57 protein-coding genes (2 of these 57 cut by a window edge) are annotated in these 57671 nt (G+C 39.0%); all 57 read right to left on the bottom strand.

The genetic code is table 11. The annotated features are described in order from the left end of the window. Window positions 1-1232: the 5' portion of a sugar ABC transporter permease gene (locus tag BM102_RS07740; protein ID WP_330388600.1), read on the bottom strand. It extends 28 nt beyond the left edge of the window; 1232 of the gene's 1260 nt are visible here — the first part of the coding sequence; it begins with the start codon at window positions 1230-1232; its stop codon lies beyond the left edge, outside the window. Further along, window positions 1229-2554 (bottom strand): carbohydrate ABC transporter permease, encoded by a 1326-nt coding sequence (locus BM102_RS07735; protein ID WP_090480615.1) that lies wholly within the window; start codon window positions 2552-2554, stop codon window positions 1229-1231. Before BM102_RS07735 ends, BM102_RS07740 begins: the two co-directional genes overlap by 4 nt. A 13-nt stretch (window positions 2555-2567) precedes the next feature. Next, a complete protein-coding gene (locus tag BM102_RS07730) occupies window positions 2568-3827 on the bottom strand; it encodes an extracellular solute-binding protein (RefSeq protein ID WP_090480612.1) in 1260 nt (419 codons plus the stop codon). Window positions 3828-4070: 243 nt separating this feature from the next. Continuing rightward, window positions 4071-4427, bottom strand: a complete 357-nt coding sequence (rplT, locus tag BM102_RS07725) for a 50S ribosomal protein L20 (RefSeq protein WP_033154018.1) — start codon at window positions 4425-4427, stop codon at window positions 4071-4073. Window positions 4428-4471: 44 nt separating this feature from the next. After that, complete coding sequence (gene rpmI / locus BM102_RS07720; RefSeq protein WP_028236330.1) at window positions 4472-4669, bottom strand: 50S ribosomal protein L35; 198 nt, start codon at window positions 4667-4669, stop codon at window positions 4472-4474. A gap of 18 nt (window positions 4670-4687) precedes the next feature. Then, a complete protein-coding gene (gene infC, locus BM102_RS07715; RefSeq protein WP_033154017.1) occupies window positions 4688-5185 on the bottom strand; it encodes a translation initiation factor IF-3 in 498 nt (165 codons plus the stop codon). A gap of 203 nt (window positions 5186-5388) precedes the next feature. Beyond that, window positions 5389-6210 carry a Cof-type HAD-IIB family hydrolase gene (locus tag BM102_RS07710; RefSeq protein ID WP_177194933.1) on the bottom strand — a complete coding sequence of 274 codons (822 nt, stop codon included), beginning with the start codon at window positions 6208-6210 and terminating at the stop codon, window positions 5389-5391. A 1-nt stretch (window position 6211) separates the two neighbouring features. Beyond that, complete coding sequence (locus BM102_RS07705; protein WP_090480606.1) at window positions 6212-8368, bottom strand: RNA degradosome polyphosphate kinase; 2157 nt, start codon at window positions 8366-8368, stop codon at window positions 6212-6214. Between the two features lie 16 nt (window positions 8369-8384). Continuing rightward, the gene (locus tag BM102_RS07700) at window positions 8385-9899 is read right to left on the bottom strand and encodes a Ppx/GppA phosphatase family protein (protein ID WP_090480603.1); all 1515 of its coding nucleotides are present in this window, start codon (window positions 9897-9899) and stop codon (window positions 8385-8387) included. Window positions 9900-9917: 18 nt separating this feature from the next. Continuing rightward, the gene (gene pheA / locus BM102_RS07695) at window positions 9918-11054 is read right to left on the bottom strand and encodes a prephenate dehydratase (RefSeq protein ID WP_090480600.1); all 1137 of its coding nucleotides are present in this window, start codon (window positions 11052-11054) and stop codon (window positions 9918-9920) included. A gap of 15 nt (window positions 11055-11069) precedes the next feature. Next, window positions 11070-12083, bottom strand: coding sequence for a DUF5050 domain-containing protein (locus BM102_RS07690; protein ID WP_090394017.1), 1014 nt, complete (start codon window positions 12081-12083; stop codon window positions 11070-11072). A 19-nt stretch (window positions 12084-12102) separates the two neighbouring features. Beyond that, entirely contained in the window at window positions 12103-16548 is a 4446-nt protein-coding gene (locus tag BM102_RS07685) for a PolC-type DNA polymerase III (protein WP_090480597.1), read from the bottom strand. 4 nt (window positions 16549-16552) lie between these two features. Further along, complete coding sequence (ispG, locus tag BM102_RS07680) at window positions 16553-17605, bottom strand: flavodoxin-dependent (E)-4-hydroxy-3-methylbut-2-enyl-diphosphate synthase (protein WP_044934210.1); 1053 nt, start codon at window positions 17603-17605, stop codon at window positions 16553-16555. A 10-nt stretch (window positions 17606-17615) separates the two neighbouring features. Beyond that, on the bottom strand, window positions 17616-18650 hold the full coding sequence (gene rseP / locus BM102_RS07675; RefSeq protein WP_090480594.1) for an RIP metalloprotease RseP: 1035 nt from the start codon (window positions 18648-18650) through the stop codon (window positions 17616-17618). 3 nt (window positions 18651-18653) lie between these two features. After that, window positions 18654-19802 (bottom strand): 1-deoxy-D-xylulose-5-phosphate reductoisomerase, encoded by a 1149-nt coding sequence (locus BM102_RS07670; protein WP_044934206.1) that lies wholly within the window; start codon window positions 19800-19802, stop codon window positions 18654-18656. 12 nt (window positions 19803-19814) lie between these two features. Next, on the bottom strand, window positions 19815-20618 hold the full coding sequence (locus BM102_RS07665; RefSeq protein WP_044934204.1) for a phosphatidate cytidylyltransferase: 804 nt from the start codon (window positions 20616-20618) through the stop codon (window positions 19815-19817). A 12-nt stretch (window positions 20619-20630) separates the two neighbouring features. Beyond that, entirely contained in the window at window positions 20631-21329 is a 699-nt protein-coding gene (locus BM102_RS07660) for an isoprenyl transferase (RefSeq protein ID WP_090394020.1), read from the bottom strand. A gap of 64 nt (window positions 21330-21393) precedes the next feature. After that, the gene (gene frr, locus BM102_RS07655; RefSeq protein WP_044934197.1) at window positions 21394-21948 is read right to left on the bottom strand and encodes a ribosome recycling factor; all 555 of its coding nucleotides are present in this window, start codon (window positions 21946-21948) and stop codon (window positions 21394-21396) included. Beyond that, window positions 21948-22652 carry a UMP kinase gene (gene pyrH / locus BM102_RS07650; RefSeq protein ID WP_090394021.1) on the bottom strand — a complete coding sequence of 235 codons (705 nt, stop codon included), beginning with the start codon at window positions 22650-22652 and terminating at the stop codon, window positions 21948-21950. The genes frr and pyrH overlap by 1 nt, the downstream gene beginning before the upstream one ends. Window positions 22653-22672: 20 nt before the next feature. Then, window positions 22673-23449, bottom strand: a complete 777-nt coding sequence (locus BM102_RS07645) for a polymer-forming cytoskeletal protein (protein ID WP_044934191.1) — start codon at window positions 23447-23449, stop codon at window positions 22673-22675. Window positions 23450-23469: 20 nt separating this feature from the next. Further along, window positions 23470-24384, bottom strand: a complete 915-nt coding sequence (locus BM102_RS07640; protein ID WP_242942914.1) for a polysaccharide deacetylase family protein — start codon at window positions 24382-24384, stop codon at window positions 23470-23472. A 120-nt stretch (window positions 24385-24504) separates the two neighbouring features. Continuing rightward, complete coding sequence (tsf, locus tag BM102_RS07635) at window positions 24505-25428, bottom strand: translation elongation factor Ts (protein ID WP_090480591.1); 924 nt, start codon at window positions 25426-25428, stop codon at window positions 24505-24507. 2 nt (window positions 25429-25430) lie between these two features. Beyond that, a complete protein-coding gene (rpsB, locus tag BM102_RS07630) occupies window positions 25431-26162 on the bottom strand; it encodes a 30S ribosomal protein S2 (RefSeq protein WP_033154000.1) in 732 nt (243 codons plus the stop codon). 158 nt (window positions 26163-26320) lie between these two features. Continuing rightward, a complete protein-coding gene (locus tag BM102_RS07625) occupies window positions 26321-26875 on the bottom strand; it encodes an endolytic transglycosylase MltG (protein ID WP_090480588.1) in 555 nt (184 codons plus the stop codon). Continuing rightward, on the bottom strand, window positions 26875-27537 hold the full coding sequence (locus tag BM102_RS07620; protein WP_143064493.1) for a DUF6115 domain-containing protein: 663 nt from the start codon (window positions 27535-27537) through the stop codon (window positions 26875-26877). The genes BM102_RS07625 and BM102_RS07620 overlap by 1 nt, the downstream gene beginning before the upstream one ends. 76 nt (window positions 27538-27613) lie before the next feature. Further along, window positions 27614-27940: a hypothetical protein gene (locus BM102_RS07615; protein ID WP_044934180.1), complete on the bottom strand. Its 327-nt coding sequence runs from the start codon at window positions 27938-27940 to the stop codon at window positions 27614-27616. Between the two features lie 44 nt (window positions 27941-27984). Then, window positions 27985-28749: a FliA/WhiG family RNA polymerase sigma factor gene (locus BM102_RS07610; protein WP_033153997.1), complete on the bottom strand. Its 765-nt coding sequence runs from the start codon at window positions 28747-28749 to the stop codon at window positions 27985-27987. A gap of 35 nt (window positions 28750-28784) precedes the next feature. Then, window positions 28785-29087 carry a hypothetical protein gene (locus BM102_RS07605; protein WP_090480585.1) on the bottom strand — a complete coding sequence of 101 codons (303 nt, stop codon included), beginning with the start codon at window positions 29085-29087 and terminating at the stop codon, window positions 28785-28787. Between the two features lie 28 nt (window positions 29088-29115). Beyond that, window positions 29116-29604: a chemotaxis protein CheD gene (locus BM102_RS07600; RefSeq protein WP_074790400.1), complete on the bottom strand. Its 489-nt coding sequence runs from the start codon at window positions 29602-29604 to the stop codon at window positions 29116-29118. Window positions 29605-29617: 13 nt separating this feature from the next. Then, a complete protein-coding gene (locus tag BM102_RS07595) occupies window positions 29618-30232 on the bottom strand; it encodes a chemotaxis protein CheC (protein WP_044934169.1) in 615 nt (204 codons plus the stop codon). A 12-nt stretch (window positions 30233-30244) separates the two neighbouring features. Beyond that, window positions 30245-30712 (bottom strand): chemotaxis protein CheW, encoded by a 468-nt coding sequence (locus tag BM102_RS07590; protein WP_044934166.1) that lies wholly within the window; start codon window positions 30710-30712, stop codon window positions 30245-30247. A gap of 14 nt (window positions 30713-30726) precedes the next feature. Beyond that, the gene (locus tag BM102_RS07585; RefSeq protein WP_090394025.1) at window positions 30727-32826 is read right to left on the bottom strand and encodes a chemotaxis protein CheA; all 2100 of its coding nucleotides are present in this window, start codon (window positions 32824-32826) and stop codon (window positions 30727-30729) included. 1 nt (window position 32827) lies between these two features. Beyond that, on the bottom strand, window positions 32828-34036 hold the full coding sequence (cheB, locus tag BM102_RS07580; protein WP_090480582.1) for a chemotaxis-specific protein-glutamate methyltransferase CheB: 1209 nt from the start codon (window positions 34034-34036) through the stop codon (window positions 32828-32830). Between the two features lie 3 nt (window positions 34037-34039). Beyond that, window positions 34040-34783, bottom strand: coding sequence for a flagellar brake protein (locus BM102_RS07575; RefSeq protein ID WP_044934157.1), 744 nt, complete (start codon window positions 34781-34783; stop codon window positions 34040-34042). Between the two features lie 3 nt (window positions 34784-34786). After that, on the bottom strand, window positions 34787-37051 hold the full coding sequence (gene flhF / locus BM102_RS14515) for a flagellar biosynthesis protein FlhF (protein ID WP_242942913.1): 2265 nt from the start codon (window positions 37049-37051) through the stop codon (window positions 34787-34789). 5 nt (window positions 37052-37056) lie between these two features. Further along, a complete protein-coding gene (gene flhA / locus BM102_RS07560; protein ID WP_044934148.1) occupies window positions 37057-39108 on the bottom strand; it encodes a flagellar biosynthesis protein FlhA in 2052 nt (683 codons plus the stop codon). Window positions 39109-39136: 28 nt separating this feature from the next. Beyond that, window positions 39137-40270, bottom strand: coding sequence for a flagellar biosynthesis protein FlhB (gene flhB / locus BM102_RS07555; RefSeq protein ID WP_090480580.1), 1134 nt, complete (start codon window positions 40268-40270; stop codon window positions 39137-39139). Continuing rightward, on the bottom strand, window positions 40270-41049 hold the full coding sequence (locus BM102_RS07550) for a flagellar biosynthetic protein FliR (RefSeq protein WP_044934144.1): 780 nt from the start codon (window positions 41047-41049) through the stop codon (window positions 40270-40272). The genes flhB and BM102_RS07550 overlap by 1 nt, the downstream gene beginning before the upstream one ends. Window positions 41050-41053: 4 nt before the next feature. Beyond that, entirely contained in the window at window positions 41054-41323 is a 270-nt protein-coding gene (fliQ, locus tag BM102_RS07545) for a flagellar biosynthesis protein FliQ (protein WP_044934142.1), read from the bottom strand. A gap of 23 nt (window positions 41324-41346) precedes the next feature. Continuing rightward, entirely contained in the window at window positions 41347-42201 is an 855-nt protein-coding gene (gene fliP, locus BM102_RS07540) for a flagellar type III secretion system pore protein FliP (protein ID WP_044934139.1), read from the bottom strand. Window positions 42202-42219: 18 nt separating this feature from the next. Next, the gene (locus BM102_RS07535) at window positions 42220-42546 is read right to left on the bottom strand and encodes a flagellar biosynthetic protein FliO (protein WP_177175702.1); all 327 of its coding nucleotides are present in this window, start codon (window positions 42544-42546) and stop codon (window positions 42220-42222) included. A 41-nt stretch (window positions 42547-42587) separates the two neighbouring features. Beyond that, window positions 42588-42950 (bottom strand): response regulator, encoded by a 363-nt coding sequence (locus BM102_RS07530; protein ID WP_044934133.1) that lies wholly within the window; start codon window positions 42948-42950, stop codon window positions 42588-42590. A 22-nt stretch (window positions 42951-42972) separates the two neighbouring features. Continuing rightward, entirely contained in the window at window positions 42973-44130 is a 1158-nt protein-coding gene (fliY, locus tag BM102_RS07525) for a flagellar motor switch phosphatase FliY (protein WP_090480577.1), read from the bottom strand. Between the two features lies 1 nt (window position 44131). Then, a complete protein-coding gene (fliM, locus tag BM102_RS07520; RefSeq protein ID WP_033153980.1) occupies window positions 44132-45112 on the bottom strand; it encodes a flagellar motor switch protein FliM in 981 nt (326 codons plus the stop codon). Between the two features lie 42 nt (window positions 45113-45154). After that, entirely contained in the window at window positions 45155-45667 is a 513-nt protein-coding gene (locus tag BM102_RS07515) for an SPFH domain-containing protein (RefSeq protein WP_044934128.1), read from the bottom strand. A gap of 11 nt (window positions 45668-45678) precedes the next feature. Further along, the gene (locus tag BM102_RS07510) at window positions 45679-46581 is read right to left on the bottom strand and encodes an OmpA/MotB family protein (RefSeq protein WP_044934126.1); all 903 of its coding nucleotides are present in this window, start codon (window positions 46579-46581) and stop codon (window positions 45679-45681) included. Beyond that, a complete protein-coding gene (locus tag BM102_RS07505; RefSeq protein WP_442960134.1) occupies window positions 46581-47387 on the bottom strand; it encodes a motility protein A in 807 nt (268 codons plus the stop codon). The genes BM102_RS07510 and BM102_RS07505 overlap by 1 nt, the downstream gene beginning before the upstream one ends. A gap of 235 nt (window positions 47388-47622) precedes the next feature. Continuing rightward, window positions 47623-49260 carry a flagellar hook protein FlgE gene (locus BM102_RS07500; protein WP_090480575.1) on the bottom strand — a complete coding sequence of 546 codons (1638 nt, stop codon included), beginning with the start codon at window positions 49258-49260 and terminating at the stop codon, window positions 47623-47625. 89 nt (window positions 49261-49349) lie between these two features. Then, on the bottom strand, window positions 49350-49751 hold the full coding sequence (locus BM102_RS07495) for a TIGR02530 family flagellar biosynthesis protein (protein WP_044934120.1): 402 nt from the start codon (window positions 49749-49751) through the stop codon (window positions 49350-49352). A 14-nt stretch (window positions 49752-49765) separates the two neighbouring features. After that, entirely contained in the window at window positions 49766-50479 is a 714-nt protein-coding gene (locus BM102_RS07490; protein ID WP_090394032.1) for a flagellar hook assembly protein FlgD, read from the bottom strand. Window positions 50480-50495: 16 nt separating this feature from the next. Continuing rightward, on the bottom strand, window positions 50496-51941 hold the full coding sequence (locus BM102_RS07485; RefSeq protein ID WP_090480572.1) for a flagellar hook-length control protein FliK: 1446 nt from the start codon (window positions 51939-51941) through the stop codon (window positions 50496-50498). A 48-nt stretch (window positions 51942-51989) separates the two neighbouring features. Further along, complete coding sequence (locus tag BM102_RS07480) at window positions 51990-52850, bottom strand: MotE family protein (protein ID WP_044934118.1); 861 nt, start codon at window positions 52848-52850, stop codon at window positions 51990-51992. A 3-nt stretch (window positions 52851-52853) separates the two neighbouring features. Continuing rightward, window positions 52854-53309: a flagellar export protein FliJ gene (fliJ, locus tag BM102_RS07475; protein WP_044934116.1), complete on the bottom strand. Its 456-nt coding sequence runs from the start codon at window positions 53307-53309 to the stop codon at window positions 52854-52856. Between the two features lie 13 nt (window positions 53310-53322). Further along, complete coding sequence (fliI, locus tag BM102_RS07470) at window positions 53323-54633, bottom strand: flagellar protein export ATPase FliI (RefSeq protein ID WP_305809632.1); 1311 nt, start codon at window positions 54631-54633, stop codon at window positions 53323-53325. Window positions 54634-54643: 10 nt separating this feature from the next. Then, complete coding sequence (locus tag BM102_RS07465; protein WP_090480569.1) at window positions 54644-55531, bottom strand: FliH/SctL family protein; 888 nt, start codon at window positions 55529-55531, stop codon at window positions 54644-54646. Further along, complete coding sequence (fliG, locus tag BM102_RS07460; RefSeq protein ID WP_033153970.1) at window positions 55524-56531, bottom strand: flagellar motor switch protein FliG; 1008 nt, start codon at window positions 56529-56531, stop codon at window positions 55524-55526. Before fliG ends, BM102_RS07465 begins: the two co-directional genes overlap by 8 nt. 3 nt (window positions 56532-56534) lie before the next feature. Then, window positions 56535-57671 carry the 3' portion of a flagellar M-ring protein FliF C-terminal domain-containing protein gene (locus BM102_RS07455; RefSeq protein WP_090480566.1) on the bottom strand. Its footprint extends 474 nt past the window's final position, so only the last 1137 of its 1611 coding nucleotides appear in the window; its start codon lies beyond the right edge, outside the window; it ends in the stop codon at window positions 56535-56537.

The raw sequence follows: 57671 nt of genomic DNA, 5'->3' as shown, positions 1-57671 counted from the left end.
TCAACATAATATTTTTGTAAGCTAATAAATAACGCTGCAATAGGAATAGATATTAAAACAGCGCCCGCAGCAAACTGTTTAAAGTATTTATCAATATTGTCCTGTGTAAGCATTCCATATAAGCCCATAGCGATTGTGTACTTATCTGACTTATCACCTAAGATTACACTTGCAAAGATATAATCTGCCCATGGTGCTGTAAAAGATGTCAGTATCGTGTAAATAATGATTGGCTTTGAAATCGGAATTGTTATCTTCGTAAACACAGTCCATTTTGATGCGCCATCAAGATATGCCGCCTCATCAAGTGCGCGAGGAATAGTATCGAAAAAGCCCTTAGCAACATAATATGTCAGCGCAGCACTTGCAGAATAAACTATTACAAGAGCCAGCAATGATTGAGCTATGCCGATTCCCTTTAAAATGTAATAAACAGCAATCATAGACATAAATGCAGGAAACATTCCAAGCACCAACAAAAGGTTCATAATCAGTTTTCTTCCCTTAAATCTGATTCTAGATATCGTATATGCGGTAGCTAGAACTATCAGTGTGCTAATAACACATGAGAAAACTGAAACAATAAATGTATTCAAGAACCATCTACCATAATGGAACTTACTAGATGAAGACAATAATTGCTTGTAATTATCCAAGCTAAATTCCTTTGGTATTAAATAATTTACATAAAAGTTTCCCTCGCCTCTGAGAGAATTCATTACGATATAGAATATAGGAAACAGCCAAACCACTGACATAACAACTAGTACAATATAGCCAGGATCAATCTTTGCTGATTTCATAGAATAAATCAGTCCCAAAAGAATCAATATCAATGCGAACCAATATCCTATATTAAAGTTTCTTATCAAAAAACTATCGTAATTATAATTGGCAGATAATAAGCTTCTCATACCAAACATTTCTTGTATCAGAAAAAGAATTGTAGCCGTATCAAATCCAATAAGCCCGTATGCAGTCCCTCTCATGGGATGCGCCATCAAAACAATGGCCATTCCCATGGAAAGAACCAGGAGTATAATTGGGGCTAGTCCCCTGAAGAAAGAAGAAGTATCTATACCATTCGAAACAATATATGAAATGAATCCAAATCCATTCATATTGCTATCTTCTATTTTTATCCAAGGACAAATAACACATAGCGCAGCCAATATATTTATAAATCCAGCTATTTTTACGTATCTTCTATTTAAACCATTAACATTAATCATAACTGCAATCCCTCCTCGTTTTTAAATGCATTTGAACGAGTATAAACAAATATCGAAGTTGACGCTGATATTATAAATATCACAATACCAATAGCCGCTGCGTAGTTGTAATCCATACTGTCCTTTGTTAGCTTGTAAAGCCAGGTTACAAGCAAATCCGTTTTTCCTGCTCCCTTGAAATATTCCAAAGTAAGTGGTCCACCCTGGGTAAGGAAATAAATCGGATTAAAGTTATTTACATTTGAAATAAAGTTTGAAATCAAATATGGAGTTGTTATAAACCACATATATGGGAATGTTATCTTTGTAAACATTTTAAATGGGCTTGCACCATCAATCCTGGCACTCTCATATAAATCAGCAGGAATGTTGGTCAAAATACCAGTTGCAATAAGCATGGTATATGGAATACCAACCCACATATTAGCTACAATAACAGTTACTCTAGCCCAGGTTGCATCTGTCAAGAATGGCAACGGACTTGTGATAAATCCCATATTAATCAGTTGAGTATTTATAACTCCATTTTTATTAAGCATTGTCCTCACTACTAGAAGACTTACGAATGAAGGAATGGCAATTGTTAATACAAATATTGTTCGCCAAACCTTTTTAAATTTAATCCCCTTTTTGTTAATTAAAATTGCGAGGAAAATTCCTCCAAAATAATTTGTAAATGTAGCGAAAATTGCCCAAATTAATGTCCAGCCAAGAATTGGCCAGAAAGTTTGGGAAAGCTTTTCAGTGGAACCAAGAAGTGTTTTAAAGTTATCCAAGCCTACCCAATCAAACAAATTTCCTGGTGGTTGATGATTTACATCATAATTCGTAAATGCCATAAGAATCATGTATACCAATGGCATTACTGTAAAAATAAGTAATCCCAAAAGTGGAATAAATAAAAGTAACTTGTGTACGTCTCTATCAAAAAGTGCTTTTATCTCATCTTTAAAGGACTCCACTTTTTTGCCTAAGTTATATCTTTCAACCGCATCTTTTCCAGATTTAACTGACAACCACCAGGCAATAATAAATAAGGCAATTACAAAAAGAGTTATAACTCCTCCCAGTAATAGCAGCATGGAATTATCACCATCAACACGGTCATATATTCCCGTCTCTTCATTGAACACCATTCCTTGCTGATTAGTGCCAAGTGTAATTAATCCGATTATCGAATCCACACCTTTGAATATCACAAACAATATAAATGCAATCTCAGATGCTAAGAACAATAATCCTTTTGTAATTTGTCCAGCTTGTATATTCCATAATCCCATGCATATGTAGCCAATAGGATTCCTTCGTAACTCTTTTTTCATTGCCTTCACCTTCTTATTCTGATAGCTTTGATGTCAATCCTTCTACCATTGCATCTAAGCTTTCCTGTAGATTAGCTTTTGTAACATCGCCGTTAACAACGCCCATACCAAATGCTGCTACTGGATCCCAGTACTGAGCAATTTGAGATGTTGTAGGCTGTGGAGTTGAATAATTTCCAGTCATATCAATCAATGCATATGCAGCAACATTGGCCTGAACTTCAGCATTTGACAAAAGTGCTGTAGCTGTTGGAGTCATATTGATTTTCTGGAAACGAGCAAGCTGACATTCCTCTCCGCCAAGCCATTCAGCGAGCTCCTGAGCTGCCTTTGGATACTGAGTAGATGATTTAACACCGTATGCTTTAAAGTCTGCGAAGTTGCTTAATTGGCAATCCTTACCATCGATATTGATTGTAGGTAAAACTGTTGCACCTAAATCATCGCCAAGAGCTTCTTTTAAATCATCAGAAATCCAAGTGCCTGAACACATAGTACCAAGCTCTCCATCTTTAAACATAGCAGTTGCAACATCATCAATATTCTCAACATACTTGTCATTATTAACTAAATCGATAAGATACTCACCAACAGCATAGCCCTTCTCATCATTCCATGAACAATCAGTAGGATCTGTTCCATCCTCACCATATAATGTTCCTCCGTTTGCATAGAAGAATGACTCAATGTACCAACTGTCATTTATAGAGCAAGAGAAGTTCTTTACTCCTTCTCCCAAGTCCTTAGCCATCATTGTTTCCAATGATTTAACCTCGTCCTCTGTGTACATGCTCTTGTTGTAATACATAAAGAATGCATTTGGAGTCTGAGGAATGCCGTATAGAATTCCATCGGCTGAACATGATGCAATAGCATTTTCGCCATAAGCTGACTTAACCTGATCCTCGTTTACTGTGATTGGATAAATAAGTCCTGCTTCAATCATTTCTGGAACACCACCAGTTGGATAGACAAACACATCTGCCGCAACCTCTGGATCATTCTTTAACTGAGTAATGGAATCAGCATTCTCTACCGCTTCATAAGTAAATTCGATATCATACTCAGCATGATTCTCATCAAACTCTTCACAGAATCCTTTTGTTAATTCCATCTCAGTTTCTGGAACCCAAACCTTAAGTTGAATAGATTCTGTTCCATCTGCACTTGCCGCTGCCTCAGAGCCGCTATCAGCCTGTCCGCAACCCATCATTAAACTCATAATCATTGTTCCCCCAAGAACAGAGCTTAACATTAATTTTTTCAGTCTCATAAAAATCCTCCTTTAATTTAGTTTAGCGCTTAACCTTGATGAAATATTAGTTTTAATAAAACAGAAAGTCAATACAATTTATTGATATTTTGGCTTTTTATTAGATATGCACATCATACTAGATTAAATTTTGTTAAAATTTATTTTGCAAAATATTTTCACTTTCAGTTTAACGATAAACTAAGGTAAACAAAAAAGGAGTAAATCATCTCTGATTTACTCCTTTAATCGTTTGTTTTGAAATTAAGCTACCTTAGACTTTGCAACTTCAACAAGCTTAGCAAAACCTTCTGCATCGTTAACAGCGAGCTCAGCGAGCATCTTTCTGTTCATCTCAACACCAGCGAGCTTAAGACCGTACATGAACTTAGAATATGAAAGTCCATTGATACGTGCAGCAGCGTTGATACGAGCGATCCAAAGCTGTCTGAACTGTCTCTTCTTCTGCTTTCTACCAGCGTATGATGATGTAAGGGCACGCATAACTGACTGCTTTGCAACACGATACTGCTTGCTTCTAGCGCCTCTGTAACCCTTTGCTAACTTTAATGTTCTATTATGTCTTTTCTTAGCGTTTAATCCGCCTTTAACTCTTGCCATTTTAAATTCCTCCTAACCAAATAAATAACATTTCCAAATCTATTTTAGAGATATGGAAGTACTTTCTTCATGTTCTTTACGTTTGTTGAATCAACGATTGCTGACTGACGAAGATTTCTCTTTCTCTTTGTAGTCTTCTTGGTTAAGATATGGCTCTTGTATGCCTTGTTTCTCTTAAGCTTTCCTGTTCCTGTTACCTTAAAGCGCTTTGCAGCTGCTCTTCTTGTCTTCATCTTTGGCATGATAAATTTCCTCCTGTATTACGATTTCTTTTCTGTAAGCACCAGGCTCATACTACGACCCTCAATCTTTGGTGCCTTTTCCACTACTGCAACATCAGCAAGTGCCTCAGCAAAATCATCAAGAATATGCTTTGATGACTGCATGTGAGCCATTTCACGGCCACGGAAACGAAGTGTTACCTTAACCTTATCGCCCTTTGAAATGAACTTCTTAGCTGCATTTACCTTTGTGTTCATATCATTAGCATCAATGTTTGGAGACATACGAATCTCTTTTACCTCAACAACATGCTGCTTTTTCTTAGCTTCCTTTTCACGGCGTGCCTGCTCATAACGGTATTTACCGTAATCAACAATCTTGCACACTGGTGGATTAGCTTTTGGTGAAATCTTTACAAGATCTAATCCTTCATCATCGGCAAGCTTCTGTGCCTCTCGTGCTGACATAATGCCAAGCTGTTCCCCATCAGAGCCAATTACACGAACTTCTTTGTCGCGAATCTGCTCATTAATCATTAATTCGCTAATGGTACTACCTCCAAATAATAAAAAAAATAGTGGATACAGAATATCCACCATAAATCATCACAAACAAGGTTTGTGTGAAATATAAGACCCAAGTCACTGTAAATATACGTGCTAAGGTGAGAGTGGATACTCTACTTTGTTTTCACAACACGAATAATATATCACGTAAACCCCGCAGAGTCAACAATTTTCTACGAATTAAGAATAAATTTGTTGATTGCCTCTGCTACTGCTCCGTTATTATTATCTAAAACTGTAATATAGTCTGCAACTGCCTTAAGCTCATCTCTGGCATTTGCCACAGCAACTCCTACACCGGCAGCCTGAACCATACTGATATCGTTTCTTTCATCGCCACATGCTACTGTATCTTGCATATCTATATCAAGAATAGATGCAAGCTCTGCAAGCCCGGCACCTTTGCTAGAATCCCTTCCAACATACTCAAGGAAAGCAACATTTGAAAACATGCTGACAAATGAATCTTCCATTTCAGCCTTATGAGCTTCCTCAAACTGGAACAGCTTTTCATGGTCTTCGAAATTAACTACCATCATCTTTGTAAGATTATGGTCCCTGAGATCCTCAGGTGATTCAATTACAGTAATTGGCTCCTTTGAAATCTCGGAATATCTGTCTGTATCTTCGTTTAACGAAAAAGAATAAATCTGACCAAATTCAAAAATAATGGTGGTTAACCCGGCATTTTTTGAATAGGTCATAAGCTTTATTGCTGCTTCATTATCAAGGAAATGTCCAAATAATACTTCATCATCGGTGGCTCTAGTGCCAACGGTTCCCTGGTAACCTAAAAGATAAACATTTTCTCTATCAAAAACTTCAAATCGCTTTAAAAGCTTTTTCATGACGTGTGTGGGACGGCCTGTATCTACAGCAAGCACATGCCCTGCATCAAGCATTGCATTTAAAGCATCAAGATTGGCCTTACAGATGTCCTTATTGTCATCGAAAGTTGTGTCGTCCAAATCAACTGCAAGTATTTTTCTGTTCATTTTAAACCTCATTGCCAAAGATAGGCGTAAAGGTACGCTTTTTGAAATAATCAATCTCTGGCTCGTTATTTTTCTTTGCCTCTCGACAGAAAGTGTCCTGTGCACCCACAGGCTTCTTGCCGCGAACAGGCTTTATTCTAACATAGTTTCCATCCTCTGTCATCTCATAAGCCTTTAGGGTATCTCCCAGCTGAACATCCAAAATATGCTTAACTTTATCCTTTAAAATAACATCCTCAACAGGGAAAATGATTTCAACACGTCTATCCAAATTACGAGGCATCCAGTCCGCTGAACCCATGTATATATCTTCTAGTCCATTGTTGTAGAAGTAGAAAATACGTGCATGCTCAAGGTATGTGCCAACTATTGATGACACATGAATATTCTCGCTTACGCCTGGAATACCAGTTCTAAGGCAACATATTCCTCGAACAATAAGATTTATCTTAACGCCGGCATTGCTTGCCTCGTAAAGCTTTTCGATTATTTCTTTGTCACAAAGGGAGTTCATCTTAGCAATAATGCGAGCTTCCTTTCCCTCTTTGGCATGACGAATCTCTCTATTAATCAAAGTGACGAAGGTGTCCCTTAGCCAAAGTGGGGCTACAACAAGCTTATTCCAGCTTGCTGGCTCTGAGTATCCGGAAAGCATATTAAATACAGCGGTAGCATCTTCGCCATATTTTTCATTACAGGTAAACATACCACAATCGGTGTATAGCTTAGCTGTAGAGTCATTGTAATTGCCGGTACCGAGATGAACATAGCGGCGAATACCATCATCTTCTCTTCTAACAACAAGAGCAATCTTGCAGTGAGTCTTTAATCCTACTAAACCATAAATTACATGACATCCAGCTTTCTCAAGCTTCTTTGCCCAGATGATATTATTCTCCTCGTCAAAACGAGCCTTTAATTCAACAAGTACTGTAACCTGCTTACCATTCTCCGCAGCATGGGCCAGGCTTGCTATGATAGGTGAATTACCGCTGACTCTGTATAAAGTCTGCTTGATGGCAAGCACCTGTGGATCAAAGGCTGCCTGTGCAATAAAATCAACAACAGGATCAAAGCTTTCATATGGATGATGGAGGAAAATATCTCCCTTTTTAATTTCATCAAACAGCTTTTCACCTGGCTTAAGGCGTGGATTGTTCTGAGGTTTAAAGCTTGGAGCTCTAAGCTCGCCATGGCCTTCAATTCCATAAAGCTTCATAAGATAGGTTAAATCAATAGGTCCCTTGATTTTATAAATATCTATCTCATTTACACCTAAATTTTTCTTTAAAATTGATAGGAGCTTTTTGTTAATTGTAGATTCCACCTCTAGACGAATTACTTCGCCCCACTGTCGTGATTTAATCTGTTTTTCGATTTCTAAAAGCAAATCTTCTGCGCCCTCTTCATCAATTGAAAAATCGGCATTTCTCATAATTCGATATGGAGAGGCTGCAACCACATTGTAGTTTAAGAAGAGCTTATCCATGTTGCGCTCGATAATCTGCTCCAAAAGAATAAAGCAATCGTGATGTTTTTCGTCTGATGGAAGGGATACAAATCGAGGTAAAACTGATGGAACCTGAACAGTTGCAAACTCAACATCATCACTGTCGTTGCCTGCTACTGTAGACCCCTTTTTCTTTTCAATCAACGCTGCAATATTTAGAGATTTGTTTCTTATAAGTGGAAATGGTCTTGATGCATCAAAGGCCATTGGAGTAAGAACAGGATAAACCTGGCTCATGAAAAATGAATCCACGAATTTCAACTGTTCTTCATTTAAATCCTCGTATTTATCGTATAGGATGATTCCGTTTTCCTTTAATGCCGGGTTGAGATGCTTACCCCATATGTTGTACTGAAGCTCTACCAGCTCTCTTGTCTTTTCGTTGATTGCAATGAGCTGCTCTGTAGGTGTCATCCCAGCAATGTCAGGCTTTGTATAGCCTGCATGCTCCATGTCTTTAAGAGAAGCTACACGAACCATAAAGAATTCATCCAAATTGGACGAAGTTATACTTACGAATTTAATGCGCTCCAAAATAGGAAGCTCTTTAACCATAGCTTCATTCAATACTCTTAGCTCGAACTTTAACCAGCTAAGTTCTCTATTGTCATAGTATTTTGCATCTGAAATATTGATTTTGCTTCCCATAACGCCTCCTAAAAATCTAGTTTTCTCTAAGAACTGGTTTTATAGAAAAGATTTCCTCGAAATAATCTGCATTCTTTTTGAATAATCCCTTTTCAAGGGCAAGTGAGCTGTTAGCCTCTATAGAAATAACAAGCTCTCTATCTTTTACTCTCATTGAAACATTTTTAATCTTCTGCTTATGCGATCTATCAAGAGCATTGGCAACCTTTAAAATTGCAAGCAACTTCAGGATAGTTACATACTCTTCCTGGGTAAACTTGTCCGAAAGGTTCTCATATGGTTCAACAGGCTTTCTGTTAAACTCAACAGTAGTAGCAATTATCTCCCTTTCCTTGTGACTAAGTCCTAGGATTTCAGAAGACATAATAATGGTATATGAACAGCTTGATGCTTCTGATAGAGAAATATACTTTCCACAGTCATGAAGAATAGCTATACATTGCATAAGAACTCTCTGTCTTTTGCCTAGCCCGTGATATTTTTTCATAGCATCAAATATTTCACTGGAAAGCTTGAACAAAGCCTTTAAATGTGGCTGATAGCTGTCATATCGTTTGGCAATAGCCCAAGCTGCTGAAATAATATCGTTATCAAAATCGTGGGATGATGTAAGCCATTTTTTAGAATAGCTATGATTATAAGCAACACCTTCACTTACAGACACTCCCGGTGCATACACAATTTCAGGAGTAAGTGTTTCAGCCAAAACTTTATAAAGCATTACCATTGGTTCGATAAGATTTTCATTATCAAGATAAACATCATACTTAAGTTCGAATGCTTTAATATAGTTTTTATTAATCTTGTTTAAGAATTCAAGGTAGTCCTTTGTTTTAATCTGTTTTGAGGAAAAATTGGATATTCTCTCAGCAATGGTACTAACCTGCACCCCTAAAAGAATCATGTACTTTGGAACCATGTCTCTCAAGAACATAGTCTTGAAAACTTCCAATTCCTTGTACATCATCTCGTAGGTTTGCTCAAAAGAATTGTTTGATATAGTACCTAGTTTCCTAAGATTCTCACTTATGGAAACTGTACCCATTGATAAATGTTGAGTTGTAACGATTTTTCCCTTTGAGAAAAGTGTGATTTGAAGTGAGACTCCTCCCACATCAACAAGAACAGCTGATTCATTAATGAGCTCTTCGAAGCCTTCTGTGGATGCAACTGCTTCGTATCCTAAGAATCGCTGCTCAGAATTTGAAAGAACATTTACCGTAAATCCGGTATGCATTTTTATTTGCTCAAGAAAGATGATAGCATTTTCAGCCTGTCTAATATTAGGACCTGCCACTACAGAAAAGCTGTCCACTTTGTAGCCTTCCATAGTGCGACGCATATCATTTAAAACATGACAAAGCTTGTCCGTAGTCTGAGGTAAGATACGGCCATGCTCAAGCACATCTCTGATAATATCAGAAGGGATTTTAAGAGTGTCCACAGTCTTAATCCCCTTCTGCTTACTAACTTCAAAAACTTTCATTGTAGTCTCATAAGAGCCAATGTAAATGCTTGCAAATAATTTCATGTTCCCCCCAATACGAAATTAATAGTTTCCTAAAACTCTAATGCTTACGCATTCCTCTTTTAGACCAGTAAGTGCATTTCTAACTGCCTCATCGTTAAGATTGCCATCAATATCAATAAAGAATCTGTACTGCCAATTAACACCTTTAATTGGTCTAGATTCGATTCGGTTCATATTGATACCATTGAAAATGAGGTTTGAAAGAATCCTGTAAAGACTTCCTGGTTCGTGAGAAATCTCTAAGCAAAGACTAATTTTATCTGCAGATTTTTTATATTTTTTATCCTTTGAAACAATGATGAAACGTGTCTCATTATTTTTATCATCCTGAATAGATTCTTCTAGAATATCAAGATTATATAATACTGCATTATATTTGCTACCAATAGCAGCCTGAGTCTTGTCTCCATCATCCTGGATTTTTTGGGCACTCATAGCCGTATTGCGTAGGTTTTTAACATCCCAATCAATGTGATATTTACGAATGTAGTTTTCACACTGGGCTATCGCCTTAGGATGAGAATAAACTGTTTTAATATCATTTATTTTGGCACCTTTTACACCAAGCAAAGCATGATCAACCTTTAGAATCTGCTCGCCAATAATGGCAACATTGTATTCAGAAAGTAAATCAAAGTTCTCCTCAATAGAACCAGCCAGACTGTTTTCTATTGGAAGAACAGCATAGTCAGCCTTGCCTGTGCTGATTGCCTCCATGGCATCACGCCATAAATCAACATGAAAGCTGTCTTTCATTTCGTCGTCAAAAAACGCCAGCATTGCCAGCTGGGAATAAGCCCCTTGAACTCCCTGAAAGCAAACGATTGCATCAGAAAAATCGAATTCATCTACCTGAGTAAAGCCTGTGTCAAAAGATACTCCTCGCTCTTGCAAAATAGCAAATTGCTTTTTGCGGCTGATGGACATTATCTGTGTGTATAGCTCTTTGACAGCCTGCTCGCTAAAATCATCATCAACATAGGATGAAAGCTTTTCAAGTTTTGCATCCTCACGCTCTTTGTCGTAAACCTTTTTACCTGTAGCAATTTTGTACTCAGCTACCTGGCAGGCAAGCTCCATTCTCTTGTTGAAAAGATTGAGAATCTCCTTGTCTACCTGATCGATTTCTACCCTGATGTCTCCTAAGTCTCTCATGTTACTCCTATTCTGTTACTTGTCTAATGCTAAAATTGGTGGATTGAATAGCCCAACTTCTGTGCTACCATTTGCCACATGGAACGTTGTACCTGAATAGTAATCAGCAAAATATACATATTTGCTAGTTACATTGATGTTGTTAAATTCACCTTCAGCAAGAAGAACCTCGGCACCTGTAGTCAAATCCACTCTGTACATACCATCAGGATTACCCTTGATGGATTGATAGTACAGGTAATTGCCAGAGATATTGTATCCTGATGTACCGTAGGTGGTTATACCTGTTTTGTTGTCGCCAGAAAGAGTACTTCTGAAAACTCGATTGTTTTCATCCAAATTCATGTAGTACAAAGTGTTACCATCGATGATTGGAAGCCACAAATTCTCTGATGAAACATAGGTAGAATCCTTTGTATCAAGATTCATACTATGGAGATTGTGATCACGCTCCACACCTGAATAGTAAAGCTTTTCGCCTACCATGCATCGTGGATCAATTGGAGCTTTTGAAAGCTGGACTCTTTCTTCACCGTCGATACCAACCATATAAAGAGATGTGGCATCTTCGGAATCATAGTGAAAATATACAACTCTATTTCCAGCGAGAGCAGCCGCATTACAGTTTGCCTGATCAAGTATAATGACCTTTTTATTCTTCTTTGTCATTCTACACAAGCTTTCTGTGTTTACATCAAGCACGAAATCTGCATTATCGTTGTGATTACGACTGTAATAAAGGTAATGTGAATCGGCATTAATAAAATAAACGCTATCAGTTGCGACAATTTCTATATCAGATTCATCTGGATTCATTTTATAAATTCTGCCCTTATCATTTGGATTAGAAAAATAAACTACTCCATCTGATTCACAGAACAATCCATTTCCGTATAGATTGCCAATAGTGTTTCCATTTGTGCCTGGTTCATTATAATAGGTCACAGTATTTATGTACTTATAAAAACCAAGACCAGCCACAATACCAATAGCAACAACTATTGCTATGATTCTTTTTAATACCTTCATTCAACTGCCCTCCCCAAAATTAAAAATTAAAAAAGTCTGATAGTGAAAGCTGATTTGATTTTGGAAGATCTTTTACGATTCCAAGCTCAACCATTTTATCAAGAATAGTCTGTGATACCTTTCCTCTATCGCGAATCTCGTCTTGTGATAAGAACTTTCCTTGGCTGGCAGCAATCTGTAACTGCTCAGCAGCCTTATCACCCATTCCGGAAATAACATTGAATGGTGGAAGAAGCTTCCCATCTACTATTTTAAAGTATCTTGAGTCAGATTGGTATAGGTCCATAGGTAAAAATTCAAATCCACGGGCATACATCTCCTGACACAATCTAAGTGCAATCAAAATATCCTTATCGGTAGCTGATAAATCTGGCTGAGATTTGTAGTACTTAATCTCCTGCTCACATCTAGCCTTACCCTGACAACACTTTTCATAATCAAAACCACCGGCTCTGATTGAGAAGAATGCTGCATAGTATGCTAAAGGATAATTTATTTTACAGTAAGCAACACGCCAAGCCATCATAACGTATGCGGCAGCATGGGCTTTAGGGAACATGTATTTAATTTTTTCGCATGAGCCGATGTACCAATCTGGAACACCATGCTCTTGCATATGCTGTTTGTATGTAGGCCACTCATCGCATTTACCTTTAGCGACAATACCCTTACGAACTCGCTCCATGATGGTAAATGATTCAGCAGGGTCAAGGCCCATATGAATCAGATAAACCATGATATCATCACGAGTACAAATAGCCTCAGTGATAGTGGCAACACCATTTAAGATAAGGTCCTGGGCATTTCCCAGCCATACGTCAGTACCATGGGCTAGTCCGGCGATTCGAACTAAGTCAGTGAAGTATTGAGGCTTTGCCTCAACAAGCATCTGCATAGCGAAATCAGTACCGAACTCCGGAATTCCAAGAGTTCCAAGTGGTGTTCCCATAATGTCATCTGGTGTAATGCCAAGAGCCTTAGTGCTTTGGAACAAAGACATAACATCCTTGTCATCAAGAGGAATCTTTGTGGCATCAATTCCTGTCAAATCCTCCAGTCGCTTGATCATGGTAGGATCCAAATGTCCTAAGATATCAAGCTTCAGCAGGTTGGCATCGATTTTATGGTAATCAAAGTGTGTTGTAACGATATCCGTATCTTTATTAGCTGGATGCTGAACTGGTGTGAAGGAATAAATATCCTCACCATTAGGAAGAACTACTACACCACCTGGATGCTGGCCTGTAGTAGACTTAACGCCTTCAACACCCTTTGCAATACGCTCGTTTTCAGCACGTCGCTTTCTAATATCTCGCTTATCAAAGTACTTAAGAACATAACCTACGGCGTTTTTATCAGCAAGTGTAGACACAGTTCCAGCTTTGAATGTCTGTCCGTCACCGAAAATAACTTCAGTGTATTTGTGGGCCTTTGACTGATATTCGTTGGAGAAGTTAAGATCGATATCAGGCTCCTTATCTCCCTTGAATCCAAGGAAGGTTTCGAATGGGATATCAAATCCATCCTTTGCTAAAGGCTTGCCGCAGTTCGGACAAATCTTGTCCGGCATATCGACACCTGAAAGTCCTTTGTCGATTGTTTCCTTTACTTCTGGACCGTCAAAATCTACATAGAAGCATTCTGGACATCTATAGTGTGGAGGAAGTGGATTAACCTCTGTAATACCAGCCATTGTTGCTGCAAAGGATGAACCTACGGAACCACGGGAACCTACCAGATATCCATCCTCGTTCGACTTCCATACCAGTTTCTGAGCGATAATGTACATAACGGAGTATCCATTACCGATGATAGAGTTAAGCTCTCGTTCAAGTCTGGCTGATACTATTTCAGGAAGCACTGGTCCATACACCTCATGTGCTCTTGTTTCGCAAATACGACGTAAATCTTCCTCTGAATGCTCGATTACAGGTGGACATTTATCAGGACGAACCGGGTGAATACGCTCCACCATATCAGCAATCATATTAGTGTTTTCTACAACTACTTCATGCGCCTTAGCCAATCCCAGGTAAGCAAATTCCTCTAGCATCTCATCTGTAGTATGAAGATATAGAGGTGCCTGCTGGTCCGCATCATCAAAGCCCTTGTTGGCCATAATGATACGACGATATACTTCGTCCTCAGGATCAAGGAAATGCACATCGCAGGTAGCAACAACAGGCTTTTTAAGCTCGTCTCCTAATGCAACAATCTGCTTATTAATCTCCTGCAAATCCTTTACAGAATTGATGTTTTCGTATTTACGTTTATCAGAACGAATCATGAATTCGTTGTTGCCAACAGGCTGAATCTCAAGATAATCATAGAAATTAGCAATACGCATAATCTCCGATTCATCTCTACCATCTACAATGGCATCGTATAATTCACCAGCCTCGCAGGCAGAACCAATAATCAGTCCCTCTCTGCACTCCATCAGCAAGCTCTTTGGAACTCTAGGATATCTGCTGAAGTAATAAAGGTGTGATTCTGAAACCAATCTATAAAGATTAATACGACCTAAATCGTTCTTTGCAAGAACAATACAGTGATTTGCACGCATTTTCTTTATCTGCTCTGGGCCTGGTTTACTATGGTCATTAAGCTCTGATAAAGTGAAAATCTTTTCATTTTCAAGTTTTACAATGAACTTTTCAAATACCTTTGCTGTAGCCTCTGCGTCATCAACCGCTCTATGATGATGCTCGTTTACAATATTTTCTGCCTTACATACAGCATCAAGGTTGAACCTAGCCATATTTGGATGTAAGTATCTTGCAACCTCAACTGTATCTACGTGGGTGTAGTCGTATTCAAGGCCAAGCTGCTTACAGTTGTATCTAATGAAGCTTGTATCAAAGCCAGCATTGTGTGCAACTAAAACAGAACCTTTACAGAACTCCATAAACTTTGGAAGGATTACATCGATTGTAGGGGCATCCTCTACCATTTCGTCCTTAATCGAAGTGAGCTCTGTTATGTTGAATGGGATTGGCACCTGTGGGTTTACGAACTCAGAAAATCTATCAACAATTTCTCCATTTACAAACTTAACAGCACCAATTTCAATTATCTTGCATGTCTTAGGATTGAAACCTGTAGTCTCAATATCAAAAACGACAAACTCATCTCGTAAAGTCTGGCCCTTATCGTTGGTAACAATAAGCTTTGTATCATCTACAAGATAAATTTCGCATCCGTAGATAACCTTGAAATCTCCAAGGCCCTTCATATGATCCGCATCACAGAATGCCTGCACAACACCATGGTCTGTAATAGCAAGTGCCTTGTGTCCCCACTCCTTTGCCCTACTGATAATTGTGGTGATTTCGGATACACCATCGAAATCCGACATCTTTGTATGGCAGTGGAGCTCAACACGCTTATCTACTGCAGTATCCTGTCTAGTAACCCTGAAGTCACGAATTCTGTTGATAGAATTAATACGACCGACAGTAAGCTCCTTTGAATAAATATCTTCATCAAGCTTACCTGCTATCTTATAGAACTCTCCAACTTTAAGTGCTTTTTCAAGCTCACGTCCCTGATCTGCATCACTGAAGAAAAGCTTGATTGAGATAGAGTCGGTAAAGTCGGTCATAGCACCAGTTCCAAAATATCCACCCTTCTTTGTCTCTCTAAACTCAAGAGCTGTAAGCTGTCCACGGATAATGATTGGTCCAAGGAGCTCTCCGTTAATGTCCTCCATTGGAGTAGCATTATCGAAGATTTCATTGCCGTAAATACAATCAGGATCGTCAGACTTTGTAAGTGGCTTGATAACCTTCGTCTCAGCTTCCTGTGGCTTCTTATTATCTGCATCCTTTTTCTTATCGGAATTATCAGAACCAGAATTATCGTCGTCAGATGACTCATGACTAACGCTTTGCGCATTTATTGCAGCAATTTTGTTTTCGATTTCGAGAATTGCGTTCTCAAGATACTTGCTTTTAACAGGCTCTTTATAATCGAAATCAATAACAATATTCTGATGACATCTGCGACAAAGAATGGAATGAAGAATATCAAACAGCTCATGCTCTTTCTCGCGGGCAATTATCGTATCTTCGATAGTTACTTTAAGATGGCCATCTTCAGTAAAGTCTAAATCTGCTTTTTTATATATGTTAAAAAGAAGAGCACTTCTATCCTCTAGCTCCTCTAAAATACTATCATTATATGAATTTAAAAGATTTTCAGGTGTGTACTGACTTGATAAATCGAATTCTTCAAGGATTCGAATTGTAACACCATTATTAGGGAAGAATTGTTTTTTAATAGATTTTTCCAAATGCCAGATACGGCGCTTAGGAATAAGGGTATTGAAAGTAACGTATATACGAATATCATCCTTCGAACGACCGGTACTTACCTTAGTGACAGTGGCGTCACTAAGGGCTGTATCCAAATCATTCCCCGCTTCCATATTAGGGAAAACTTCATAAAAACTCATTTGATCCATATCATTATCTCCGTGGCCAGTTTGTAAGCTCCTCACGTAATGCATTTAGAAGCTCACTCTCAGGCATCTTGCGAACGACTTCGCCATGCTTTATAAGAAGGCCTTCTCCAATGCCTCCAGCAACACCTAAATCAGCTTCCTTAGCCTCTCCTGGTCCATTAACTACGCAGCCCATAACAGCTACTTTTATATCTAAATCTGAGAACTCTTCAACAAGATTCTCTACTTTATTTGCAAGTCCAATTAAATCTATCTGTGTACGTCCACATGTTGGGCATGATACAACTTCGATTCCGCCCTTTCTAAGACCAAGTGTACGAAGAATAAGCTTTGCTGTCTTAATTTCTTCGATAGGGTCACCTGTAAGTGAAACACGGATAGTATCGCCAATTCCCTGTGAAAGAATCATTGATAAGCCACATGCACTCTTGATATTTCCGGCTTTAATTGTGCCTGCTTCTGTAATACCAACATGAAGTGGATGTGTTGTCTTGTCTGCAATTAGCTCGTGAGCCTTAACACACATCATAACATCAGATGATTTGATACTGATTACAAGATTGTCATATCCAAGGCGCTCGATAATAGCCACCTTATCAAGGGCTGATTCTACAAGGCCTTCAGCTGTAACTCCGCCATATTTTTCAACAAGATTCTTTTCGAGAGAACCTGAATTAACGCCAACTCGAATAGGAATATTCTTTGCCTTTGCTGCATCAACAACAGCCTTAATACGATCTTCGCTTCCAATATTTCCAGGATTAATACGAATCTTGTCAGCTCCATTTTCAATTGCAGCTATAGCAAGTCTGTAATCAAAGTGAATGTCTGCAACAAGAGGGATGTGAATCTGCTCTTTGATTTTGCCAAGAGCCTTTGCCGCTTCCATGTCAGGTACAGCGCAACGAATAATATCACAGCCAGCCTTTTCGAGCTGAAGAATCTGTGCAACTGTTGCCTCTACATCCTGTGTTTTTGTGTTTGTCATAGACTGGATAAGAATTGGATTTCCTCCACCTATAACTCTATTTCCAATTTTAACTTCAGTAGTCTTCATAATATTACCTCTACATAAGCTTAAGAATATCGTTGTACATAACAACAACCATTAAAACCATTAACAATGCAAATCCCACCAGATTGATACCGTTTTCAATCTCTGGCTTCATCTTCTTGCCTCTAATTCCTTCGATAATAAACAAAAGAATTCTTCCCCCATCAAGGGCTGGGAATGGCAATAAGTTCATAACGCCAAGGTTGGCAGTAAGAAGTATTGCGATTGATAATAGATTGATAAATACGTAAAACAAGCCACTGCTTATCGATTGATCATAAACATCAGAAATGGTAGTAACAACTCCTACAGGACCTGATACTTCATTTACAGAAATCTGACCTGTAAATAACATCTTTAAGCTAGATAATGTAACGTAAATCTGATATTTGATTTCGTAAGCTGCATATTTCAAAACACCAATTGGTGATACCTTTTTGTATTCCGCGTTCTTGATAATGCCAATCATTTTTCTGCCGGTTTCTTCAGAGTATGTTGGCACTAATTCAGTCTCATGCTTTTCACCATCACGTGAATAAACAATGTCATAGCTTTCTGCGTTTGGATGTAAGAATGTGTAGATGCTAATTTCATTGTAAAAATGAACATTATATCCATTAATACTAATGATTGTATCTCCAGCCTCCATACCTGCTTCCTCAGCTGCATAGCCTTCCATAACATCAGATATGGTAGCGTCATTTACACCTAAAGCTGCTATGTAAACAACAGAAAGTATATAAGCCAAAATAAAGTTAAATAAAGGACCAGCGAAAACGATTTGGAATCTCTCCCATAGGGATTTTTTATTAAATGCTCTATCACTATCGCTTTCTTCATCCTCTCCTTCCATAACGCAAGAACCACCGAATGGAAGAAGCTTTAAACAATATTTTGTTTCGCCTTTTCCCCAAGAAATCAGAGTTGGGCCAAGACCCAAAGTAAATTCATTAACCTTAACCCCGCACTTCTTTGCAAAAAGAAAATGTCCTAGCTCATGAAAAATAATAATGAAACTAAAAATTAGTATAGCTAGAATAATCTTCATTTTTTACCACCTGCTCTCAATGAAATCGTAAGTCATCTTTTCAGTTTCAAGAACCTGTTCGATTGTAGGATTCTCAATGAAATCTACATTAATCATTGCTTCTGATACGATTTCTGGTATCTCCAAAAACTTGATTTTATTATTTAAAAACTTTGCAACTGCTCTTTCATTGGCAGCATTGAAGACAGTAGGAACATTTCCACCTGCATCCATTGCATCATAAGCCAAAGAAAGGCCATAGAAAGTTTCCATATCCGGCTTTTCAAATGTAAGTGAACCTACTTTGAATAAATCTAAAGGCTCTGCGTAAAGAGTCTTACGGTTTGGATAAAATAGAGCATAAAGGATTGGCAATCTCATATCTGGTGTGCCCATCTGGCCAATTACCGCTCCATCCATAAATTCAACAGCAGAATGAAGCACGCTCTGTGGATGCACCACAACCTCAACCTGGCTAAGATTTACATCGAATAGCCACTTAGCTTCCATAACTTCCAAACCTTTGTTGATCATTGTAGCAGAATCGATAGTGATTTTTGCGCCCATAGACCAGTTTGGATGCTTCAATGCATCTTCTACTCTAACATTCTCTAACTGTTCAAGAGTCTTTCCCCTGAAAGGACCGCCAGATGCAGTAAGAAGAATCTTTGAAATTTTATTGTGTCTTTCTCCATTTAATGATTGGAAAATAGCACTGTGTTCGCTATCAACCGGGAGAATAGAAACACCCTTTTCCTTTGCAAGAGGCATAATGATATGACCTGCAGTAACAAGTGTCTCTTTGTTTGCTAAAGCAATTGTCTTTTTGGCATTGATAGCTGCAATAGTAGGCTGAACTCCAATCATTCCAACTACGGCAGTAACTACAGTGTCAGCCTCTTCACAAGTGGCAACAGCAATAAGTCCTTCCATTCCAAAATGAATATCTATATCCATATCAGAAAGTCTTGTCTTTAAATCCTTTGCAAGCTCCTCTGTTCCCACAGAAACAAGTGTAGGATGATACTTTCTGATTTGCTTTTCAAACAAATCTAGATTCTTTCCGCAGGACATTGCAACTACCTGCAAATCCTCTGGATTTTGTGAAACTATGTCCAATGTCTGGGTTCCAATAGAACCAGTTGAACCAAGTAAAGCTAACTTCTGTGACATTTTACTACCTCTTTATACGTAAAAATAATAAGCTAAGAAGAAAATAATAGGTGCTGTGATAATTACGCTATCAAATCTATCAAGCACTCCACCATGTCCTGGAATCAATTTTCCATAATCTTTTATTTCGAAATTGCGCTTAATGGCTGATGCAGCTAAATCACCTACCATGGAAATTAAAGCGCCAACTCCTGAAATAATTACAAGTGGAAGGATTGCAAAGTCATCCATCTTGAATACTGCTGAAATAACGTAGCAGTAAATCGCTGTAAATAACATTGCACCAACTACTCCACCAACTGCTCCTTCGATAGATTTCTTAGGAGAAAGAATTGGAGACATTTTGTGCTTTCCAAACAATACGCCTACACAGTATGCAGATGTATCGCATCCCCAAGAACAAAGGAAAATAAGCCATACAATAAACTGGCCATTTGTAAGCATTCGTGTCTGGTAGAGGAATGAAAGCATCACTCCTACGTAGAATAAGCCAAAGAATGCTGCCATAATCTGATGACTATGGAACTTTGGATAGCTAAACACGAATACAGCTAAAAGCAGAATCAAAAATGCAAGGACAATTACCATAACATCCTGGCAAAATTGAAATCTTAAATCTAAATAATATGTAATACAAGCGAGATACCCTAGTATTCCAGGTAGACTCTTTTCAACTTTAAAGATTCTGTATAGCTCAAACATACCGATGAGAGACAAAACTAGCATTACTGCTAAAAGAACATCTCCACCTGTGCAAATAAATAAAAGTGCAAGAGCTACAAGAATAATTCCACTAATTAATCTAGTAATAAACATATATAATCCTTCCTATATACCACCGAATCTACGGTTTCTCTTATCATATTCCTCTACTGCCTTTTTAAGCTCCTCTGGTGTGAACTCTGGCCATGGAACAGGTGTAAAGTAGAACTCGGAATATGCTAATTGCCATAATAGATAGTTTGAAAGACGCTGCTCGCCAGATGTTCTAATCATAAAATCTGGATCAGGGATATCCTTAGTGTCTAAGTAGCTTGAAAAAACATCCTCTGTAATATCTTCTGAATTGATATTGCCAGCTTTAACATCCTCAGCAACCTTTCGAATTGCTCTAGTCATTTCGTCTCTACTACCATAATTTATAGCAATAGTAAGTGTAAGACCTGTAAACTGTGATGAATACTCTGTAAGCTCAGCAATAGCTGCTCTAAGTTTGTCATCCAGCTTTGTCAAATCACCAATAAATCTAACCCGTAAGTTATCCTTTTTGGCGGTCTTCATACAAGTCTTTATATATTCCCCTAAAAGCTTCATAAGAGCTTTAACTTCATCGTCAGGTCTAGACCAGTTTTCAGTAGAAAAAGCGTACATAGTAACGTATTTTACTCCTAAATCATGTGCCGCTCTACAAATGGTTTCGACATTTTTTGCCCCTACAGTGTGTCCGTATGTACGAGGCATTCCTTTTGATTTGGCCCATCTGCCATTTCCATCTAGTATTATAGCTATATGCTCTGGTACGTTCATAGCACCTCCAAAATAAAATATAATGAAAAAGGGCACAATAACTGTGCCCCATAAATAGACTAGTTTAAACTGTCATAATCTCTTTTGTCTTAGCCTCAACAGCTTTATCTACCTCAGCGATGAACTTATCAGTCATCTTTTGGCACTTATCCTCAAGGTCCTTTATCTCATCCTCAGAAACGCCTTCATCCTTTGAATGCTTCTTTAACTGATCGATAGCATCTCTACGGATGTTACGAATAGCAACCTTTGCATCTTCGCCATGCTTTTTAACATCTTTGGCAATTTCCTTACGACGCTCTTCTGTAAGCTCTGGGAAAACCAAACGAATAAGCTTACCATCGTTTGTAGGATTGATACCAATATCAGACATATTAATTGCCTTTTCAATCTCCTTTACCAATGATGGCTCCCAAGGCTGAATCTGAATAAGTCTTGGCTCAGGAACAGAGATATTAGCAACCTGCTGAAGTGGAGTTGGTGCTCCATAATAATCAACAGTAATCTTGTCAAGAATATGTGGATTAGCTCTACCTGCTCGAATAGTAGTAAACTCGCTTTCGAGATTGTTGTAGCTCTTTGTCATTTTCTCCTCGTAAGTTGAAAGTATATTATCCATTAATCCTCCTTAACACACACTACTGTGCCATTAAATTTGCCTGAAATTGCTTTTACTATAGAATCCTCTTCATTAAGAGAGAATACATACATTGGCATCTGCTGCTCCATTGCGATAACAGAAGCAGTCATATCAACAACCTGAAGCTTTTTATCGATAACTTCCTGGATGCTAACCTTATCATAACGCTTTGCATCAGGATTCTTAGCTGGGTCACTGTCATATACACCATCAATTGACTTAGCAAGAAGAATAACATCTGCTTCGATTTCTACTGCACGAAGTACTGTAGCTGTATCTGTTGAAAAATATGGATGACCTGTACCACCTGCAAAGAATACAACCATTCCTCTTTCGAAATATTTGTTTGCTCTATCCTTAGAATAAAGCTTTGAGCAATTGCCACACTCAAAAGGTGTAAGTACTGCTGTACGCATGCCTGCTGCTCTGAAGATTTCAGATACATAGATACAGTTCATAACTGTAGCAAGCATTCCAATCTGGTCTGCCTTTGTACGATCAATATTCTCTGATGAACGGCCTCTCCAGAAATTGCCGCCGCCGATAACGACACCAACCTGAACACCATCATCTACAAGCTTCTTAACCTGCTTTGCTACCATCATACATGTAGCTTCGTCAAATCCAAACCCCTTATCACCTGAAAGTGCTTCTCCACTAAGCTTAAGTAATACTCTCTTCATTTGTAATAATCCTTTATCTATTAGATTGCGAATACGCTGTTTACATCAACATCTGAGTAGCTCTGTGAGCAGAAGCCTTCGATAACAGCACCATTGTTAATCTGTACTGAACGAGACTTAATGTTACCCATAACAACAGCTGATGTATCAACAACTACTGGACCATTAACATCGATATCACCCTTTACAGCACCTGCGATAACTGCTGATGTAGCTGTAATGTTACCGATGATAACTGAACCAACGCCAACCTTTGCTGTACCTGTTGTAACTACTTCGCCTTCGATCTTTGCAGCGTCAGCGAAGAACTCTGAAGATGATGAGTTACCATTAACCTTACCTGTAACAACAAGCTTGCCATTACATGCAACATCTCCTACAATTTCTCCCTGTACTTCGATAGAACCGATTGATTCTACATTACCTGTAACCTTCATTCCTGCTGTAATAACTGCATTCTCATCTGCAACTGCTCTGTTAGTATCAGCAGCATTTCCCATAACATCCATTGTTCTTGGTGCCTCCATCTTAGTTTCTTTCTTTGTCTCTGAGAAGAAAGACTTTTTCTCCTCTACTGGCTCTGTAGTAACAGGAGCCTCTGCCTGCTTTTCAGCTGGTGTTTCAACCTTTTTAGTGACCTGCTCTAAAAGACCATCAAGCTTGTTAAGCTCAGACTCAACGTCAATATCGCCATCTAAGGTATTAACCATAACTTCTTCTGTAGATGTCTCTTCTGCGCCAGCCATTTCGTCTAAAGCGTCATTAAAATCCTCTTTGAAATCCTTAAAAAAGCCCATTACAATTCCTCCATAACATTTTATTGTACAACGTTTACGTGCTGTATAACGGTTGTTTCATCTGTGATTGGTAAAATCATGGCCCCCTGCTCTTGTAAAGATTCAATCAATCCAGGTAAAGCCTCAACTGTCGCATTTTTATTTGAAGCGTCATGCAACAATACTACAGACGTTTTGTATTTTACCACATCCTTCATTACATTATCAATAAGCTGTTCTGTTGTAAACGCAGAAGATGTAGCATCTCCCGAAGCAACATTCCAATCGTAGTATACAGCGCCCTGATAATTTAAATAATTAATGAATGTAGACATGCTTGTAGTGCTGACCTTATTACTACTTCCTCCTGGGAAACGATAATATTTAGTGTCAACACCAGTAGTTTCTAATATTAAATTATGAATTTTGTTATAATCTTGTGCAAAAGCATCCTCAGACGCATATATCTCGCCAAAATTATGGCTATATGAGTGCATACCAATAGTATGACCTTCGTCCACGATGCGCTTGTATTGTTCACCGTAAAGCTCTAAATCCTTGCCACAAACAAAGAATGTAGCCTTTACATTATAATCGTCTAAAATATCTAATATTTCATCTGTGTTGCTGCTAGGGCCATCATCGAATGTCAAATATACCATAGGTATATCACCCTCTTCAGCAATATTATCAACGTTATCGACTTGGTAGACATCATCCAATATACTGTCATCCACCATTTCGCTTTCATTCTCTACATCAGTAGTAACATAAACCTGCTTAGCAAGGCTATCCAACTGCCTCTGTAAAGAGAAAACCTCAAACAAAAGGAAGCTCATTACAGAAATTGTAAGTAGCATAAAAACTAAAACAGTAGTGACAATAAATTTTTTCATTCTGGCAACGCGTCTGCGCTTTGCCCTTTGTCTCTCAAGCCCCTCAAATGAACTCTCCAAAACAAAATCCTCCCCATAAAAATTTCTCTTTTATTTTATCACAACGATTTCTCAATATAAAGGGGGTAAAAAATAAAGAGCCCACTAAATGTGGACTCTTCAAAGAAAACAAATTTGAAATTAAAGCTGAGCTGCAACCTCTGCTGCGAAATCCTCAACCTTCTTCTCAAGACCTTCGCCTGTCTCAAAACGAACGAATTTCTTGATGCTGAGCTCAGAACCTGTCTCCTTAGAAACCTGCTCTAAGTACTTAGCAACTGTCTGCTTTCCATCCTCTGCCTTAACATAAACCTGATCAAGTAAGCAGATTTCCTTAAGCTCCTTAGATACACGACCTTCGATCATGCCATTGATAACCTTCTCAGGCTTCTGTGACTCCTTAGGATCGTTCATGATCTGAGCAAGAAGGATTTCCTTCTCGTGAGCAATGTAATCAGCTGATACTTCATCACGGCTAACATACTTAGGATTAAGAGCTGCAATCTGCATAGCAAGATTTGTAGCTGCTTCCTTAGCTGCATCACTCTCAGCGCCAGCCATATCAACGATAACGCCGATACGTCCACCACCGTGTGTGTAAGAAACAACGAATCCGTCAGATACTACCTTCTCGAAACGACGAAGTGAAAGCTTCTCGCCGATTGTAGCTACCATCTCAACGTGTACGTCGTTAACTGTCTTTGATGAATCCTCTGCCCATGGCTGAGCAAGTAACTCATCGATTGTAGTAACATCAGACTTAAGGATCTGGTTTGCAACCTTCTCAACATATGTCTGGAACTTCTCGTTCTTAGCAACGAAATCTGTCTCTGAGTTAACCTCAAGAACAACAGCTGTATTGCCTTCAACTACAACTTTGCAAATACCCTCTGCAGCGATACGAGATGCTTTCTTTTCAGCCTTTGCAGCACCATTCTTACGAAGGAGCTCGAAAGCTGCATCCATATCACCATCACACTCAGTGAGTGCTTTCTTACAATCCATCATACCTGCGCCAGACTGCTCGCGAAGGTCTTTTACCATTGCTGCTGTAATAGCTGCCATAATTATGCCTCCTCTTCTGCTTCTGCTGACTCCTCAGCAACCTCATTCATTTCACCCTGCTTTGCTTCGATAACAGCATCTGCCATCTTAGCAACGATAAGCTTAACTGCACGGATAGCATCATCGTTACCTGGGATAACGTAATCAAGCTCATCTGGATCACAGTTAGTATCACAAACACCTACAAGTGGAATACCAAGTGCGTGTGCTTCCTGGATACAAATGTGCTCCTTCTTAGGATCAATAACAAAAATAGCATCTGGAATACGGTTCATTTCCTTGATACCGCCGAGAACCTTTGTAAGCTTCTCCTGCTCCTTCTTGAGCTGAGTAACTTCCTTCTTTGGAAGAAGGTCAAATGTTCCGTCTGCTTCCATCTTCTCGATTTCCTTAAGACGAGCGATTCTTGTCTGAACTGTCTTAAAGTTTGTAAGCATACCACCGAGCCATCTCTCGTTTACATAGAACATACCGCAACGCTCTGCCTCTGTAGCGATAGCATCCTGAGCCTGCTTCTTTGTACCTACGAAAAGGATTGTACCACCCTGCTGTGCGATGTCGAAGATAACATCGTAAGCATCGTCTACCATACCTACAGACTTCTGAAGGTCGATAATGTGGATACCATTACGCTCTGTGTAGATGTATGGAGCCATCTTAGGGTTCCATCTACGTGTCTGATGTCCGAAGTGAACACCTGCCTCGAGTAACTGCTTCATTGAAATAACACTCATTTTAATACCTCCTGGTTTGTTTCTTCCGCATAATTCCTCCTGACAACCACCCCGCCTACTGTAGGTTGGGAACCAATGTCAGTCCTTATGCGTGTATTTTCAACAGCTCTAAAAGTTTACCATAAAAAAACCCACCATGCAACACCTATTATTAGGTGTTACTCAGTGGGTGGTGTTGTTGTTCTATGATCTTTGTTAACAAGTAAAACTATAATATCATCGTATGTACTATCAGCTCTTACATAGAATGTGCCGGACTGAATTCTGTTATCAACCCCTAGCGTATTCATGTAGTCGTTGAATTCCGATGCAGAATCAACTAAACCTGCCTTATAAAGATTAGCTGCAACTGTATCTGATGACTCTCCGCTGTTTACTGTAAACGGAATGTATTTAACTGTAGACTCAGAGCTTTCTACAACAGGTTCATTTTCAGCATCAGTCTCTTCTGTCTCTTCAGGCGCTGCTTCTTCTGTTGGTTGTTCCTCAGAAGCGGCTGCATCGTCTTCAGATGTTTCATCCTGAGTTTCCTCTTCAGATGCCTCGTCTTCCGGCATAACCATTCCAAGCTCTGTTGCTTTTTCAATTATTTCTTCATCAGTCATTTCCTTTGAAGAAAAATCAGTTCTACCGAAATAAAAACTAATGGAAAGCACAAGTGTTGCAAAAATGACACCTATGCCTATACCTCTCATGTAATATTTTAGTCTCATTATTTGCCCTCCTGATATAATCCGAGAACAAATTTAACTTCGCCTAAACCTCTACCTAGCTTCTTAGCTATCTCAACTTCGCTAAGACCTTCGTCATGAAGAGTCAAAATTTCAAGATTGTCATTTTGTTTTGGACGAACTGTTTCATCTGCAAATTTTTCAGCCAAAGCCTCAGTAAATGATACTGGCTCAGCTGCCTTGCTTTCAGTAGATTGAGCCTCAAATTCGATTTTGGCCTGCTCTAGCTTTTGCTTTTCTTCGGATATTTCGATTTCTCTATCGCGAAGTAAATCAAGCTTCTTAGCAATAGATGAATCCAAAGCAACAAGTGTATCTTCTAAATCTGAAAGCTTTTTAGTCATATCAACTGTATCCTGCTGCTTTTCATTAAGCATTGAATACATGAATGTAACTTCTTTATGGGACTTGTCAACAGATTCCAAAACTGTATCTGAATACTGAGAGATTTGCATAATCTTCTCGTTTGTTTCTTTATCTGTTTTTCGATCCATTTCTTCAATGGCCTCATCAATTGTAGCAGAAAGCTTATCTTCCATTTCTACCTTTGCATCAGCCATTTTGTCTTTTATAATTTCTTCTATTTGCTCTTTTGTAAGCTTTTGAAGATTTTCTTTGTCTTTGCTTGATAACTTTTCAGACACAAAAAAACTCCCAATACAAAAGGCTAAGCCTATGATTAGGAGTGTAATTTCAAGAACGGTCATTTCAGTCCCCCTGTTAAACTCTCATATCAAATGAAGGTGTAGGCTTCTCAGATACCTTTCCATCACCTTCTAGCTTTTCTTCTTGTTTAATCTTAGAGGGTTTACGTTTTTTATTTCCTTCATAACCTTTGCCATTGCCTTCACGGTCATATTTGTCTTCTGTACGCTTTGCGTTGTAAAGATCATTGACCTGTTTGGCTTGCTGCTCCTGCTTCTTTTCGACGGTCTGCGTCAAAACTTCCTGCTGAAGCATTGGCTTTTGATCCTCAGTAGCCTTTGTATGGCTAATCTCGTTGGTGTTTTGGATCATTCCGTTAAAATTAATAGGACTAATTGACATAACATTCCCTCCCTATGGAATACCACACAATTAAACTGCCAACACTATTTTATTAGTATCCCCATGTATTCTCCAAGTGATCCTCTCATCTTTTGAAGGGCCTTGGTATGGAGTTGTGATACTCTTGATTCTGAAACCTCAAGAGCTGCACTTATTTCTTTTAAAGTCATATCTTCGTAGTAATACAAAAGAATGACTTGTTTTTCTTTTTCTGTAAGTTTATCTAATGCCTCTTGTAACTTTTGTGTAAGCTCCTGCTTAGAAATGTTGTCTTCTGGCTGAATGAAATGAGAATTGTGTTCCGCTTCCATAACTGGTTCATTTCCAGCTTCAACAAATTCATTCAATGAAACAACATTAGTAACATTAAGCTGTGATTGCCATTTCAAAAATTCATCAGAAGATATATTTAATTCTGCTGCGACTTCCTCGTCCGAAGCACTGTGTCCAGTGCGAGCTTCAATTGTCTTGATTGCATCATCAATCATACGCTGACGCTGTCTGATTGTACGTGGAATCCAATCCATTTTACGAATCTGATCTAAAATGGATCCTCTGATACGAAGACTTGCATATGTTTCGAATTTAACATCCTTTGCCAAGTCAAACTTATCAATCGCATCAATGAGGCCAAAGATACCATAGCTGCATAAATCCTCGTATTCAACGGTGTTACCCAAGTACATACAAAGACGTCCTGCAACAATTTTAACAAGCGATGCATATTCAAGTATTAACTGCTCTCTAAGCTCTGGGGATGGGCTAACCTTATATTTGTCCCAAAGCTTTTCCTTGTCAGCTGCCTTCATTTATGCCCCCTTTAGTAACGTTTAATCAGAAATGTTTAGCCTTCCTCTGATTCTAACGAGTTGTCCTCTGTGGTGTCGATTTCTTCTGTTTGCTCAATATCCCCTGCATCTGGAACTACATCATCCAATTGATCATCAATGGATACTGGTGGTTCTAATGTGCGAAAGGAATAATCAAGCACCATTTTAATGATAGTTCCCATTACTAAAAAAACGGCAACTACAATAACTAAACGGCTAAGAAAAACTGAAAAGCCCGCCCTTTGTACAATTGAAACAACACAAGATATAAGCGCTGCTGCTAGCGTAATTATTATAGGAATAGGCTTAGTATTCATTTGTTCCTCCAACCACTTATTATATATTTTAAATAATCTTAAGCTCTTTGCCAACTGCTTTTATATAGTACTCTCCAGTTTCGCTATAAATCTCAACTGTACGACCATAATTCAAGCCACAGTCTTCTGCAACAAGCCTAACTCCAAGCTCCTTTAGCTTCGCTTTTGAAGCCTCTGCATTTCTCTCCCCGACATTAATGCCAGCAGCGGACGCGCCAGGCATTTCAAACATCTTAGCGCCCCCTGCTATTTTTGCTACTAGCTTCATTTTGTTTGCCCCAGCTTTAAGCATATCATCATAAAGCTTCTGTATGCCTGTATCTGCAAACTTCGCAATATTTGAATTATTGCGAATAGCTGTGCTATCAGGCAACATTATATGTGCCAAGCCAGTAATCTTTGTAGATGGATCATATAATGCAATTCCAATACACGAACCGAGACCAATAGTAGTCAGCGCATCCGGAGCTTTACATATTTTTAGATCGGCCATGCCGACTTTAATCATCTGCCCCATACTCTCACTCTCCTTAGATTGGTACACCAAGTGCCGTTAATATTTTCGCATAAGAATCTTCTTCTGGCATCAAAATAAAATGCCCCTTGATTCCCAAATCATCAGAGAATTCTGTATTGATCATCAGTGCATTATCTCCGAATATACCGAATTGTACTGCAGGCACAGAAAGAATAGCTGCTGCCATATCTACTGCTACAAAAGGTACTGAAGGAACTATTGTAAGATTTGTAAGTCCTGAAAGTGCAGACAAATAAGATCCTGCAATAATGTTTCCGATTTCCTTAATTGCTGATAAATCCATCTCGTCGAATGGCTCAGCATAGCTATCATCTCTCATCATAAGCTTGTTAACAATATGATGAGCTGATGCCATATCCATAAGGAACATCATGGAACCATCGATGTCCTGTTCAACACCAAGCATAATGCCTACTATAATTTCGTCCTCTGCTCCAATCGCTGAGCCTAAATCCTCAACTGGCAAAAAAGCCACCTCTGGAACGCTCATATCGATTCTTAGGCCAAGCATATTGGCGATGGCAGTTGTTGCATTGCCAGCGCCAATATTACCTATTTCCTTGAGAACGTCAAAATATTTTGAATTAACCTCATCTAATGTGAGCATACTTACCTCCCTTTAAGAAGCATCGTTCTCCCCAATAATTGAGCTAATTTCGAAAATAGAAATAAGCTCATCTCCATTCTTTCCTACACCGTTAATAAATGAGTTCTTGCTCTTAAGTGTAGATGATGGAGCCTCAATATCATCTTCTGATAATGAAAGAACTTCCTTAACCTCGTCTACGATAACACCCATTAATCCGCCGCCATCAAGCTTAAGAATAATAATTCTAGATGCATCTGTAAACTCATCATCATCAAGATTCATTCTTCTACGAAGACTCATAACTGGAACAACTTCGCCTCGAAGATTGATAACTCCTCTGTAGTAAGAAGGAGCCTTTGGAACTCTTGTGATTTTACTCATACGAACAATGTTATCAATATAGGAAATGTCGATACCATAATGCTCGCCGCCTATTTTTACTACAATGTATTGCTTTTTTTCTTTTTCAACTACATCATACATAGCTAAATCTGACATGGTCTCACCTCCTATTAAATAACTGCATTGACATCAAGAATCATAGCGATTTCACCATCACCAAGGATTGTAGCACCGCTGATGAGTTTGTTGTTGTCAAGCTTACCAAGTGACTTAATAACGATTTCTAACTGGCCAATAAGGTTGTCAACGATAATACCACCAAGAGTATCACCCTTCTTACAAATAACAACTGTCATTGTATCTTCGTCGCTTTCCTTTGGCTCCAAATCAAGAATATTATCCAAGTGAATAAGAGGAATAACCTGTCCTCTAAGGTGGATAACCTCCTTAGATTCAACGTACTTGATTTCAGACTTAGGTATATTTTCAATGTTCATAATTGAAGCAAGTGCGATTGCATATTTTTCATCTCTGATTTCAACCATAAGAGCCTGAATAATAGCAAGTGTAAGTGGAAGTCTAACTGTAAAAGTAGATCCCTCACCCATAACTGATTTAACAGTTACATCACCGCCAAGTGCTTCGATATTACTCTTAACAACGTCAAGACCAACGCCTCGACCAGAGATATCTGTAATCTGCTTTGCCATAGAGAATGAAGGCATAAACAGGAAGTCGATAATCTCTTTCTGTGAAAGGTTCTCTGCTTCTTCTGGTGTAACTAATCCACGCTCAACAGCCTTATCACGAACCTTATCTGTGTTAATTCCGCCACCATCATCACCAACTTCGATGATAACGTTGTTGCCTTCCTGGAAAGCGTTAAGGAAAATTGTTCCTTTTTCTGGCTTGCCAGCTGCGCGTCTATCCTCTGGAGACTCAATACCATGGTCAGCAGAGTTACGAAGTAAATGCTGAAGTGGATCACCAAGCTGATCAACAACAGTTCTATCAAGCTCTGTGTCCTCGCCAGTCATAACAAGCTCCATTGGCTTATTGAGCTTTCTATCAAGGTCACGAATCATACGAGGGAATTTAGCAACTACAGATTCGATTGGAACCATTCGAACCTTCATAACTGACTCGTGAAGGTTTGTTGTAATTCTCTCGAGGTATTCGATATTTTCATGTAATGTCTGGCCATCAATCTCGCCAGATGCATTGCTTTGAGAAGCAAGTGAGTTCTTTGCAATAATAAGCTCGGATACCTGGTTCATCAAAGCGTCAAGCTTTTCAATATCTACACGAATTGTACGAGAAGTAACTGGCTTGTTAGCAGGCTGATTCTTGCCACCTGCCTTAGCTGCAGGTGCTGCTGGCTTAGCAGCTGGTGCTGGTGCAGGTGCTGCTGGAGCTGCAGGTGCTGCTGCCTCTGCTGGAGCCGCTTCTGCTGGTGCTGCTTCCTCTTCCTTCTTTTCGTACATTTCAGGTGTTACTTTTTCTGCCTCTACAGATTCAATTTCAGAAACAGCCTTAACTGCTTCGAGAATTGGATCTAATTCTGCTTCTGTAGATAAGATAAATGAGAAATCAAATTCGAATTTCTCATCTTCAATATCTGAAGAGCTAGGATCAAAGGCCATAATTGTACCAAAGTCTTCAACTGCTTTGAATACAAGGAAAGCTCTAGCTGCCTTAAGCAAACATTCTTTATTAATATGAATTGTGAATCCATATAACTGCTTTTCGCCCTTTAACTTTTCAATAGCCTCAGGATCAAGCTTAATTTGCTTGAATAATGGGCCATCTGCTGCGTCTGATGATGCTTCAGCTGCTGGCTCTGCTGATTCTGCAGGAGCTGCATCTGCTGGTGCTTCACCACCTTCAGCCTGTGTAAGGTAATCATTTAAAAGCTTAATAAGGGCTTCATTTTCTTCTGTACCCTCATTAGATGTTGCTTTAACAGTATCCAAGTATGCTTCGATAGCATCCAAGCACTTGAAAAGAATATCGATAAGTGAAGAATTAACCTTTACATTATCGTTTCTAACTTCCTGGAAAACGTTTTCCATATCGTGGGTAAGATGCTGCATTCTCTTGAATCCCATTGTACCAGCCATACCCTTTAAAGAGTGAGCTGCACGGAAGATTTCATTAACAACATCCTTGTTATCTGGCTCCTTTTCCAACTCCATAATATTGTCGGAAAGGCTCTGAATATGACCACTTGTCTCGTCGATAAAGATATCTAAATACTGACTTACATCCATCTTACAAACCTCCAAGTTTCTTTACTATTGAATTTGCTACTGATTTAAGTGGAACAACTTCATTTGATAATCCGCCCTGTTCCACCGCCTTCGGCATTCCATACACAACACATGTGGAAGCTTCTTGCGAAATAACGTAAGTCTTTTTGTACTGGTTCAAATATCTAATACCCTCTGAACCATCTGCGCCCATACCTGTAAGCACAACACAAATAATCTCATCAAAGCTTGATTTAGCCAATGACTGATACATTACATCTGCACATGGCTTCAAGCTATTTACAGGTGGACTGTCATCAAGCTGACAATAGGCTGCGCGACTTCCGTCTTCGCAGATTTTCATGTGCTTACCTCCAGGAGTGATATAAACAACACCTGGTTTAAAGAATTCTCCATCTTCCGCTTCTTTCACTTTGATGCCGGAGATTTGGTCAAGTCTCGCAGCTAGTGAAGCTGTAAAGCCTTCTGGCATATGCTGAACCAGAACAAGCGGTACAGATAGGTTTGCAGGAAGCATTGGCACAAAAGTATGTAGCGCCTGTGGACCTCCTGTTGAGCAAGCCAAAGCTATAATCTTTTTGGTTCTAACTCCGGTGCCCTTTGGTACTGTTGGTCTATCATTAGATACTAATGGCTTTGCTATAGGCTGAGCTTTAGGCTCTGGTGGATTGGTTTGCGCACTACCAACTCCTTTTGCCTCTGCTAGTATACTACGAACTCCTGCAAGCCTTTCAACAGTATTCCTTCTTGATTCTCCAACTGCCTGGGTAGCTGATGCAAACCCGGTCTTTGAAGCTGATGGTCTGAAAGCTCTAGATTTAATAACATTATGTAGAGAGTCTACTAATTGTTTGCCAAAGATTTCTCTTGTTTCACCACTAGAACGAATAGGCTTAACTACAAAATCTAAAGCACCATATTCCATAGCTTTCATCGTGCTGTCAGCATCCTCTTTCAAGGATGAGCTGATAAGTACAGCATTGCATGCTACTTTTTCATTGTAGAGCCTCTCAAGGAGTGCAACACCCGGAAGCTTTGGCAATACCATATCCAACACAACCAAATCGTAAGAATTGTTCTTTATTTTGTTGTAAGCGTCCTCGCCGTCTGCACTAACGTCGATTACACGAAAATCATTATCCGCGTTTATAATATCACAGATAATCCTTCTCATGAGTGCAGAGTCATCAACAACTAAAATCTTATACATTCTTTACCCCTGATCTTTTTTTCTTAAACGTCGGTCCTCGTCAAAAATGTACTTTATTATAGTCTCCCTATCTTCCGGCTCTTTGAACAAAAATTCTATACGATGTTCGTACATACCAGAATCGCTTTTTATTTCGGTTTTGATGCGTCTTGCTATAACATTAATTGTTTGGTCTATCGTGCGAGTTTTAAGTTTAAAAGACACATACATATATCTATCAGTATTTATATCAGTCTTTGCACTGATTTTCGCTCCACCGCCGCTTAAATCAAGAATATTTCCTGATACTGGAGCTCCATATGTATTACCATATTTTTCCAAATCATCTTCTACTAAATCCATGTTTGGAAGAATTGCCACATCCTGTGGTATTGGCAAAACCTTTACAGGAATTAGACACTGAAATCTGAAGTAGTCACGCCTTTGAACCTTTGAAAGCTTAGTGCTAGGAACAAAAACATATACTGGAAAGTTTTCAAGCCTTCCACGTTTTGTAATTTCACCGGAAAGCTGAAATAATCCCTTTTTTGTATTGAAAACTGCATTAAATGGGACATTCATTGGTATTGTTACAGTGTGTCCCTTTCGAGTAGGAATGTGAAAAATTATTTCTCCTTTTTTTGTAACACCAAAAACACTAGAGATATAAATACTTCGATCCTCTTCGATATTGTTTTCAATGTCAGAATTTGTGCTGGCAATTGAAAATTCAATAGGTGTGCCAGGTCTTAGATCTATAATTTCCATAAGCTATGCCCTATCCTTCAACAATGAGTTAAATATATGAGAAACACCCCATCTAAAGTGGGTGTTATCATCCTTTTTCAATAGCTTTGCAGCCAATGATTCAAAATTCTTCGCAGCTCTTGAAGATGGATATTCAAGAGATACTACCTTTTGATTTCTTACAGCCTTCTCCAGCTGATTATCGTAAGGCACATATCCTAGATAATCCAAATCTCCCCCCAGGAACTTTTGAACCACTGAACGCAATTTGGTATAGACCGCATTTGCCTCGGCTTCACTTTCAACTTTATTGGCAACCAAATGAACATTAGTGCCTTCCTTTGAATATTTAGGGCTCTTGTATAGCGCCTTCATCAAGGAATATGAATCTGTAAGTGAGCTTGGTTCTGGTGTAGATACTAAAACCACTTCAGGGGATGCAAGAACAAATTCTAGGACTTGATCTGAAACCCCCGCACCTGTATCTATTATAAGAATATCACATAAATCATTTAAAAGTGATAGGTTGTGGACTAAAAACGCAATTTGTTCACGATTTAGGTTGTTTAGACCCACAACTCCTGAACCTCCTGATACAAAGCCAATCCCCATTGGGCCTGTAGTTATAATGTCTCGGATGCTCATTCCCTTGAAAATTACATCTGATAGATTGTAATTAGGCAAAGTTCCAAACATAACCTCCACATTTGCAAGGCCAAAGTCTGCATCAAGGATGATTACTCTCTTGCCCATACGTGTAAAGTGAACTGCCAGATTAACTGCCATATTGGACTTACCAACGCCACCTTTTCCAGATGTGATGGTAATAACCTTAGTTCTCTCAACACTTCGTATGTTTTGAGCTTTTATAACATTTCGTAAATTTTCAGCTTGATCCATTAAATTTCCTCCCAATAACTGTTTTACCAGCTTCTGGGTGTTAAGGATTTCAATGTCGTCTGGTACATTTTGTCCTACAGTAATATAAGATAACTGAGCCTTTGTATATTGTTTCATGTTGAAAATATTGCCAAGGCACTTTGTTTCGTCAAGCTTAGTAAAAATCAAGTTAAAATCAGCAAATTCCATGTAAGAATCGGCAATATCAATTAAATCTCTATGCTTTGTTGTAGCTGAAAGCACAAGATATACTTCTGTATCATAGAAACCATCAAGTGCATTTATAAGCTTCTTTGTATCCTGTCGCTGCTCTTCGTTTTTATGTGAAAAACCAATGGTATCAACAAGAATAACGTCCAAGTCCTCGTATTCTCTGCTCTGCTTTTTTACTGTATCAAGAAGCTCATCAGCAGAGTAAATAACATTTAAAGGAACACCGAGAATATTTGCATAAGTTTGAAGCTGATTTGCCGCAGCCATACGATATGTATCGGCTGTGATAAGACCAACCTTCTTGCCTTCCTCCACTTTAAACTTTGAGGCTATTTTAGCGATTGTTGTAGTCTTGCCAACGCCTGTTGGTCCAATAAAGAATACAACCTTTGGTCTTCTCTCTCCTGGCTCAATCTTTGTTGGAGTGCCAAGCTTCAGAACCATTTTTTGATATACATTTGAAAGCAAATTATCTAAAGAATGGCTTGTTTGAAGCACCTTATCCATATCCTCAAGGACTTGATTGATATATTTTTCTTGAACTTCATTTTCAAGAAGAACATTGTAAAGCATCTTAACGAATACATGATTATCACCGTCAATAGATGGCTTTGAATTTCCATGCTTTACCTGAATGCTATCATCAAAGTCATTAACCGCAGTTCTCTGTGGCATTTCTCTTTTTACGGTAGGCTTTGGAACCGGCTCACTGTATGTAGGTGCTGCTGGCTTTGGCTGTGGCTGCACTGGACGAGCTCCTACTGGCTTTGAGTAAGTAGGTTCAAAAACCTGGGCTCTAGGTGCTGTATCAAAAAGTGGCTCAAAATCTTTACTTGCAGCTTCCTGTTTCTCAAGTACTTCATTTACAGCAGAAAAAGCGTCCTTAAGTTTGATTGCATCATCTGCAACAGCCTCAAAGGTGCTTGTCTTAGGCTCCGCAGCAGCCTCCACCTGTGGTTCTTGCTGAGTAGGAACTGCAAAAGCTTTTGCATCATTAGAGAATCCATCGTCTTCTACAGCCGCTGTAACCTCATATGTGTTTCCCTTAAAAAGACCACCAAGTCCTTTAGGCTTTACCACCTTTACATTCATTATGACAGCCGCACTTCCAAGCTCCTTGCGGACCTTTTCCATAGCTTCTTCTTCAGTTTTTCCCGTATACTTATTAATAGTCATTTATTCTACCCTGTTACCATGCCTACAGATGAAAGTTCAACATTTGAATCAATTTCATTGTAGGAAACAACGATAAGATCCTTTACATAATCTTGTGTTAAACCTTTGAAATACATTCGAACTATTGGAGATGTAACAACAATAGGTGTTTTTCCCATATCCTCAAGTTTTTTGATTTCTTCCTCAAGGGAAGCAATAATTGCTTTAATACGTTCTGGATCAAGTGTAAGATATGCTCCTTGTTCCGTCTGTTTAATTGATGCCATAATATCCTGCTCAACCTTAGGATCAACAGTAATTACTTGAGTGACCTCATTAGGTGCAAAATATCTGCCTGATATTGCTCGCTTCAATCCCTGACGAACATACTCGGTAAGTACGTCTGTGTCATGAGTAGTTGTTGCATGATCTGCCAATACTTCGAAAATAGAAAGCAAATCTCTGATTGAAACTCCTTCTGAAAGAAGATTCTGCAATACCTTCTGAACATCGCCCAATCCAAGCAGCTTAGGAATAAGCTCTTCAACAATAACTGGATTGCTCTCTTTAAGATTATCAATAAGATTCTGAACATCCTGGCGAGTAAGCAATTCTGCTATGTGACTTCTAATAACTTCGGTCAGGTGTGTAGCAATAATTGATGGTGGATCTACTACTGTGTATCCAAGTGATTCTGCTCTTTCACGCTGACTTTCTGTTATCCAAATAGCTGGAAGATGGAATGAAGGCTCAAAAGTAGGAATACCTGTAATTTCCTCTTCAACGTAACCTGGATTCATGGCCATGTAATGATCAAAAAGGATTTCTCCTTCTGTTACCTGTATACCCTTAATCTTAATAATGTATTGATTTGGATTAAGCTGAATATTATCTCGCAATCGAATAATAGGAACTACAGTACCTAATTCAAGTGCAATCTGTCGCCTAATCATAACAACTCGATCCAACAAATCGCCGCCTTGATTAACATCCGCAAGAGGGATAATACCGTAACCAAACTCTAGCTCGATTGGATCAACCTGAAGCAATGAAACAACATTTTCCGGCTTTCGAATTTCCTCTGCCTCGGTTTCTTCTGCAGCAACCTCCTGCTCTATCTCCTCCTCGCCAAGTGTCTTTGAAATAGAATATCCTGTGATAATAAATGCTGCACCAAAGGCAAGGAACAATACCCAGTTAAGTGGTGTAGCTATTCCAAGGAATACCATAGCTCCACCGACAATATATAAAACCTTTGGTATTCCAAATAACTGCTTTACCAAAGTGCCTGAGAAATCTGCTGCCTTTGAGCCCTTTGTAACAAGAATACCTGTTGAAAGAGATATCAAAAGTGAAGGGATCTGTGATACAAGGCCATCACCGATTGTAAGAATACCAAACTGCTGAATCGCCTCAGCAAATGGCAGTCCCTGGTTCATAATGCCAAGTACTGTACCACCAGCAAGGTTGATAACTGTAATAATAAGACCTGCTGTAGCATCTCCCTTTACGTACTTTGTAGCACCGTCCATAGCTCCGAAGAATGCTGATTCCTCTTGAATCTTGTCTCTTCGTCTTTTGGCCTCTGCATCGTCAATTGCTCCGGTATTCAAATCCGCATCGATAGCCATCTGTTTACCAGGCATAGCGTCCAAAGTGAATCGTGCTGATACTTCAGCTACACGCTCAGAACCTTTATTGATAACCATAAACTGGATGATAATCAAAATAAGGAAAATGATGGCACCAATGACAAGGTTATTACCACCAACGAAACTACCGAATGTTGATACAACGTTTCCTGGATCACCTGTTGAAAGAATCAGTCTGGTTGATGAAACGTTAAGGGAAATTCTAAAAATAGTAGTAAAAAGCAAAAGTGTAGGGAAGAATGACATATCCAAAACTTCCTGCACAAACAATACATTCATCAATATAATGAGTGCTATTGAAATGTTGAAAGCAATCATTATATCAAGGATAAAATTGGGGATAGGAATTACAAAGAATGTAACTGCAGCTAGCAAATACAATGCAATACCAACGTCAGCCTTTTTAACTGAAGCAGTTAAATCCATAAGCATCCCCCTTTCTCAAAAATTATTTCTAAACAGCTTTATTTCGCTGTGTGTATACAACTGCTAGGATTTCAGCAACAGCCTGATATAGCTCAGGAGGAATAACCTCATCCACATCTACCGTTGCATATAGCGCTCTGGCAAGTGGCTTATTTTCCATGATTGGAACATCATTTTCGGCAGCCACCTCCCTAATTCGTTTTGCTAAATAATCTTCACCTTTAGCAATAACTTTCGGAGCTTCATCCTTTTCATTGTCATATAAAATTGCAACAGCCAAGTGTGTAGGGTTTGTAATAACTACATCAGCCTGAGGCACATTTTGCATCATACGCCTTTGCGAGCTTTCCATCATCCTACGTCTCTGCTGTCCTTTAATCTGAGGATCTCCCTCGGAATTCTTATATTCATCTTTGACTTCTTGCTTGGTCATTTTCATATCATCATTGAATTTCCAGCGTTGATATGCATAATCAGCAAAGCCAAGAACTATATACACTATACTAATCTTCATACCAGTATCCACGATAATCTGGAAAATAAGGCTCAGCGCTTGTTTTAAAGCAACATCATATAAAATAAATAAGTTATTAGCCTGATCCTTAATACTAGTATAAGCAATGTAAACTATCAAAAATATCTTTGCCAATGCCATCAAAAGGTTAACAATTGATTGCTTTGAAAAAATACGTTTAAATCCACTGACTGGATTAAATTTATTAAGCTTTGGCTCTAATGGTTTCATAGTAGGCTTCCATCCTACCTGCACAAGATTAGCAACAAATCCTGTCACAAAACCTATAGCTAAAAATGGTAAAAGAACAATAAAAGTCTTCGCTACAAGGATTCTAAATATTCCACTTATTGTGCCAATAGTCATACCATCACCATTCATAGCTACTATATCTGGTATTATAGCATATATCCAAGCAAATATATCTTCTATACGTGTTCCAGCAAATCCAAGGAACAATCTAAGCCCCAAAAAGAATCCCAGCAACGCAATACCATTAACAATTTCCTTACTTTTTGCAACCTTGCCTTCTTTTCTAGCATCAGAAAGCTTTTTACTGGTAGGTTGTTCAGTCTTCTCTCCGCCTTCACCATCTGGAGCAAAGAATTGAAGATTATATGGAATTAAAACCTGATAATTATCCCTCATCAATAAAGCCCCTGAATAAATAGAGTTTGCATCTTTTTCATTTCTTTGAAAATAAATGCAGCAACGTCTGGTAATAGGAAAATTGTTAAGAACAATACTACAAAACCAACGATAATTTTAAGCTGTGCACCAACAGAAAACATATGAATCTGTGGAGCAACCTTAACCATAATTCCAAGTATTGCATTAAGTATCATAATTACAGCAAATACTGGAAGAATAATTCTAAATGCTATTACAAAGATTTCTGTAATAAACATAATGGTAGAACTAAGAAGGGAATCCCATCTAAAAATCGTTCCACCAATTGGAATCAGTGTGTACGCATCACAAAATGTCTTAAAGATATATCTATGCATTCCAGACAATACAAGAAAAATCATAATGAAATTGTTGTATAAGGTACCTGTAACAGAAACCTCTGTCTGAAGTGTTGGATCATACTCCTGAGCCATAGATAGACCTATATTCATGTCTATCATGTTACCAGCCAACAGGATAATGAAATTGCAGCAATATGTACTGAATCCAATTAATAGCCCTGTTATTGCTTCTTGAACAACTAAAAAAGCATATCCTGTAACAGTAGAATAATCCAAGGCGCTAAAATCAACTACGAAATAAAGAAGCAGTGAAACAAGTGCCGAAAAACCAATTTTTACTCTGGCCGGCGTATTACTTGTGTTGAAAAAAGGCGCCACTACTACAAACATGGATATGCGGGTAAGGAGCAATAAAAAGTATTCAAAATTTTGTAATGTAAAATCAATACTAAACATCCATCTAGCCTAAGTAAATACTAAAATTAGCCCATAATTGTGTGATATATTCCGTCAAAACTGTAAGCATCCATGGGCCGAAAAACATAAGCGCAGCAAATACTCCTACTATCTTTGGAATAAAGGTGAGAGTCTGCTCTTGAATAGATGTGACCGTTTGAAAAATACTGATTATAAGACCGATTACTAGAGACACTAGTAAAAGTGGTAATGATGTAATCAGAAGAATGTATATAGCATTCCTGATAATGTCCAAGACCTGTCCTTCAGTCATAACCTATTCTCTCCTTAATAATTCTAATAGAATGTCTTGACTAACCCGCCAATAACAAGATTCCATCCATCTACCAATATAAACAACAATATCTTGAAAGGTAGGGATATTGTGGTAGGCGGAAGCATCATCATACCCATTGACATAAGTACAGATGCAACAACCATATCTATAACAATGAATGGAACATAAATTAGAAATCCAATAATAAAAGCTGTTCTAAGCTCAGATAAAATAAAAGCTGGAACAACGACAGTAAATGGTACAGAATCGTAGTCATCTACTTCATACGAAATGCCAGCAATATCACAGAACAAATCCAAATCCTTTGTCTGTGTCTGACCATACATGAACTCCCTAACAGGTGCAATTGCATTGTCTATTGCTTCGTCCTGAGTGATTTCACCTGCATCAAATGGATCAATCGCTTCTGTCTTAATCTGCGTAAGTACAGGCGACATAATGAACAAAGTTAAAAACAACGCCAACCCAATCAAAATCTGATTTGGAGGCGCTGTATTGGTTCCAATAGCAGCGCGGACAAAATGTAAAACAATTACGCATCTGGTAAAGGATGTTAGCATTATCAGAATCGAGGGGGATAACGTAATGATTGTAAGAACTAACAGCATTCTAAGAGTAGCCGTAAAGTTTCCATCTTCGCCATCAAAGCTAAGCGTAAATCCTCCGCCTCCAACAACCTCGTCTGAAGCATTTGGTGCATTATCTGTTGCACCGTAATCCTCATTGTCTGCCCCATATTCTGCACTATATTCAGTTGCATGTACAGTTGTACTACTCATAAAAAGGGCGTAACAACCAACCATAGCTGTGATGACCAAGCTAAAGATTACGTACGCCTTCTTGAATTTACTCATAACATTCTGCCCAATCAGTTAATTTTTCTTTCTTGAAAGATTATCTAAAATCGATTTGAAATCTACTGGCATCTGTACAGATGTATCAGTAGTATCCAGTTCTTTAAGTTCAGATGAGGATAATTCCCCTAAAAGGGTAACTTCGTCTTTGCCAACTGCAACCACGAAATATCTATCCTCACCTGCCCTAATAATCTGAACATATTTATTGGTTGCAAGTCTGATGCCCTCTACAATCTCAAGATTTCTATTGAGCCCCTGGGACTTTTGATAACCTGCAATCCACTTAGTGACAAACGCAGTAAGTGCAAGCACTCCTACGAATACCACTAAAGCAAAAATCAATTGAAAGATGCTCTCTCCAACCGCTGAAAGAAATAGCATGATTAACCGATAACCTTCTTAACAGCCTCAAGAACACGCTCAGCCTGGAATGGCTTAACGATGAAATCCTTGGCACCAGACTGAATAGCCTCGATAACCATTGCCTGCTGTCCCATTGCAGAGCACATGATAACGCATGCATTAGGATCCTTTTCCTTGATAGCCTTAAGAGCCCCGATGCCATCCATTTCTGGCATTGTGATGTCAAGAAGAACGAGATCTGGAGAAAGCTCTGAATACTTTTCAACAGCAATCTTTCCGTTCTCAGCCTCTCCGACTACGTTGTAGCCATTCTTTGTGAGAATGTCCTTAATCATCATTCTCATGAAAGCAGCGTCATCACAGATTAAAATGTTTTTTGCCATGTCTTCATCTCCTTAAATATATTTATTCTTTGATAATTTCTGTTATTCGTACGCCAAAAGACTCTTCGATAACTACTACCTCGCCTTTTGCCACATACTTGCCATTAACAAGTACATCTATTGGTTCACCGGCTATTTTATTAAGCTCGATGATGGTACCTGGTGCAAAATCCAAAATATCTTGGATTGTTTTGTTTGTACGACCTAATTCTACTGTAACTTCCAAAGGAACGTCAAGAATCAAGTCGATATTCTCCTGAGCGAACTGAGCTGCAAAGCCTGGTCCAAATGGAGTAAACTGTGCCGGTTGTACATTTACCTGAGGTCCAGGAGCGTACATATATGGCATCATAGGTTGTCCCTGCATTGGCTGTCCCTGCATCATATTTGGGTCCATCTGAGGTGGTGCCTGCATTTGAGGTGCAGCCTGTGGAGCAGGTGCTGGTGCTGGTGCAGCTTCTGCAACACCGTCATCAACTGTCGAATTGGAATCAGATTCCATATTGTTCAGAACAGAACCACACATTTCCTTGGCAAGTGAGATTGGATACAACTGCATCATCTCACTGTCTACCAATGTTCCAATTTCCATCTTGAAAGCAATTCTTACGAAATTGTGTTTCAAGAATTCATCTATCTCTCCACCGTCTATCGTAGCTAAATCTGTAAGCTGCGCTGTTGGTGGTGAAATATCTACCATTTTGTTCAGCATTGATGACAGTGAGGTTGCACTAGCTCCCATCATCTGATTCATCGCCTCTGAAATAGCTGATAAATGAAGATCAGAAATTTCACCATCTGTATTGGTTCCATCTCCGCCCATCATCAGGTCGGTAATGACCTTAACATCATTTTCTTTTAATACAAGAACGTTGCTACCATCAATACCCTTTGTATATCCAATACGAACAACTACACAAGAGTTGTCGTAACCAGATGCTAATTCCTGCCAGTTTGTTTCGCTAACAACTGGTGTTGAAATCTCAACCTTTTGATTAACAAGAGAAAATAAAGTTGTGGCCGCACTTCCCATGCTTATGTTGGCAACTTCACCGATTGTATCGATTTCCTGCTCTGAAAGCTCTCCGCCACCAGATGATGGCTCGCCAGCTGGGGCATCGGGGATTCCGCCACTAAGTAGTGCATTTATCTCATCCTGTGATAATACACCATCGCCCATTCTACTGTTCCTCCCTTATAATTTGTGTCACTCTAACCGCATAATCTTTGCCTGATGCTCCCGGAAGGGCTTGGAACTTCTTAATATCTCCCACGAAAACATCCAACTCATCGTCGACTTTTGTATCAAGTCTGACTATATCTCCAACCTGAAGCTGTGAAAAATCCGCAACGGTAATTGTGCTATTGCCAAGAACTGCCTTTACAGGTATCTTAGCGTGATTAATTAAAGCTTCCACAGCATCTGAATAGCTTTCACCTGTTTTCTCCTTCTGACTACTATACCAGAACTTTGTGTTCAATTTGTCCATAACTGGCTCTAATGTAATAAAAGGTAAACAAATATTCATAAGACCTTCTACATCGCCAATTTTAATATTGACTGTAACAATAGCAATCATCTCTGAAGGGGATATAATCTGAGCAAACTGTGAGTTTGTCTCAATTCGCTCAAGTCTTGGATGTACATCCAAAACGTTTTCCCATGGTTCCCTAAGCAAGTCTACGCATGATGTCATTACTCTCTCAATAATGAGAAGCTCTATTTCTGAAAAGTCTCTAATCTTATCAAGAGGTTCGCCCTCTCCGCCAAGCATTCTGTCTACCATGGCAAAGCCAAGATTAGAAGCCATTTCTACGATAATATTTCCCTCAAGGGGAGAAAAATCTACAATACCTAAAAGAACTGGATTTGATAGAGAATTTGAAAACTCCATGTATGTAACAGCTTCCGAGTTCATAACCTCTACCTGTATATTCTTTCTGAGGAATATAGGCAAGTTTGTTGATAACAATCTGCCATAATGCTCAAAAATAATTTCCATTGTTCTAAGGTGTTCCTTAGAAAACTTAGAAGGTCTAGCAAAATCGTAGTTCTTTACTGGTTTTTCTTTATTGTTTTTAATCTCCTCGGCGTCAAGCTCACCACTGGTCAACGCATTAAGCAGATTATCTATTTCGTTTTGTGAAAGAACGTCTCCCAAGCTTTCTCACCACCATTCGTCCCAATAATTTCTACTTACAGATTACTGTTTCTGATAAGTAGCACTAGAGAAGTTCACTCTAACGATAAATGAAGATTTAAATAAGGTCTGAAGCTCTTCAAGAATCTCTTCTTTGATTTCATCTTCATTATCTATCATTTCCTGAACTGTATGCTTTTTAATAACTGAATTTATTTTATCACTAATGATATTGTCCTGGGCCGTCAAAGTACCATCAGCTGCATAAGTAGCGTAATCTTCGTTTGTGCTGTCAAGTGATAATGATATACCAAGCACTGCATATCCATCAACAAGGTTGATTGTAAGTGTCTCGCCACCATTAACAGGATAATCTACCATATCAGCCACATCAATACTAAGAGATCCAGCTGTATCTCCTGCTTGCAAATCCAAATCGATTGCAGAGCACACCTTTGTGATCAGCTCATTGGCCTTTTGTGTCTCAGGAATAATAGTAATTGTAAGAACCGCTGTAAGAACAAGATTCACAACAACCAGTGCCAGTATAATTACTGTAATCAAATTCTTTTTCATGATTTGCCTTTCTACTCGGCTATATCTGACGAGTATGAATTATATATTTTGATTTCAACGCGTCTATTTCTAGCGCGTCCTTCTGCTGTACTATTGTCAGCAATAGGTACATACTCTCCTCGTCCAGCTGATTTAATGTATGCTGGATTCAAATCTGTGACTTCTCTGATTCTATCTGCAACATAAAGTGCACGATACATTGAAAGCACATCATTGTTTTCATAAGTTCCAGATGACATTGGAACATTATCTGTATGACCTTCTACCTCGATGATATTGTTATCATACTGAGCAAGTATCTTTGAAAGATTATCTACAATAGTAAGGGCATCATCTGTAAGAACTGCCTTACCTGAATCAAACAGTAACGCACCATTGATGGTAATCATTACATAGTTTGCATTAAAATCTACTTCTACCTGGTCTTGAAGACCATATTCACTAAGCTGAGACTCGATTTCTTCTGCGATTGATTCGCTTTCGCCTGCACCAGCTTGTTCAAGGGCTTCCTGAGCTTCCTCTACAGAAACTCCATTAGAACTAACATCCCCTTCATTTGTAGCGGAGCCGTCCTCTGATTGTTCTCCCTCGTTTTCATTTTCACTTGCGCCTTCTTTTTCATACTGTTCATCATCGCCATCATGAACACTATTGAAATAGTCGTCAAACATCTCAAGCTGACTGATACCTGATGATATCATCTGGCCCTCACCAATTGAGGTACCGCCCTGAGAAAAAATACTAAAGCTAGACTGAATACTTGCAATAACTTCCTGAAACTTTTCTGTATCTGTACTAGACATAGAGAAAAGTAATACGAAGAAACATAGTAGCAAGTTCATCAAGTCTGAGAAGGTGGCCATCCAGGCAGGAGAACCAGCAGGAGCTTCCTCTTGCTTTTGCTTCTTTGCCATTAGCCCTCACCTCCTCCTTCGCCTTCGCCGATAGCACCACGAGATGCAGGTGGCAAGAAGGATTTAAGCTTTTCTTCTATTACACGTGGGTTTTCACCGGCTTGAATTGAAAGTAAGCCTTCCACAGTAATACTCTTTGTCATAACCTCGAGAGAATGGTTAACACCAAGCTTTGTACCGACTGGGCCTGTAAGCCAGTTTGCAATTAGTGAACCGTACAAAGTTGTAAGCAACGCAACCGCCATGTTAGGACCGATTGTTGATGCATCCTCAAGGTTTTTTAACATGTTTACCAGACCAACCAGTGTACCAATCATTCCCCAGGCAGGTCCCATTTCACCCCATTTAGACCAGAAGTTAATAGTTACTTTATGTCTATCCTCCATACAGTCCAAATCAGTTTCAAGAATAGCACGAACCAATTCAGGATCAGTACCATCTACAACCAGATTAATTCCCTTTTTAAGGAATTCATCTTCTATTCCATTGGCAGCTTCTTCAAGTGCCAATATACCTTCTTTTCTGGAAATATTCGCAAGATTTATAATCTGAGATATGCTATCAGCTGGGCTACCAACCTTTGGTTCGTTGATAGCTAGTGTGATACCTTTAAGTCCTCCGATAAAGTCTGGCATTTTGTTACACGCCATACAAGAGGACAAAGAACCACCGATAGTAATAATAACTGATGGAACATCTATGAAGTTTGCCATGGCTGCGACACCACCAGAAGACACGATACCGAAGATAACCATTACGACACCGAGTACTAAACCAGCTAAAGAAGCTATATCCAAAGCAATCACCATCCTATAAAAAATTGAGTAAAAACTAGTAAAATGTATAGAAATACACGGTATACACTTTTGTGATTATTTTACTAGATTTATAAATTATTGTCTACTTTTATCAGTAAAATCGTCTCATATTATTGTGTTTTTTCCATGTCCAAACCACAAAATATAGTTTCTTCACAGAATTTTTAGATTTTCAGCAAAAAAGCCAAGCCTTAACGACTTGGCTTTTAGAGACTATAAATTATTAACGCTTAAGATTAATAAGTTCCTCAAGCATTGTATCTGATACTGTGATAATACGTGAGTTTGCCTGGAAACCACGCTGTGTAGTAATCATATCAGTAAACTCTGCAGACAAATCAACGTTAGACATTTCAAGCTGTCCTGTGTTCATTGCAGAACCATCAGCTGAAACTACAAGTCCAATACCATCGAACTCGCCTGAGTTAAGTGTTGTCTTATAACAGTTATCACCCATTTCCTCAAGACCAGATGCATTAGCAAACTGTGCTACTGGAATCTGCCCTAAAAGAACTGTATTACCATTGCTATATGAACCAAAAATTCGTCCGTCACTTGATACTGAAAGACCTGTCATAGTACCAAGCTTCTTACCTGCTCCAACAGAAGCATCCTCAGATGTACCTCTGTTACCAACAGCTGTAGATGTTCCACCGTTGTCATACATTGTAAGAAGCGAAAAATCAATTGTAACATCTGCCAATGCAGCGTCAGCTCTATTAGGTCCAAGTAAAGAAGTGTTCATTACAAGCTGTGACTGTCCATCTTCTCCTGCAGATGTAAGATTACCTTTGCTTGTATCAAACTTAAGATCATAGCTTATAGTAGTTGTTGTAATAGTAAGTGTAGAATCACTTGCATAAGTAACTCCTGTAACAGTATCATCAGTTGACAAGCCTGCTACTGCAGATGCTAAAGGAATTGATGTTGTTCCATTGCTAAATGTCTGAGAAGCTGCATCGTAAAGATATGGAACAGTTGTATCTCCATTTACATAAAGAGCTAAATCACCAGTAGTTGTATTACCGAATGTGTAGTTACTACCATCTGCAGCTGAATATGTATGATCTACAGGGTTTGTAGTACCAAAAATATCTGACTTGTTTCCGCCATCAGCTACATATTTTGCAAGCAAATCGTTATTATCCTGATCGTATAAGTTAGTAAGCTCTACAGTGTATTCGCCTTTTGTTCCATTTACAAGCTTAAATGAGAACTTAGCTGTGTAAGAATAACCAAGGTTATCATAGATAGTAAATGAACGAACATAACCATTTGTAGAGCTAAACTGTGTATCGTTTTTATCGATTACACCGCTGAAGTTAGCCTGTGTAGTTGCTTCTGGTGCACTTGTAAGATTTTCAGGTGCCATAACTCTAAGTGGAGAAACTGTATCCTGAATAACAACAGGAGTTCCACTAGTAGTATCTGTCTGCCATCCCATTACAAGATAACCAGTTGTTGTCATGGCAAGGTTACCATTACCATCGATATAGAATGAACCAGCTCTTGTAAATACGTTTTCAGAACCGTTATTAACGATAAAGAAATTTGTTGAGTTTGTATCAGAAAGTCTGATATCAAGAGCATCACCAGTAGACTGAGCAGCACCTGATGAAGTAATGGAAATTTTTGTTGCTCCATTAGTAACACCAAGACCTATCTGCTTAGCATTTGTACCACCACGGTTTTCTGTGGCGCCTGATGCCTGTGAAGTTGTCTGATACATAATATCAGAAAAAGTGGTTGAAGATGATTTGAACGCAACTGTGTTTACGTTGGAGATGTTATTACCAATAACATCCATCTTTGTCTGGTGTGTCTTAAGACCTGCAACACCAGAGAAAAGTGATCTCATCATAATGAATGACCTCCTCAAAGCATAATGCTATTGAGGTGACTGTTTGTTCCTTCTGTCAGTCGGGAACAATTAGCTTCCATAAGGTCCAGCTAAACTATAACAGCACCGTCAATATTTGTAAAAATGTTTTCGTCTGATTCAGTCTGATCCATAGCTGTAACTACGGTTTGATTAGGTACATTAACGATAAATGCCAATGTATCAACTAATACTAAAGAATCAGTAATTCCCTTTTCAGAGGCTTTCTGTACGCCTTCTTCAAGTCTAAGGGATTGTTCCTCAGAAAGCTTAATATTTCTATCATCAAGTCTCTGAGTGGCATGCTTTGAAAACTTAAGCTCTGAAGCGCTTTCAAGCTTCTGCTTAAAAATATCCTCAAAGGATGCACCGTTAAGGTTGCCCAGTGGTCTGGACTCTTGAGCTGGGTTAAGATATGTTCCAGCTACCTGCTCAATGGAGGTGAAATTTGGATTAATATTTAAATTGCTCATTTTATCCCTCCTAATTAAGCTTCTTCTACTGCCGCCTCTTCACTTTCTTTATCGGCAGCTTCTTTTGCAGATTTTAGTTTTTCAAACTGTGAAACTACTTCGTTGTACTTTTTGATTAAGTCTTCGTTAACAAATGAAAGGCTATATGCATCCATTGCGTTGACGTAACCAGTTGCTGTAGCAATCTTCTCTTCGTCCTTAAGAGTAACTTCCTCTACCTTTGGAAGTGCATTGATAGCATCTGTCAAAAGACTTGAAAGATACTTAGCAGTGTAGTACTCCTCATCAACAACAGAATCGATTTTAGACATGTCATACAACTTACCATTAACTGATACCTTCATGACATCATCATCGTCTTTTGTGACGTAATCAACCTTGCCTTCAACAGTTTTACCATCAGATGTAAGCGAAACAACCTTTCCAACCATACTGTTGGCCTGAAGGCTTTCCATACTAGATTTAACTGTCTGAAGTGTTTCAATCTGTGTAAATGATGCAAGCTGTGTAACGTACTGACTGTTGTCTGTTGGCTCCAATGGATCCTGATACTGCATTTCTGCTGTCAAAAGCTTTAAAAACATTTCCTGATTATATTCAGTACCGTTGTTTTTAGATGCTGTTTTTGAAGTAGAATTTGTAGTTTCGCTTTTAGTTGCTTCTGTTGAAGCAGTTGTCTTTTTGTACTGCCCATTAGTAAGCGCACCAACTAATAAATCTTCCGCCATTTATTTCCTCCTCCCGTTATGCTTGGAAATCTAATGTATTACCATTATCTTTCATCATCTGAGCTATAAGAATATCTTCTTCCGACATGAGCCCTGTCAAATCATCCATGCTGTTAAGATTAATTCTGCTGCTTCGTTTTTCTGACTGATTTGCCTGTTCATCACGTCTTTGCTCATTTCTAGCATCTTCTTCAAGATTCTTTTCAAACTCATGTGTTCCAACTGAAACTTCGATTGAAGTAACCTTAGCGGAACTATTTTGAGTCATCTCTACACGAAGATTTGCCATTTGAGACTCTAACGCCTGTTTAACTGCATCATTCTCAGTGAAAATTCTTGCAGTTATTTCATCACCCTTTTGAGTGACCTCCATGAAAATCTTTCCTAATCCCTCTGGGTTAAGAGTCATTTCCATTGTTGTAGATTCTGCCTCATTAAGAATCCTAGCCTGTTCAACTAACTGGTTAACAATTTCCTCAGATGAAACTGTCTGACCTGTAGGAAGTGATACCAACTGTTCTTCTGGCGAGAATTGAATCTCGATTCTTGGTTCTCCAAAAATCATTCCATCATTTCGAATAATTGGTTCTGAAGGCTTTGTAGCCTGTTTTAAAACTACGTTTTCTTGAGTTTTAGCATTAGGCTGTTCAAAAGATGAATCTTCTGAATCAGACTGCTTTACATCAACACTTTCTTTTAATGTGATTTGCTGACTTGGTTCTGTATCTTCTGATACAAAATCTGTACTTTCAGAGCTATCCTCAGGCTTAACAATAGTTGTTTCAACCTGGACTGTCGCTGGCTCCTCTGGCATCTCTTCAGCAACCTCAAGAACCTCTTCAGGATTAACCTGGGTAAGGCTTTCGTCCTTAGGCACATCCACATCAATCATTTCCTGTGAAGCATAAGAAATAACAATATCCTTTACCTCAACAAAGGAAATACCTGTTTCTTCAAATAGCTGATTTGTGAGTTCATTAACTACATCAAGAATACCTTTAAATTCATCGCTCATTACTAATGCGATAGAATCATTCTCGCCTGTAAGTGTAGCTACAAGCTGAGCTAAATCCTGAGGATTTAATAAATCGATAACCGTAAGCCCTAAAGTTTCCATTGCTTTTTCAATGTCTTCTTCAGTAACATCCAGCTCTTCCTCAATGACCGCCTTAACTTTGTCTACCGCTTCATTTACCTTCTCAACAACTTCTTCATTTACTGTATCAGGCTTTTCTTCGGCTTTGATAACCTTTGGTTCCTTTGATACACTGAAGGATTTGTTGCTTACATCTGCTTGACTAGAATTATCCGCAGGTGCAGGTACATCACTAGGCTTGATGGCATTCTGCAATGTTTTGTCAAATCCAAATCCTGATTTTGGAAGCTCTGCTTTAGCATCCACAAGATCCACATTGACATTTCCCACTTGAACCAGCAAGTTAGAAACATTGCTACTTGTCATGTGTTGTCCTCCTTTCTTATATTCTCTTTTCAAATTGCAAATATAAGACTAAGGCTCCATCATCTTGGTTATAATAGCTGCATTTTCTTCGGACATAGCAGCTAAAATATCTGCCCTTGTACTAGCGTCCATAGCTGAGAGAATCTCGCATACAAGGTCAAAATCATCTGTCATAGTATCAAATATGGCAGCTGCATCTTTGGCTTTCATGCTTGAATATGCCTTAACATAATCTTCGATTTCTTCATCCGTTTGGATTTGAGAAACCACCTGTTTATAGATAGCTTCAGCATTCTCAGGCTCTATAGACTCATAGTAAGTCTTATATTCATTTATATCGGGTGCATTATCCGAAAAAACAACCTCTTCATAAAATTTTTCTTTAGTTTCTTCGAATGCTGCCTCGTTAGCCTTGTATTCAGCAAGTTCTGCTGAAGCCGCCTCTAATTCTGCAATATAATCACTATTTTGTGTGCCTGTTTCCTTGAGTTCTTCTATTTCCACCTCAAGTTCTTTGATTCGATCTACAGCCTCTTCAACTGTAGTATAAGCTGCATATTCATCTTCTTCTGCCGGGATGTATTCCTCAATACCAGGTAAGATTCGATTAACATATGGTACATCCTTTAAAACAGGAAATAGCACTGTCGAACCAAATCCACCAACGTCCATCTTTACAAGGAACGCAAAAATAACAAGCCAAATCAGAATAATCAACAGCACAACAAAGCCCATGATAAGTTTTCCGCCAATACCTAAGCTTTCCTCATCATCAGCTCCCTCTTCGCCGTTATTCTTAGCATCTTTTTTAGCCTGTTTCTCAGCCTTTTTTGCTTCTTTTTCAGCTTTCTTTGCAGCCTTTGGATCTTCTTCAGTAGTGCTTCCTACTTCTTCTGTTACATCTGCCATAACTTACTCTTCCTCTTTCTCTGCATTAAAATATGAATAACTTACCAACTCATCTGTTATCTTGCTTTCTTCATAATCAAGCTCATCCAGGAACTCCTCAAACGCATGCTCTCTAAGCTTTTCATGCATCTTTCGCTCCATCATGACTTCATTAAGCTTTTTTCTAGCAACTTCCATTGCTTTTTGGGCCTTTGAAAGCTCTATCATTTGATCACGAAGGGCAACCTTCATCGAAGAAATTGCATTTTTGCAGGTTTTGATTTTACTAATATCAATATCACCAATAGAAAGCTCTTTTAACTGTCTTTCATAGCCTGCCTGCTTAATCATCAACTCTCGCAGCTTTTGCTGCTCTTCGTTGAACCTGGCAGTCGCCATTCCAAAATTAGCTTTCTCTTGTTCTTCGATTTTCTGTTTTAGCTCAAGAATGTTTTGCATTCTGTAAACAAACTTCGCCATAATTCACTCCTTATTAATCCTGGAATATAGCTGTCATTTGCTCAATAATATCATCATACTCAAATCTATCATGTGTCTGCTGTAACAAGAATTCGTTAACCGCATCGATCTTTTTAATAGCATAATCAATAGATTTGTTTGAACCATTTTTGTATGCGCCAATATTTATCAAATCTTCTGCTTCTTGATAGGTAGCAAGAACATTTTTAAGCTTACCTGCCACGGCCTTATGCTCTGGTGTAGCTACAGCAGACATAACTCTGGAAATAGACTGTAGCACATCAATAGCAGGGTAATGATTCTTTTGAGCCAACTTTCTGTTAAGCATAATATGTCCATCCAAAATTGAACGGGCTGTATCAGTGATAGGTTCGTTAAAATCATCACCATCAACGAGTACGGTATAAAGACCTGTAATTGAACCAACGGCAGAATTGCCTGCTCTCTCCAAAAGACGAGGCATTTCCGAATATACTGAAGGTGGATATCCTCTTGTAACAGGAGGCTCACCTGATGCAAGGCCGATTTCTCTTTGCGCCATAGAAAAACGAGTCAGTGAATCCATCATAAGAAGGACGTCTTTTCCCTGGTCTCTAAAGTATTCAGCAATTGCAGTAGCTGTCAAAGCAGCTTTCTTTCTGATTAGGGCCGGCTTATCAGAGGTAGCACAAACTACTACGGAACGAGCCATACCTTCTGGGCCCAAATCATTTTCTACGAATTCTCTAACCTCTCGTCCACGTTCTCCAATAAGAGCGATAACATTTATTTCAGCCTTTGTATTTCTAGCGAACATACCCATAAGTGTAGATTTACCAACACCTGAGCCAGCAAAAATACCAATTCTCTGTCCCTTACCTACAGTAATCAAACCATCAACAGCCTTGACCCCTAAAGACAAAGGCTCCTTTATGATTACACGAGACATTGGATCTGGTGGATCAGCTTCTGCAGGATAATTAACCATGTTGTCAAACTGAGTTAAATCATCAACATCCGATGGCACTCCAAGTCCATCAACCAAATGGCCTAATAACTCATTTCCAACAGCAACCTCCAGAGGATGCCCAGTATTTTCAACCATACATCCTACGCCGATTCCCTCTACATTCTCATAAGGCATCAAAAGCAGACGTTTATCTTTAAAACCGACAACCTCTGCTTTTATTCTTTCCTCAGAGCCTTCTACAATGATTTCACATAAATCACGTAGCTTGGCCTCAGGCCCAACTGATTCAATTGTAAGTCCAACTACTTTAACCACCTTGCCGAGAGATTTAAAATAATCCTTTTCAACAAGCTGCATTAGTGAATTTTGGTCCAAATCATTCTCCTTAGTTCAAGGCTTTTATCTCTCTAATAAGATTATCCAGTTCGGTATCAATACTGCAGTCGAAAATTCCACCATCAGTCTCGATAATGCACTGGTCATCATTCAAAAGGGGATCTGCGATAATATCAAGTCCTACCTCAGCTCCTACCTTTCCTTGAATCTCATCTTTTTTGCTCTTTATATATTCTGCATTTGCATCGCTGACCTTGATTTGCATCTGGCCAGTACGCTCAATTTTCATAATACAATGATCTAAAAGATGATATATTACATCCTTTCGACCTGATAACTCTGCAGCAAACACATGCTCAAATACAGGAAGGCACATTTCTACGATTTCTCGCTCCATTTGAAGCTGACGCTCCATATATTCATTTTGGACACGTTCAACCTCTGCTCGCATTTGTTGCTGAGCATCTTGCAACTCAAGAGCAGCTCTTTGAGTACCTTCGTTGTATCCTTCTTTCTCGCCATCCTGACGAGCAAGATTTTTCATAGCATCAGCATTAAGCTGTGCTGCATTAAGAATCTCCTGAGCCTGAGCATTCGCATCATCAATAATAGCCTGTGCTTGATTTCTGGCGTCTTCCAAAAGCTCTTCTACCTGAGCAGATACATCCGGCTCATCCTTTTGCATGATAGTATCGGCTAAGCCTAAGAACTCATCAGCATCCATTCCATCAGGAATTTCCTCGCCAGCTTCACGCATAGCTGCTAAACGACGCTCTCGCTCTTCTTCGAGAAGCTTCGCTTTATATTCTCTTTCTTGTTTAAGAATCAGCTGCTTAGCTAATTCATTTGAGTCAATTACAAGCTGATCAGTTTCGCCTTCCTCATCTGGAACATTTGGTGCAACCTGGAAGCCGTAAATGACATTATTACTAGACAACAAGCTCGTCTCCTCCACCTCTTGAAATTACAATCTCTGCGGAATCCTCCAGCTTTCTGATTATACCTACAATCTTCTGCTGTGCTTCCTCTACATCTTTCATACGTACAGGGCCCATGAATTCCATATCTTCCTTGATCATTGCAGCAAGACGAGAAGAAAGGTTCTTGAATATAGCCGCCTGAACCTCATCATTTGCTCCCTTAAGAGCCACACCAAGATCAGAGTTATCAACATCTCTAAGAACACGCTGAATAGCTCTATCATCAAGAAGCAAGATATCCTCGAATACGAACATCTTCTTTCTGATTTCTTCAGCAAGCTCTGGCTCTTCGATTTCCAGAGACTCCATGATACGCTTTTCTGTACCACGGTCTACTGTATTCAAAATGTTTACTACCGCATCTACACCGCCGGCGATAGTGTAATCCTGATTGATAAGTGAAGAAAGCTTTCTTTCAAGCACTCGCTCAACCTCTTTAATAACTTCAGGACTGGTTCTATCCATCATAGCAATACGCTTCGCAACATCAGCCTGCTTTTCTGGAGGCAAAGCACCGATAATAAGGGATGCCTGACCAGCAGACAGATATGACAGAATCATAGCAATTGTCTGTGGATGTTCGTCCTGTATGAAGTTCAACACCTGAGAAGGCTCGGTCTTTCGAATGAACTCGAATGGTCGAACCTGCAAAGATGCAGTAAGCTTTGTGATAACGTCCTGAGCCCTGTCGTCGCCAAGAGCCTTTTCCAAAAGCTCTTTTGCGTAGCCAATACCACCTTCTGCGATATATTGCTGTGCAAGACAAACCTGATAGAACTCTTCTATAACTTCTTCCTTCAAGGCAGGAGAAATGCTCCTGGTATTAGCAATCTCAAGTGTTAATTCTTCGATTTCCTCTTCCTTGAGATGTTTAAATATCTGAGCAGACTTCTCCGGACCAAGAGCGATAAGAAGTATAGCCGCTTTTTGTACGCCATTTAAATCTTCAGTAGCCATAGCTTATCCCCAATCCTCGTTTAGCCAATTTCTCAAAAGCTGTGCTACAGCCTCTGGTTTTTCGTCTACGAATTTTTCTATTAATATTCGAGCTTCGGACTTCTCTGTATAACCGATGTCCTCAAGCTCTTCTTCCTCTTCCTGTGTAGAAGCAATCAAATCATCAATTGTAAGCTCCTGCTCCACAGGCTCCTCTTCTTCTGTACGAATGCTTCTGAATACAACGAAGCCGAGCATTAAGAAGATAAGTGCTGCAAGTACAATCTGAAGGATATCTGTAAGACCAATTCCTGAACCTTCAGAATACTGGAACATTGGAATCTCGTAAGCTACGATTTTAACGCTTGATGTTGGGAATCCTGTAGCCTGCGCAACTACTTCTACAATATCATCTGTAACCTCAAGCTGAACTGGATCAGAATTTTCTTTTACAAATTCATCAAATGTCTGTCCCAATTCCTCGAGAGTACCGTCGTCTTCCATCTTGTCCTGATTGTAGATTGCATATGTTTTACAGGTAACAGAAATTGAAGAATTTTCAAGCTCTCTCTTACCCATTTCATCTGTGTGATTTGTGATGGTTTCATCTGGAAGATAATCCTTGTAAAATTCTTCTGTTGTGCTTTCAGACTCAGTACCATCCTCGATTACATAAGTAGTATCGTCGTCATTTGAATCTGTACCTGGCACGCCACCTGCACCTGAAGTGTTGGTTGAGTTTGAACCTGACTCACTGTCCAAATAACCTTCTGTACGACCTTCATCTACAGAATAATCGTAAGTAACATAACTGTTTTCATCGAAATTCATTGAAAGATTAACGCCTACAGAAATATCATCGTAAAGGTTTGTTCCTTCCAAAACAGTATGCACTCTATCTACAATTTCACTACTAGCTCTTTCTCGAACATCCTGATTTGCGCTAGCATTTCCTGCAGCTGAAACTGCGTCACCACCGGAGAATAAAACATTACCATTTGTATCCATGATAAAGATATTCTCTGTATCATCATTTCCAAGATTGACAGCAAGCGCTCTAGCTAAGCCAGCAGCTGTATCTCCTGAAATCTGTGAATTTAAATCAAGTGTAACATTGGCGTATGAATCTGCTTCTCTAGCAAGAATTGTTCCATCCTGCTC

This window comes from Pseudobutyrivibrio sp. JW11 (assembly GCF_900115355.1).
GTDB lineage: Bacteria > Bacillota > Clostridia > Lachnospirales > Lachnospiraceae > Pseudobutyrivibrio > Pseudobutyrivibrio ruminis.
This window is presented reverse-complemented; position numbering and strand designations above follow the sequence as displayed.

What these genes read in the sequence shown, in the direction of transcription:
- BM102_RS07735 (WP_090480615.1), bottom strand. Translation starts at nt 2,554, where the DNA reads ATGAAAAAAGAGTTACGAAGGAATCCTATTGGCTACATATGCATGGGA.
- BM102_RS07730 (WP_090480612.1), bottom strand. Translation starts at nt 3,827, where the DNA reads ATGAGACTGAAAAAATTAATGTTAAGCTCTGTTCTTGGGGGAACAATG.
- rplT (WP_033154018.1), bottom strand. Translation starts at nt 4,427, where the DNA reads ATGGCAAGAGTTAAAGGCGGATTAAACGCTAAGAAAAGACATAATAGA.
- rpmI (WP_028236330.1), bottom strand. Translation starts at nt 4,669, where the DNA reads ATGCCAAAGATGAAGACAAGAAGAGCAGCTGCAAAGCGCTTTAAGGTA.
- infC (WP_033154017.1), bottom strand. Translation starts at nt 5,185, where the DNA reads ATGATTAATGAGCAGATTCGCGACAAAGAAGTTCGTGTAATTGGCTCT.
- BM102_RS07710 (WP_177194933.1), bottom strand. Translation starts at nt 6,210, where the DNA reads ATGAACAGAAAAATACTTGCAGTTGATTTGGACGACACAACTTTCGAT.
- BM102_RS07705 (WP_090480606.1), bottom strand. Translation starts at nt 8,368, where the DNA reads ATGGGAAGCAAAATCAATATTTCAGATGCAAAATACTATGACAATAGA.
- BM102_RS07700 (WP_090480603.1), bottom strand. Translation starts at nt 9,899, where the DNA reads ATGAAATTATTTGCAAGCATTTACATTGGCTCTTATGAGACTACAATG.
- pheA (WP_090480600.1), bottom strand. Translation starts at nt 11,054, where the DNA reads ATGAGAGACTTAGGAGACATCAGGGTAGAAATCGATCAGGTAGACAAG.
- BM102_RS07690 (WP_090394017.1), bottom strand. Translation starts at nt 12,083, where the DNA reads ATGAAGGTATTAAAAAGAATCATAGCAATAGTTGTTGCTATTGGTATT.
- BM102_RS07685 (WP_090480597.1), bottom strand. Translation starts at nt 16,548, where the DNA reads ATGGATCAAATGAGTTTTTATGAAGTTTTCCCTAATATGGAAGCGGGG.
- ispG (WP_044934210.1), bottom strand. Translation starts at nt 17,605, where the DNA reads ATGAAGACTACTGAAGTTAAAATTGGAAATAGAGTTATAGGTGGAGGA.
- rseP (WP_090480594.1), bottom strand. Translation starts at nt 18,650, where the DNA reads ATGAAGATTATTCTAGCTATACTAATTTTTAGTTTCATTATTATTTTT.
- BM102_RS07670 (WP_044934206.1), bottom strand. Translation starts at nt 19,802, where the DNA reads ATGTCACAGAAGTTAGCTTTACTTGGTTCAACTGGTTCTATTGGAACC.
- BM102_RS07665 (WP_044934204.1), bottom strand. Translation starts at nt 20,618, where the DNA reads ATGTTTATTACTAGATTAATTAGTGGAATTATTCTTGTAGCTCTTGCA.
- BM102_RS07660 (WP_090394020.1), bottom strand. Translation starts at nt 21,329, where the DNA reads ATGAACGTACCAGAGCATATAGCTATAATACTAGATGGAAATGGCAGA.
- frr (WP_044934197.1), bottom strand. Translation starts at nt 21,948, where the DNA reads ATGGATAATATACTTTCAACTTACGAGGAGAAAATGACAAAGAGCTAC.
- pyrH (WP_090394021.1), bottom strand. Translation starts at nt 22,652, where the DNA reads ATGAAGAGAGTATTACTTAAGCTTAGTGGAGAAGCACTTTCAGGTGAT.
- BM102_RS07645 (WP_044934191.1), bottom strand. Translation starts at nt 23,449, where the DNA reads ATGGGCTTTTTTAAGGATTTCAAAGAGGATTTTAATGACGCTTTAGAC.
- tsf (WP_090480591.1), bottom strand. Translation starts at nt 25,428, where the DNA reads ATGGCAGCTATTACAGCAGCAATGGTAAAAGACCTTCGCGAGCAGTCT.
- rpsB (WP_033154000.1), bottom strand. Translation starts at nt 26,162, where the DNA reads ATGAGTGTTATTTCAATGAAGCAGTTACTCGAGGCAGGTGTTCACTTC.
- BM102_RS07625 (WP_090480588.1), bottom strand. Translation starts at nt 26,875, where the DNA reads ATGAGACTAAAATATTACATGAGAGGTATAGGCATAGGTGTCATTTTT.
- BM102_RS07615 (WP_044934180.1), bottom strand. Translation starts at nt 27,940, where the DNA reads ATGTCAATTAGTCCTATTAATTTTAACGGAATGATCCAAAACACCAAC.
- BM102_RS07610 (WP_033153997.1), bottom strand. Translation starts at nt 28,749, where the DNA reads ATGAAGGCAGCTGACAAGGAAAAGCTTTGGGACAAATATAAGGTTAGC.
- BM102_RS07605 (WP_090480585.1), bottom strand. Translation starts at nt 29,087, where the DNA reads ATGAATACTAAGCCTATTCCTATAATAATTACGCTAGCAGCAGCGCTT.
- BM102_RS07600 (WP_074790400.1), bottom strand. Translation starts at nt 29,604, where the DNA reads ATGGGGCAGATGATTAAAGTCGGCATGGCCGATCTAAAAATATGTAAA.
- BM102_RS07595 (WP_044934169.1), bottom strand. Translation starts at nt 30,232, where the DNA reads ATGCTCACATTAGATGAGGTTAATTCAAAATATTTTGACGTTCTCAAG.
- BM102_RS07590 (WP_044934166.1), bottom strand. Translation starts at nt 30,712, where the DNA reads ATGTCAGATTTAGCTATGTATGATGTAGTTGAAAAAGAAAAAAAGCAA.
- BM102_RS07585 (WP_090394025.1), bottom strand. Translation starts at nt 32,826, where the DNA reads ATGGATGTAAGTCAGTATTTAGATATCTTTATCGACGAGACAAGTGGT.
- cheB (WP_090480582.1), bottom strand. Translation starts at nt 34,036, where the DNA reads ATGTATAAGATTTTAGTTGTTGATGACTCTGCACTCATGAGAAGGATT.
- BM102_RS07575 (WP_044934157.1), bottom strand. Translation starts at nt 34,783, where the DNA reads ATGGAAATTATAGATCTAAGACCTGGCACACCTATTGAATTTTCAATT.
- flhF (WP_242942913.1), bottom strand. Translation starts at nt 37,051, where the DNA reads ATGACTATTAATAAGTATACGGGAAAAACTGAAGAAGAAGCTATGGAA.
- flhA (WP_044934148.1), bottom strand. Translation starts at nt 39,108, where the DNA reads ATGGATTTAACTGCTTCAGTTAAAAAGGCTGACGTTGGTATTGCATTG.
- flhB (WP_090480580.1), bottom strand. Translation starts at nt 40,270, where the DNA reads ATGAGGGATAATTATCAGGTTTTAATTCCATATAATCTTCAATTCTTT.
- BM102_RS07550 (WP_044934144.1), bottom strand. Translation starts at nt 41,049, where the DNA reads ATGTTTAGTATTGATTTTACATTACAAAATTTTGAATACTTTTTATTG.
- fliQ (WP_044934142.1), bottom strand. Translation starts at nt 41,323, where the DNA reads ATGACTGAAGGACAGGTCTTGGACATTATCAGGAATGCTATATACATT.
- fliP (WP_044934139.1), bottom strand. Translation starts at nt 42,201, where the DNA reads ATGAGTAAATTCAAGAAGGCGTACGTAATCTTTAGCTTGGTCATCACA.
- BM102_RS07530 (WP_044934133.1), bottom strand. Translation starts at nt 42,950, where the DNA reads ATGGCAAAAAACATTTTAATCTGTGATGACGCTGCTTTCATGAGAATG.
- fliY (WP_090480577.1), bottom strand. Translation starts at nt 44,130, where the DNA reads ATGGGCGATGGTGTATTATCACAGGATGAGATAAATGCACTACTTAGT.
- BM102_RS07515 (WP_044934128.1), bottom strand. Translation starts at nt 45,667, where the DNA reads ATGAAAAAGAATTTGATTACAGTAATTATACTGGCACTGGTTGTTGTG.
- BM102_RS07510 (WP_044934126.1), bottom strand. Translation starts at nt 46,581, where the DNA reads ATGGCAAAGAAGCAAAAGCAAGAGGAAGCTCCTGCTGGTTCTCCTGCC.
- BM102_RS07500 (WP_090480575.1), bottom strand. Translation starts at nt 49,260, where the DNA reads ATGATGAGATCACTTTTCTCTGGTGTTGCAGGTCTTAAGACACACCAG.
- BM102_RS07495 (WP_044934120.1), bottom strand. Translation starts at nt 49,751, where the DNA reads ATGAGCAATTTAAATATTAATCCAAATTTCACCTCCATTGAGCAGGTA.
- BM102_RS07490 (WP_090394032.1), bottom strand. Translation starts at nt 50,479, where the DNA reads ATGGCGGAAGATTTATTAGTTGGTGCGCTTACTAATGGGCAGTACAAA.
- BM102_RS07485 (WP_090480572.1), bottom strand. Translation starts at nt 51,941, where the DNA reads ATGACAAGTAGCAATGTTTCTAACTTGCTGGTTCAAGTGGGAAATGTC.
- BM102_RS07480 (WP_044934118.1), bottom strand. Translation starts at nt 52,850, where the DNA reads ATGGCAGATGTAACAGAAGAAGTAGGAAGCACTACTGAAGAAGATCCA.
- fliJ (WP_044934116.1), bottom strand. Translation starts at nt 53,309, where the DNA reads ATGGCGAAGTTTGTTTACAGAATGCAAAACATTCTTGAGCTAAAACAG.
- fliG (WP_033153970.1), bottom strand. Translation starts at nt 56,531, where the DNA reads ATGGCTACTGAAGATTTAAATGGCGTACAAAAAGCGGCTATACTTCTT.